The 57671-nt window shown below is 37.8% G+C and carries 60 protein-coding genes and 1 tRNA gene (1 of these 61 running past the window's edge); 48 read left to right on the forward strand and 13 right to left on the reverse strand.

Annotated elements, in window-relative coordinates; all coding sequences use genetic code 11:
* Positions 1-1503 (reverse strand): beta strand repeat-containing protein (locus tag ACFVT8_RS15900; RefSeq protein WP_387224295.1); only part of this gene is annotated, 1503 nt, incomplete at its 3' end.
* Positions 1504-1690: 187 nt separating this feature from the next.
* Positions 1691-2776, reverse strand: a complete 1086-nt coding sequence (locus tag ACFVT8_RS15905; protein WP_387083472.1) for a glycosyltransferase — start codon at positions 2774-2776, stop codon at positions 1691-1693.
* A 193-nt stretch (positions 2777-2969) separates the two neighbouring features.
* On the opposite strand from ACFVT8_RS15905, the gene ACFVT8_RS15910 reads away from it, so the two are divergent.
* From ACFVT8_RS15910 to ACFVT8_RS15935, 6 genes are all read left to right on the forward strand, one after another.
* A complete protein-coding gene (locus ACFVT8_RS15910; protein WP_387224297.1) occupies positions 2970-3935 on the forward strand; it encodes a YncE family protein in 966 nt (321 codons plus the stop codon).
* Positions 3932-4615 (forward strand): response regulator transcription factor, encoded by a 684-nt coding sequence (locus tag ACFVT8_RS15915; RefSeq protein WP_387083474.1) that lies wholly within the window; start codon positions 3932-3934, stop codon positions 4613-4615. The genes ACFVT8_RS15910 and ACFVT8_RS15915 overlap by 4 nt, the downstream gene beginning before the upstream one ends.
* Complete coding sequence (locus ACFVT8_RS15920; RefSeq protein WP_387083475.1) at positions 4612-6000, forward strand: sensor histidine kinase; 1389 nt, start codon at positions 4612-4614, stop codon at positions 5998-6000. Before ACFVT8_RS15915 ends, ACFVT8_RS15920 begins: the two co-directional genes overlap by 4 nt.
* Positions 6001-6005: 5 nt before the next feature.
* Positions 6006-6518, forward strand: coding sequence for a FixH family protein (locus ACFVT8_RS15925; RefSeq protein ID WP_387083476.1), 513 nt, complete (start codon positions 6006-6008; stop codon positions 6516-6518).
* Positions 6519-6655: 137 nt separating this feature from the next.
* Positions 6656-7231 carry a TetR/AcrR family transcriptional regulator gene (locus tag ACFVT8_RS15930; RefSeq protein WP_387083477.1) on the forward strand — a complete coding sequence of 192 codons (576 nt, stop codon included), beginning with the start codon at positions 6656-6658 and terminating at the stop codon, positions 7229-7231.
* Positions 7232-7345: 114 nt separating this feature from the next.
* On the forward strand, positions 7346-9535 hold the full coding sequence (locus ACFVT8_RS15935; RefSeq protein ID WP_387083478.1) for a YhgE/Pip family protein: 2190 nt from the start codon (positions 7346-7348) through the stop codon (positions 9533-9535).
* Between the two features lie 46 nt (positions 9536-9581).
* Here the strand turns inward: ACFVT8_RS15935 and ACFVT8_RS15940 are convergent, their stop codons facing one another.
* The gene (locus ACFVT8_RS15940) at positions 9582-10421 is read right to left on the reverse strand and encodes a hypothetical protein (protein ID WP_387224299.1); all 840 of its coding nucleotides are present in this window, start codon (positions 10419-10421) and stop codon (positions 9582-9584) included.
* A gap of 146 nt (positions 10422-10567) precedes the next feature.
* Positions 10568-10693 (reverse strand): protein YhfH, encoded by a 126-nt coding sequence (gene yhfH, locus ACFVT8_RS15945; protein ID WP_012292204.1) that lies wholly within the window; start codon positions 10691-10693, stop codon positions 10568-10570.
* A 144-nt stretch (positions 10694-10837) separates the two neighbouring features.
* Between yhfH and lplA the strand changes: the two genes are divergently transcribed.
* The 8 genes from lplA (at position 10838) to ACFVT8_RS15985 (ending at position 19782) form a co-directional block, all read left to right on the forward strand.
* On the forward strand, positions 10838-11830 hold the full coding sequence (lplA, locus tag ACFVT8_RS15950; RefSeq protein ID WP_387083480.1) for a lipoate--protein ligase: 993 nt from the start codon (positions 10838-10840) through the stop codon (positions 11828-11830).
* 166 nt (positions 11831-11996) lie between these two features.
* Entirely contained in the window at positions 11997-12701 is a 705-nt protein-coding gene (locus ACFVT8_RS15955) for a response regulator transcription factor (RefSeq protein ID WP_387083481.1), read from the forward strand.
* Positions 12701-13684, forward strand: coding sequence for a sensor histidine kinase (locus ACFVT8_RS15960; protein ID WP_387083482.1), 984 nt, complete (start codon positions 12701-12703; stop codon positions 13682-13684). The genes ACFVT8_RS15955 and ACFVT8_RS15960 overlap by 1 nt, the downstream gene beginning before the upstream one ends.
* Before the next feature lie 11 nt (positions 13685-13695).
* A complete protein-coding gene (locus ACFVT8_RS15965) occupies positions 13696-14130 on the forward strand; it encodes a hypothetical protein (RefSeq protein WP_387083483.1) in 435 nt (144 codons plus the stop codon).
* Positions 14131-14142: 12 nt separating this feature from the next.
* Positions 14143-14919 (forward strand): ABC transporter ATP-binding protein, encoded by a 777-nt coding sequence (locus ACFVT8_RS15970; RefSeq protein WP_387083484.1) that lies wholly within the window; start codon positions 14143-14145, stop codon positions 14917-14919.
* Positions 14891-16825, forward strand: a complete 1935-nt coding sequence (locus ACFVT8_RS15975) for an FtsX-like permease family protein (RefSeq protein ID WP_387083485.1) — start codon at positions 14891-14893, stop codon at positions 16823-16825. Before ACFVT8_RS15970 ends, ACFVT8_RS15975 begins: the two co-directional genes overlap by 29 nt.
* Positions 16826-17157: 332 nt before the next feature.
* The gene (locus tag ACFVT8_RS15980) at positions 17158-18705 is read left to right on the forward strand and encodes a fatty acid--CoA ligase family protein (protein ID WP_387083486.1); all 1548 of its coding nucleotides are present in this window, start codon (positions 17158-17160) and stop codon (positions 18703-18705) included.
* A 429-nt stretch (positions 18706-19134) separates the two neighbouring features.
* On the forward strand, positions 19135-19782 hold the full coding sequence (locus ACFVT8_RS15985; protein WP_387083704.1) for a VTT domain-containing protein: 648 nt from the start codon (positions 19135-19137) through the stop codon (positions 19780-19782).
* Between the two features lie 155 nt (positions 19783-19937).
* Here ACFVT8_RS15985 and ACFVT8_RS15990 read toward each other — a convergent pair whose 3' ends face one another.
* The 4 genes from ACFVT8_RS15990 to ACFVT8_RS16005 are packed head-to-tail and all read right to left on the reverse strand — an operon-like array spanning position 19938 to position 22612.
* On the reverse strand, positions 19938-20642 hold the full coding sequence (locus ACFVT8_RS15990) for a hypothetical protein (RefSeq protein ID WP_387083487.1): 705 nt from the start codon (positions 20640-20642) through the stop codon (positions 19938-19940).
* Positions 20639-21364, reverse strand: a complete 726-nt coding sequence (locus tag ACFVT8_RS15995; protein ID WP_387083488.1) for a hypothetical protein — start codon at positions 21362-21364, stop codon at positions 20639-20641. The genes ACFVT8_RS15990 and ACFVT8_RS15995 overlap by 4 nt, the downstream gene beginning before the upstream one ends.
* Positions 21348-22241, reverse strand: a complete 894-nt coding sequence (locus tag ACFVT8_RS16000) for an ATP-binding cassette domain-containing protein (protein ID WP_387083489.1) — start codon at positions 22239-22241, stop codon at positions 21348-21350. The genes ACFVT8_RS15995 and ACFVT8_RS16000 overlap by 17 nt, the downstream gene beginning before the upstream one ends.
* Entirely contained in the window at positions 22238-22612 is a 375-nt protein-coding gene (locus tag ACFVT8_RS16005; protein ID WP_387083490.1) for a GntR family transcriptional regulator, read from the reverse strand. The genes ACFVT8_RS16000 and ACFVT8_RS16005 overlap by 4 nt, the downstream gene beginning before the upstream one ends.
* Positions 22613-23231: 619 nt before the next feature.
* Between ACFVT8_RS16005 and ACFVT8_RS16010 the strand changes: the two genes are divergently transcribed.
* From ACFVT8_RS16010 to ACFVT8_RS16115, 22 genes are all read left to right on the forward strand, one after another.
* On the forward strand, positions 23232-24461 hold the full coding sequence (locus ACFVT8_RS16010) for an EAL and HDOD domain-containing protein (protein ID WP_387083491.1): 1230 nt from the start codon (positions 23232-23234) through the stop codon (positions 24459-24461).
* Between the two features lie 301 nt (positions 24462-24762).
* Complete coding sequence (locus ACFVT8_RS16015; RefSeq protein WP_387083492.1) at positions 24763-25611, forward strand: YitT family protein; 849 nt, start codon at positions 24763-24765, stop codon at positions 25609-25611.
* Between the two features lie 51 nt (positions 25612-25662).
* Positions 25663-25983 (forward strand): cytochrome c551, encoded by a 321-nt coding sequence (gene cccB / locus ACFVT8_RS16020; RefSeq protein WP_387083493.1) that lies wholly within the window; start codon positions 25663-25665, stop codon positions 25981-25983.
* A gap of 199 nt (positions 25984-26182) precedes the next feature.
* The gene (hprK, locus tag ACFVT8_RS16025) at positions 26183-27118 is read left to right on the forward strand and encodes an HPr(Ser) kinase/phosphatase (protein WP_387083494.1); all 936 of its coding nucleotides are present in this window, start codon (positions 26183-26185) and stop codon (positions 27116-27118) included.
* A 57-nt stretch (positions 27119-27175) separates the two neighbouring features.
* The gene (lgt, locus tag ACFVT8_RS16030) at positions 27176-27997 is read left to right on the forward strand and encodes a prolipoprotein diacylglyceryl transferase (RefSeq protein ID WP_387083495.1); all 822 of its coding nucleotides are present in this window, start codon (positions 27176-27178) and stop codon (positions 27995-27997) included.
* A gap of 12 nt (positions 27998-28009) precedes the next feature.
* Complete coding sequence (gene ppaX / locus ACFVT8_RS16035; RefSeq protein ID WP_387083496.1) at positions 28010-28651, forward strand: pyrophosphatase PpaX; 642 nt, start codon at positions 28010-28012, stop codon at positions 28649-28651.
* Between the two features lie 4 nt (positions 28652-28655).
* Positions 28656-29198, forward strand: coding sequence for an acyltransferase (locus ACFVT8_RS16040; RefSeq protein WP_387083497.1), 543 nt, complete (start codon positions 28656-28658; stop codon positions 29196-29198).
* A 443-nt stretch (positions 29199-29641) separates the two neighbouring features.
* Positions 29642-30814 (forward strand): ATP phosphoribosyltransferase regulatory subunit, encoded by a 1173-nt coding sequence (locus tag ACFVT8_RS16045; protein ID WP_387083498.1) that lies wholly within the window; start codon positions 29642-29644, stop codon positions 30812-30814.
* Positions 30807-31430, forward strand: a complete 624-nt coding sequence (gene hisG, locus ACFVT8_RS16050) for an ATP phosphoribosyltransferase (RefSeq protein ID WP_370083617.1) — start codon at positions 30807-30809, stop codon at positions 31428-31430. Before ACFVT8_RS16045 ends, hisG begins: the two co-directional genes overlap by 8 nt.
* A 54-nt stretch (positions 31431-31484) precedes the next feature.
* Complete coding sequence (gene hisD / locus ACFVT8_RS16055; protein WP_387083499.1) at positions 31485-32759, forward strand: histidinol dehydrogenase; 1275 nt, start codon at positions 31485-31487, stop codon at positions 32757-32759.
* A gap of 4 nt (positions 32760-32763) precedes the next feature.
* Complete coding sequence (hisB, locus tag ACFVT8_RS16060; protein WP_387083500.1) at positions 32764-33363, forward strand: imidazoleglycerol-phosphate dehydratase HisB; 600 nt, start codon at positions 32764-32766, stop codon at positions 33361-33363.
* Positions 33360-33992, forward strand: a complete 633-nt coding sequence (gene hisH, locus ACFVT8_RS16065) for an imidazole glycerol phosphate synthase subunit HisH (protein WP_387083501.1) — start codon at positions 33360-33362, stop codon at positions 33990-33992. Before hisB ends, hisH begins: the two co-directional genes overlap by 4 nt.
* Positions 33986-34747, forward strand: a complete 762-nt coding sequence (gene hisF / locus ACFVT8_RS16070; protein ID WP_387083502.1) for an imidazole glycerol phosphate synthase subunit HisF — start codon at positions 33986-33988, stop codon at positions 34745-34747. Before hisH ends, hisF begins: the two co-directional genes overlap by 7 nt.
* The gene (gene hisIE / locus ACFVT8_RS16075; protein ID WP_387083503.1) at positions 34744-35361 is read left to right on the forward strand and encodes a bifunctional phosphoribosyl-AMP cyclohydrolase/phosphoribosyl-ATP diphosphatase HisIE; all 618 of its coding nucleotides are present in this window, start codon (positions 34744-34746) and stop codon (positions 35359-35361) included. The genes hisF and hisIE overlap by 4 nt, the downstream gene beginning before the upstream one ends.
* A gap of 90 nt (positions 35362-35451) precedes the next feature.
* Positions 35452-36975 (forward strand): tetratricopeptide repeat protein, encoded by a 1524-nt coding sequence (locus ACFVT8_RS16080; protein ID WP_387083504.1) that lies wholly within the window; start codon positions 35452-35454, stop codon positions 36973-36975.
* 100 nt (positions 36976-37075) lie between these two features.
* Entirely contained in the window at positions 37076-38020 is a 945-nt protein-coding gene (gene trxB, locus ACFVT8_RS16085; protein WP_387083505.1) for a thioredoxin-disulfide reductase, read from the forward strand.
* 119 nt (positions 38021-38139) lie between these two features.
* A complete protein-coding gene (locus ACFVT8_RS16090) occupies positions 38140-38586 on the forward strand; it encodes a hypothetical protein (RefSeq protein WP_387083506.1) in 447 nt (148 codons plus the stop codon).
* A 326-nt stretch (positions 38587-38912) separates the two neighbouring features.
* The gene (locus tag ACFVT8_RS16095) at positions 38913-39380 is read left to right on the forward strand and encodes an NUDIX hydrolase (protein ID WP_387083507.1); all 468 of its coding nucleotides are present in this window, start codon (positions 38913-38915) and stop codon (positions 39378-39380) included.
* Positions 39381-39389: 9 nt separating this feature from the next.
* Positions 39390-40283, forward strand: a complete 894-nt coding sequence (gene rapZ, locus ACFVT8_RS16100) for an RNase adapter RapZ (protein ID WP_387083508.1) — start codon at positions 39390-39392, stop codon at positions 40281-40283.
* A 4-nt stretch (positions 40284-40287) separates the two neighbouring features.
* Entirely contained in the window at positions 40288-41271 is a 984-nt protein-coding gene (locus ACFVT8_RS16105; RefSeq protein WP_387083509.1) for a gluconeogenesis factor YvcK family protein, read from the forward strand.
* A 65-nt stretch (positions 41272-41336) separates the two neighbouring features.
* Positions 41337-42284: a DNA-binding protein WhiA gene (whiA, locus tag ACFVT8_RS16110; RefSeq protein ID WP_387083510.1), complete on the forward strand. Its 948-nt coding sequence runs from the start codon at positions 41337-41339 to the stop codon at positions 42282-42284.
* 114 nt (positions 42285-42398) lie between these two features.
* Positions 42399-42656, forward strand: a complete 258-nt coding sequence (locus ACFVT8_RS16115) for an HPr family phosphocarrier protein (protein ID WP_387083511.1) — start codon at positions 42399-42401, stop codon at positions 42654-42656.
* Positions 42657-42851: 195 nt separating this feature from the next.
* On the opposite strand, the gene ACFVT8_RS16120 is transcribed toward ACFVT8_RS16115, so the two are convergent.
* Together ACFVT8_RS16120 and clpP are read right to left on the reverse strand one after the other, a co-directional pair.
* Complete coding sequence (locus ACFVT8_RS16120; protein ID WP_387224301.1) at positions 42852-43328, reverse strand: hypothetical protein; 477 nt, start codon at positions 43326-43328, stop codon at positions 42852-42854.
* 42 nt (positions 43329-43370) lie between these two features.
* Complete coding sequence (gene clpP / locus ACFVT8_RS16125) at positions 43371-43952, reverse strand: ATP-dependent Clp endopeptidase proteolytic subunit ClpP (protein WP_387083514.1); 582 nt, start codon at positions 43950-43952, stop codon at positions 43371-43373.
* Between the two features lie 740 nt (positions 43953-44692).
* Here clpP and ACFVT8_RS16130 point away from each other — a divergent pair.
* From ACFVT8_RS16130 to ACFVT8_RS16145, 4 genes are all read left to right on the forward strand, one after another.
* Positions 44693-44767: transfer RNA gene (locus ACFVT8_RS16130), tRNA-Arg, on the forward strand.
* 502 nt (positions 44768-45269) lie between these two features.
* Positions 45270-46064 (forward strand): basic amino acid ABC transporter substrate-binding protein, encoded by a 795-nt coding sequence (locus tag ACFVT8_RS16135; RefSeq protein ID WP_387083515.1) that lies wholly within the window; start codon positions 45270-45272, stop codon positions 46062-46064.
* 240 nt (positions 46065-46304) lie between these two features.
* Complete coding sequence (locus ACFVT8_RS16140; protein ID WP_387083516.1) at positions 46305-47009, forward strand: amino acid ABC transporter permease; 705 nt, start codon at positions 46305-46307, stop codon at positions 47007-47009.
* Positions 47006-47728 carry an amino acid ABC transporter ATP-binding protein gene (locus tag ACFVT8_RS16145; RefSeq protein ID WP_387083517.1) on the forward strand — a complete coding sequence of 241 codons (723 nt, stop codon included), beginning with the start codon at positions 47006-47008 and terminating at the stop codon, positions 47726-47728. The genes ACFVT8_RS16140 and ACFVT8_RS16145 overlap by 4 nt, the downstream gene beginning before the upstream one ends.
* A gap of 66 nt (positions 47729-47794) precedes the next feature.
* On the opposite strand, the gene ACFVT8_RS16150 is transcribed toward ACFVT8_RS16145, so the two are convergent.
* Entirely contained in the window at positions 47795-48403 is a 609-nt protein-coding gene (locus ACFVT8_RS16150; RefSeq protein ID WP_387083518.1) for a spore coat protein, read from the reverse strand.
* Between the two features lie 178 nt (positions 48404-48581).
* Here ACFVT8_RS16150 and ACFVT8_RS16155 point away from each other — a divergent pair, with 178 nt between their 5' ends.
* The 3 genes from ACFVT8_RS16155 (at position 48582) to ACFVT8_RS16165 (ending at position 52387) form a co-directional block, all read left to right on the forward strand.
* Positions 48582-49163, forward strand: coding sequence for a LemA family protein (locus tag ACFVT8_RS16155; protein WP_387083519.1), 582 nt, complete (start codon positions 48582-48584; stop codon positions 49161-49163).
* Positions 49163-49921 carry a TPM domain-containing protein gene (locus tag ACFVT8_RS16160; protein WP_387083520.1) on the forward strand — a complete coding sequence of 253 codons (759 nt, stop codon included), beginning with the start codon at positions 49163-49165 and terminating at the stop codon, positions 49919-49921. The genes ACFVT8_RS16155 and ACFVT8_RS16160 overlap by 1 nt, the downstream gene beginning before the upstream one ends.
* A gap of 189 nt (positions 49922-50110) precedes the next feature.
* Positions 50111-52387, forward strand: a complete 2277-nt coding sequence (locus tag ACFVT8_RS16165; protein ID WP_387083521.1) for a S9 family peptidase — start codon at positions 50111-50113, stop codon at positions 52385-52387.
* 80 nt (positions 52388-52467) lie between these two features.
* Here the strand turns inward: ACFVT8_RS16165 and ACFVT8_RS16170 are convergent, their stop codons facing one another.
* A complete protein-coding gene (locus ACFVT8_RS16170) occupies positions 52468-53841 on the reverse strand; it encodes an aminotransferase-like domain-containing protein (RefSeq protein ID WP_387083522.1) in 1374 nt (457 codons plus the stop codon).
* A gap of 158 nt (positions 53842-53999) precedes the next feature.
* Here ACFVT8_RS16170 and ACFVT8_RS16175 point away from each other — a divergent pair, with 158 nt between their 5' ends.
* The 4 genes from ACFVT8_RS16175 to ACFVT8_RS16190 all read left to right on the forward strand — a co-directional run bounded on the left by ACFVT8_RS16175 (position 54000) and on the right by ACFVT8_RS16190 (position 56240).
* Positions 54000-54878 (forward strand): DMT family transporter, encoded by an 879-nt coding sequence (locus ACFVT8_RS16175; protein WP_387083705.1) that lies wholly within the window; start codon positions 54000-54002, stop codon positions 54876-54878.
* Positions 54879-54955: 77 nt separating this feature from the next.
* Entirely contained in the window at positions 54956-55192 is a 237-nt protein-coding gene (locus ACFVT8_RS16180) for a glutaredoxin family protein (protein WP_387083523.1), read from the forward strand.
* 17 nt (positions 55193-55209) lie between these two features.
* Positions 55210-55818, forward strand: a complete 609-nt coding sequence (locus ACFVT8_RS16185) for an FMN-binding negative transcriptional regulator (RefSeq protein ID WP_387083524.1) — start codon at positions 55210-55212, stop codon at positions 55816-55818.
* A 299-nt stretch (positions 55819-56117) separates the two neighbouring features.
* Positions 56118-56240, forward strand: coding sequence for a hypothetical protein (locus tag ACFVT8_RS16190; RefSeq protein ID WP_255350026.1), 123 nt, complete (start codon positions 56118-56120; stop codon positions 56238-56240).
* A gap of 469 nt (positions 56241-56709) precedes the next feature.
* On the opposite strand, the gene ACFVT8_RS16195 is transcribed toward ACFVT8_RS16190, so the two are convergent.
* Positions 56710-56919: a transcription initiation factor TFIIIB gene (locus tag ACFVT8_RS16195; RefSeq protein ID WP_387083525.1), complete on the reverse strand. Its 210-nt coding sequence runs from the start codon at positions 56917-56919 to the stop codon at positions 56710-56712.
* 302 nt (positions 56920-57221) lie between these two features.
* Here ACFVT8_RS16195 and ACFVT8_RS16200 point away from each other — a divergent pair, with 302 nt between their 5' ends.
* Positions 57222-57671 carry the 5' portion of a sugar-binding transcriptional regulator gene (locus tag ACFVT8_RS16200; protein WP_387083526.1) on the forward strand. 579 nt of this gene lie beyond the right edge of the window, so only the first 450 of its 1029 coding nucleotides appear in the window; it begins with the start codon at positions 57222-57224; its stop codon lies beyond the right edge, outside the window.

Below are 57671 nucleotides of genomic sequence, written 5' to 3' on the forward strand. Positions count from 1 at the left end.
AGTAGCTCCAGTAGCCCCAGTAGAGCCAGTCAAACCAGTAGAACCGGTAACCCCAGTAGCCCCAGTAGAGCCAGTAACACCAGTAGAACCAGTAGCCCCAGTAGAACCAGTAGAACCGGTAACCCCAGTAGCTCCAGTGTCACCAGTAACGCCAGTAGAACCAGTAGCCCCAGTAGAACCAGTAGAACCGGTAACCCCAGTAGCTCCAGTGTCACCAGTAACACCAGTAGAACCAGTAGCCCCAGTAGAACCAGTAGAACCGGTAACCCCAGTAGCTCCAGTGTCACCAGTAACGCCAGTAGAACCGGTAGCCCCAGTAGCTCCAGTGTCACCAGTAACGCCAGTAGCCCCAGTAGCCCCAGTAGTGCCTGTTGCTCCGGTAGTGCCTGTTGCTCCAGTAGTGCCTGTTGCTCCAGTAGTGCCTGTTGCTCCAGTAGTGCCTGTTGCTCCTGTAGTACCTGTTGCTCCAGTAGCCCCGGTGTCACCAGTGGAGCCGGTAACTCCGGTAGCCCCAGTCACACCAGTAGAGCCGGTAGCTCCGGTGTCACCAGTAGCCCCGGTAGAACCAGTAGAACCAGTAGAACCAGTAGCCCCGGTAGAACCAGTAGAACCAGTAGCCCCGATAGAACCAGTAGAACCAGTAGAACCAGTAGAACCAGTAGAACCAGAAGCTCCCGTAGCGCCAATAGAACCGGTAACTCCGGTAGCCCCAGTAGCCCCAGTAGCCCCAGTAGCCCCAGTAGCCCCAGTAGCCCCAGTAGCCCCAGTAGCCCCAGTAGCCCCAGTAGCCCCAGTAGCCCCGGTAGAACCAGTAACACCAGTAGAACCGGAAGCCCCAGTAGAGCCAGTAGAGCCAGTAACCCCAGTAGCTCCAGTAGCCCCGGTAACAGTAGCCCCGGTAACGCCAGTAGCCCCGGTAACGCCAGTAGCCCCAGTAACCCCAGTAGCCCCAGTAGCCCCAGTAGCCCCAGTAGCCCCAGTAGCCCCTGTAGAGCCGGTAGAGCCAGTAGCCCCAGTTACACCAGTGGATCCACGTGCGCCAGTAGAGCCAGTAGCCCCAGTTACACCAGTGGGTCCACGTGCGCCAGTAGCCCCAGTAGAGCCAGTAGCCCCAGTAGAGCCGGTAGAGCCAGTAGCTCCACGTGCGCCAGTAGCCCCAGTGACGCCAGTAGCCCCAGTGACGCCAGTAGCTCCGCGTGCGCCAGTAGCCCCAGTGACGCCAGTAGCTCCGCGTGCGCCAGTAGCCCCAGTGACGCCAGTAGCTCCGCGTGCGCCAGTAGCCCCAGTGACGCCAGTAGCCCCAGTAGCTCCAGTAGCTCCGCGTGCCCCGGTAGCCCCGGTAGAGCCAGTAGGTCCAGTCGCGCCAGTACTTCCTGTAGGACCAGTTTTTCCAGTAGGTTTAACGGGAAAAATAGGGCAGCTTTGAGCGGCGCAAGGACTACAACAACATGGGAATGTATTACATTTACTGCAAACTCTTTCTTTAAATCTTCCAAAATGCATTGTTTCACCTCCTCTCTCAAATATCGTATTCATAGAGGGGGAAGGTGAAATAGACAGTTAACTCCTTGGTTATTCTAAAAATATCAATAGCGATAAAAGTATTTTTATTCAATTTATAATTAAAACCTATTACTAGAATTTAAAAATTACACTAATGTACGAACTAACCCATTAATATAGAGAGAATTTAAGACTTTTCATTATCCTTATTTAAAATACGATCAAAATATTTTTTATTGTGTAGTATTTTTTCGTCATTTGGTAAAAAGGATCTGGCTAATTCATTATGTGCGTTGGCAGTTTCATAGTGTTGTATCTGATCAAAGAGGACACAAAGTTGTAAGTGGGGCAACCATGTCGTAAAGGTTTTATTTTGAAAAGGGGCGTTAGGATTTTGCTTGATGTTAAGCGCTTGTTCATACCAAAATATTGCTTCATAATTTTTGGTTTGTTCCATAAAATGAAAACCAAGTCTACAACACGCTTCTGGACGTGGAATATCGTATTCAAAGCTTCTTAGAATGGAACTTAGATTATTTTCTGGATCATTTAAATGAGAATAACAGTCTGCTAATTTGAAACAGGCTCTAATATTATCTTCTACCCAGCCTAATTTTGAAGTTAAAAACGTTTCATAATAAAATATTGCATCCTCAAATTGTCCGTGATCTAGTAATTCATTTGCATAATAAAATGTATCTCGTGGAGAGAGCGGTTCTCCTGAGTCTACTAATTGCTTATAGATGGTAATATTCCGCGTATGATCATGACTAAGTGGTAAATGACTGACAGCGATATTACTATCCAATAGCTTTCCGCCTACTTCTAAATATTCGTGTACGGCACCTATCCATTGGAATTGTTTATCTCTTTTTACTAAGCGATATCTTCTTAATAGCGAACTTACATTTCCTTCATTATCAAAGCTTAAATTATAATTCATCGAAACGGCATCTATATCAACGGTTAAGGATTCTTTTAGTGCTTTGAATTTTTCCTGATCCTCCTCTAATAATACGTCGTCTGCATCTAGCCATAAAATGTACTCCTTCGTTGCTTGTTGGAATGAAAAATTTCTTGCCGCTGCGAAATGATGAATCCACTCAAAATCAAAAATACGATCTGTAAACTGTTTCACAATTTTCTTTGTCTTGTCGGTAGAGCCTGTATCTATGATATTAATCTCATCGACTAAGTCTTTTACTGATGCTAGACATCTCCCGATGACATCTTCTTCATTTTTTACAATCATACATAAGCTGATTGACACCATAAAGTTGATTCCCCCTTACCATAATCTATGTAGTATATGTACTACTATAATTTTTGGTTGGACAAATGCTCGTAGATGTAGCATTACATCATAATAATCGTGAAATTTGCTAGTATTGTTTGTCATAAATTTACCTCTCAAGTTTCACGCGAATTTCACAATTGTGAAGTATAGTTAAGAAACAGAGGTGATGATGTTGAAAAAATGGGCATTTTTCATTTTTTCTTTAGTGCAGCTTATATGGTTAGCGGGGTGTACGGAGAAATCGTTTGAGCCTATCGAACGCGATCAAAATTTTATTGCGTCCTTAAATATACAAGAGCCTTCGCTAGATTTTATAGACGAACAGGGTAAAATGATCGCAACATGGTTATTTGATAAAGCATACTCAGGGGCAGTACTGCTTGGAAATGATCGTGTGTTATTGTATGGTCATCAATTAGAAGAAATTGACGTCTATACAATATCAACCGGGAAGAAGCTCTATTCCAAAAAAGTAAAGCTTGGTACAACGAATGTGTTTTATGCTGAAAATAGAAAACAGTTTTTTATTACGAATAGCAAAACAAATACCGTGACAAGCTTTGATGAGAAGGGCAACGAATTGGCAACACAGAAGCTTGGTAATTATCCTATGTCAATGGCAGCCTATAAAGATAAGCTATATGTGATTAATTATAAAGATACGAAATTATCGGTGTTAAATATTGAGAATTTAAAGGTTGAGCAAGAGTGGCCGATTCAAAAATCATCACATGGAATAGCAATTCTAGAAGAGAAAAATGAACTATGGATTGGTGGTCATGGAGAAGGAAGTAAACCGAATAGCTCTGTAAAAAAATATGATCTTATGACGGGAGTCAAACGTGGGGAAATAGAAATGCCTTTAATGCCTGTCGGATTAACCAAAACAAAGGATGTTGTCCTCGTCGTTAGTCATGGACGGAATAAATTGTATGTTGCCGACTTTGATGGAAATGTAAAATGGCAGCAAGAGGTAGGAGCTAATCCATTTGTTATAAATCAGTTTAAAGATTATATTGTTGTCGCTGGCTATGATGACCATACTTTGTATTTCATAAAAGAAGGTCAGGTGAAAAAAACAGTTGATGTGGGGAAAGGTGCATTTCAATTGTTAGTGAGGGAGGAAAAAATGTGACAACTGTATTAATTGTTGATGATGAGCAAGATATGCGAAATTTAATAGAAATGATGCTCCATAATTCAAAAATAGAGACCTTAACAGCAGCGAGTGGTACAGAGGCCTACGATATTATTGTACGTGAAAAAATTGATTTAGTTCTACTTGATGTGATGATGCCACATGAAGATGGCTTTGCAGTTTGTCAAAGTATACGTGCGATGTCAAATATACCAGTTATTTTCTTGACAGCACGTGATGCAAATGAAGATAAAGTGAAAGGCCTAACTATTGGCGGAGATGATTATATTGTAAAACCCTTTACAAATGATGAACTAGTTGCACGAATCCATGCTGTGCTAAGAAGAAGTGGTACTAATATTGAAGATTTGCAGCAAAAATATGTGGTGTTGGGACCTATTAAAATAGATGAGATTGCACGAAAGGTATCTGTAGAAGGAAAAAGTGTTCCGCTAACTTTAAAGGAATTCGAACTATTACATTTATTTATGAAAAATCCTGGGAATGCTTATACAAGGGAGCAATTACTAGAACGTATTTGGGATATTGATTATGTAGGGGGAACAAGAACTGTTGACACTCATATCAAAACCTTACGTTTAAAGCTTGGAAAGGAAGCAGCGGGGCATATTCAAACCGTCTGGGGAGTGGGCTATCGCTTTGATCCTGGCGAATGAAAAAGATTTCAACACGCATTTGGCTATTAATCTTTGCATTTTTAATCATTACCGTTGTCTTTATGTATGTCATAACTAATTATTTATATGAACGGTTATATGTAGAAGACACGGAAGAGACGATGGTAGAAGTAGGGACAAAGCTACAAACGATGTATACAGGTGGTAAGGTAACGGATGAATTTATTGCTGATATTGAACATTATGCTAATTACTCAAATTTGAATATTTTTGCAGTAAGAAATCCGCGGGAACTAAGTGCCTGTGTGCCGTTCGATATTGATTTCGAAACATTAATTGGTCCAGAAGAGCGACAGCAATTACTTGAAGGTGAATATGTACAAAAAATTGGGTATGAACCCCGATTTGATAGACAACTAATTTCGGTAGTACTTCCACTAGTAGATCAAAATAGGCTTGAAGGAATTATTTATATTTACTTCCCTCTAGCTAAAATTAGTGAGTTAGCGAATAATGAAGTCATTTTCTTATTTGTCAGTGCCTTTATATTTTTAATTGTCATCAGCTATTTAATTTATAAAGGAATTCGTCATATTATGCGACCATTAAGTAATTTACAAAGAGCTGTTGAGCAAATGTCATACGGAAATTATGGAACACGCGTGCCAGTTCATTCAAAAGATGAAATTGGGAAATTATCGAGCACCTTTAATCAAATGGCAGAGGCGATACAACAAGAGGATGAAGCTCAGAAAACGTTTTTAGCTACAGTTTCACATGAGCTACGGACACCCATTAGTTATGTAAAAGGGTATAGTGAAGCAATGCAGAATGGCATTATTCCAGAAAGTCAAAAAGAGGAAACAATCCAGCTGATTGTACGTGAGGCAAATCGAATGGAACGTTTAACAAATGAATTACTTCAACTTGCACGTATGGAAAATGAACAAGCAGAAATTACTTTATATCCAATCCCTCTTGCCGAAACATTACGTGAGGTTCAAAAAATATTAACTCATCAAGCAGAGAAGAAGAGCATTGTACTCTATTTAGATGCTGATGATGCATTAATCATTAAAGCAGATGAAGTAAAGCTGAAACAAATTTTTATTAATATAATTGAAAATGCCATTAATTACTCGTATGAGCAGTCAAAGGTTGAAATTACTGCTTTTGAAGACAATGGTAGTGCACAAATTATCATTAAGGATTATGGTATAGGTATCCCACAAGAGGATTTATCGCATGTAACGGAGCGCTTTTATCGTGTTAACAAAGCGCGTAGCCGAGCAGATGGTGGCAGTGGACTAGGCTTGTCGATTGTAGAACAATTGCTGAAGCAGTTACATGGCAAGATAGAGATTGAAAGTGAAGTTGAAAAAGGCACAGTTGTAAAAATCACATTGCCGTTAATGGAGGAATAAAAAACATGAAAAAATGGTTATTGGCATTAGTCGCAGTACCGGCATTATTAGTAGGTTGCGGAGAAAAGAAAGAGACAGCAGCTTTACCAGAGCCTGAGGTAGCTCAAATACCAGAAGTTGAAATTTTAACACCGAAAGAAGTAGCAATCAATGAAACGATTGATCTTGCTGCGCAGGTTGAACAAGGTGGCAAAAAAGTTGATGATGCAGTTGTACAATTTGAGGTATGGGAATCTGGTAAACGTGATCAAGGGCAAATGGTTGACGGTAAATTAGAGAAAGATGGCGTTTATAAAGCGACGACTACATTTGACCACGATGGGGTATATTATATGTATGCTCATACAACAACTGCTAATGGTGTTCATAGTATGCCGAAGCAACAAATTACTGCTGGCAGCCCTGATATGACGAAAGTTTTACCAGAGGATGAAAAAGCAAATAACAATAGTATGGATCACAACATGATGAATCATGGTAATGATACTTCTGAGCATAATGATCATGAAAAAAAGTGAAAAAAATCACAATTAATACTTGCATTATTTTTAAAATAGGAATATGATAATGACCAGATGACCGAAATGGTTTTCTGGTCATTATCATTTTCGTGTACAATTGCATGTACATAACTTAACAGGAAAGGATGTTACTAATGGATCGTAGGCAGGAAATTCTTGAAGCAGCTGCAAAATCCTTTACATTGTTTGGTTACAAGGCTACAACAATGGAGCAAGTGGCTAAAATCGCCAATGTCGGTAAAGGGACGATTTACACATTCTTTGCAAATAAAGAAATTTTATTTCAAGAGATAGCTATGTCACTTGTACGAGAGATGCAAGCAGAAGCAGATGCAGTGTTGGATGCATCCGCTAGCTTTATGGACAATGCGCATAATGCTTTAATGAAAATGCTACAGTTCCGTGAAAAACATCTTTTATTTGCGAAGTTATTAGAGGAAGAAAAGGAGCTACGAACGCCAGCAGTTAAACAAGTTTTAATTCGCATTGAGACTGAAATTTTATCCTACGTTACGGAATTAATTCAAAGACGTATCGATAAAGGAGAAATTAGAAGAGATTGTGATGCAGAATTAGTAAGCTTTCTATTGTTAAAGGCGTATCTAGCATTTGTCGTTGATTGGCATGAGCTACATGGCGACATTATTCCTGAAGAAAAGATATTAAATCTTTTCAAGGAAACAATCTTCCGTGGGCTAATTCTAACTTGATTCGGCTGAGCTAAAAGGTGAATCAATGACAGTCTAGTGAGGATTTAGATTTTTTTTGAATAAAAATGACCGACTGACGTTTTCGGTCAAATATTATAGGAGTGAAGAAAACTTATGATTAAAGCTGAGTGGCTGAAAATCTTTAAAACAAGAAAAATGCTTGTTTCAATAATCGCTGTATTATTTATCCCAGTCATGTACGCAGGCATGTTTTTATGGGCGTTCTGGGATCCGTATGCAGGCCTACCGAATTTACCAGTAGCAGTTGTCAACCAAGATAAGGGCGCTGAAATGGAAGGCGTTAAATTAGATTTGGGGAATGAATTGGTCGATAATCTTGTCGACAGTGAGCAATTTAAATTCATTGAAGTATCCAAAGAAGAAGCTGAAAAAGGGCTAAATGGCCGAGATTATTATATGACTCTAGAAATTCCAACAAATTTCTCTGAGCATGCGACTACATTATTAGATGACAAACCTTCTAAATTAGTCATGAATTATATTCCGAATGAAGGATTAAACTTCCTTAGTGCACAAATCGGTGAAACAGCAATGGAAAAAATACGTGCGGAAGTGAATAAACAAGTTTCAACTACTTATGCTGAAAAATTATTTGATTCTATTACAACACTTGGAGATGGCTTTACAGAGGCTGCAGATGGCTCAAGTAAGCTAGATGAAGGTGCTAAAACTTTAGCGAATGGTACAAAAGATTTAAAAGGTTATTTAGAGAAATTAGCATCAAGTTCAGTTGAATTGTCGAATGGTGCAGATAAAATTGCTAAAGGTATTGGAGAGGCTTCAAAAGGTGCAAATGAATTATCTACTGGTATAGGAAGCGTACAAAACGCTACTGGACAGTTACAACAAGGTGCACAGAAAGCAGCATCTGGAGCAACAAGTCTTACGCAAGGTGTGTCACAATATACACAGGGTGTAGCGCAAGTTCAAGCAGGTTTAGCTAAAATGAGCAATGGTCAACAACCAATTACTGCAGGAGCAGCTAAAATTGCTGATAGTGCAGGTCAATTAAATGGTGCAGCAGGCCAATTAACAGCGGGTTCTGCAAAAGTAGCAGAAGGCATCACAGCTTTATCTAATCAATTACAAGGCATGATGGCTTCATTGCCTGAAGAGCAAGCGGCAGTATTAAAACAAACATTAGCAGAGCTACAAGCAGGAAGTGCAAGCGTGCATAATGGCTTAGGTGCTTTAACTGCGGGTACAAAAGATTTACAAGCTGGTGCTAACGGATTAAGTTCTGGTGTATCGCAAATGGCAGCAGGTCAATCACAAGTATTAGCAGGTGCAAATGCATTAACATCAAAAAGTGGTGAATTAATCCAAGGGGCAAAAGATCTTCAAGCTGGTAATGCAACACTAGCCCAAAAATTAGGTGAATTAAATGCCGGTGCTAATAAACTTGGAATAGGTTCTAAAAAATTAGCTTCAGGTTTAGATCAACTAGTAACTGGTTCATCAACATTGAATCAAGGTACATCAACACTTGCATCTAAATCAGGTGAAATAGCAGAGGGTTCTGGAAAAATTGCTGATGGTTCAACTGAACTGGCAGATGGTACAACAACTTTATCTGGCAAACTAGGTGAAGCAAGTGAAAAAGCAAAAGAAGTTCATGCAAGCAAGGACACTTATGATATGGTAGGTAGCCCAGTAGAGGTTGATAAAGAATCTGTTAACCATGTACCTAACTATGGAACAGGTTTCTCACCATACTTTATTTCTCTTGGTTTATTCGTGGGTGCATTATTAATCTCTATCGTTTTCCCACTAGTGGAACCAGCGATTCGTCCAAAAAATGGAGCGACTTGGTTTACAAGTAAAGTCTCAGTTTTAGCAATAGTGGGCTTAATTCAAACTATATTAACAGTGGTTATTGTAAAATGGGGCTTAGGCCTTGAAGTATACAGTTTAGGATACTTCTTCTTAACAGCATTATTAACAAGCTATGTATTCTTAGCTTTAATCCAAATGTTAGTATCTATTTTCGGTGACCCAGGGCGCTTTATGGCGATTGTTGTATTAATTTTACAACTTACAACAAGTGCGGGTACATTCCCACTTGAGTTAATCCCAACACCATTACAAGTATTTAATAAACTATTACCAATGACATATACAGTTTCAGCATTTAAAGCAAGTATCTCAACTGGTGATACATCATTCTTAATGCAAAACTACGGAGTTCTATTAGGCTTCCTAGTAGTATTCTTAGTTATTACTTTCGGTTATTTCATGCTACTACACACAAAACGTTACTCAAAAGTAGCTGAAGAAAACTAAAAATAGGATTTTTACACCCACCAATATTGGTGGGTGTTTTTTGTGGTTAAACGATTGCTTTAAATGGGGAAGGGAAGAGCTGCCAAAAACTGATCAGGTAGAGAATAAAACTGATCGGGTAGCCCCGAAAACTGATCAGGTAGCGAGAGAAACTGATCGGGTAGCCCCGAAAACTGATCAGGTAGCGAGAGAAACTGATCGGGTAGCCCCGAAAACTGATCAGGTAGCGAGAGAAACTGATCGGGTAGCCCAGAAAACTGATCAGGTAGTGAGGGAAACTGCTCGGGTAACCCCGAAAACTGATCAGGTAGTGAGAGAAACTGATCGGGTAACCCCGAAAACTGATCAGGTAGCGAGAGAAACTGATCGGGTAGCCCCGAAAACTGATCGGGTAGCCCCGAAAACTGATCAGGTAGCGAGAGAAACTGCTCGGGTAACCCTGAAAACTGATCAGGTAGCGAGAGAAACTGCTCGGGTAACCCCGAAAACTGATCAGGTAGTGAGAGAAACTGCTCGGGTAGCCCCGAAAACTGATCAGGTAGTGAGAGAAACTGCTCGGGTAGCCCCGAAAACTGATCAGGTAGTGAGAGAAACTGCTCGGGTAACCCCGAAAACTGATCAGGTAGTGAGAGAAACTGATCGGGTAACCCCGAAAACTGATCAGGTAGCGAGAGAAACTGCTCGGGTAGCCCCGAAACTGATCAGGTAGTGAGAGAAACTGCTCGGGTAACCCCGAAAACTGATCAGGTAGTGAGAGAAACTGATCGGGTACTCCTGAAAACTGATCAGGTAGCGAGAGAAACTGATCGGGTAACCCCGAAAACTGATCAGGTAGCGAGAGAAACTGCTCAGCTCCAACAAAAAATCGCCACTTACAAAAAAGCATACAAAAAACAGCAGCCGATATGAGCGTATCAGCTGCTGTTTTGTAAGTGTAAGAGATTTAATTAATGGTTCATCAAAATATGATGAGGGGTGTCATTATTAGTACGTGTGGGGCACGTAAATGACAATTACAGAATAGGCAAATGCTTATAGGTGGTTACATTTTTCACAAGTGTTGCTGTAGCATTCACTTTGTTCTTCAATTTTTTCACCGCATTCTGTGCATTGCTTTGCAGGTAGATTCTTGAAAAATTCAACTACATTTTCTAACATTGTGGACTCCTCCTTTAAGTTCATCTGTACTATTACTGTTTTGATATTTCCTAGTGTATTATAACAGAGGCATTTCGTCAACACAAAATGCCTAATTTACGTTAAAATAAATATGGATATATTGTGAAGGAGGAAACGTAATTTATGATATTCGTTGATAATAAAGGGATTCATGATCCACGCATTAACCTTGCCATTGAGGAGTATTTATTAAAAACGATGGATGTTGAGAAGGAGCCGGTGCTACTTTTTTACATTAATCAACCTTCAATCATTATTGGTAAAAATCAAAATACTATCGAAGAGATTAATACAGATTACGTGGAGGATAATGGCATTATCGTTGTACGTCGTCTTTCTGGTGGAGGCGCAGTGTATCATGATTTAGGGAATCTTAACTACAGTTTTATCACTAAAGATGATGGCGATAGCTTTATGAATTATAAAAAATTCACTCAGCCTGTTGTAGATGCACTTGCAAAAATGGGCGTTCATGCTGAGCTTTCAGGCCGCAATGACATTTTAGCGGAAGGTCGTAAAGTTTCTGGGAACGCACAGTTTTCTACAAAGGGACGTATGTTTAGCCATGGTACTTTAATGTTTGATACAGAAATTGATGCTGTTGTATCCGCATTAAAGGTGAAGAAAGATAAAATTGAATCAAAAGGCATTAAATCGATTCGTTCACGTGTAGCTAATATTTCTGAGTTTTTGAAGGATAAGATGACAGTCGAAGAATTCCGACTAGAGATTTTAAAATCCATTTTCGGTGGAGAAGAAAATATTCGCTATTATGAGTTAACGGAGGAAGACTGGGCAAACATTCACAAACTATCTTCTGAGCGTTATCAAACATGGGAATGGAACTATGGCAAATCACCACGCTTTAATATTCAAAAAACACATCGTTTCCCAACAGGAGGCATTGATATTCGCTTAGAGGTGAAACACGGAATTATTGAAGAAGCGCATATTTTTGGTGATTTCTTCGGTGTGGGCGACATGGCAGATGTTGAACAACGATTAGTTGGGACAAACTATGATCGAACTGCAATTGCTGAGGCGTTAACGGATATTGATATTCCAACATACTTTGGTGGAATTGCAACAGAAGAGTTTTTACAACTAATTTATTAGGAAAAGCTTGTGTAGAAATTGGCAAATGTCCTTATTAAGGCAGAGGCAATTTTACATAAAAATCTCTAGTTAACGATTCGTGTTAACTTTTACTACAAAAGGTTCGCTGACAGTTATGTCGACGGACCTTTTTTTGATACAATATAAGATAGAAAGGAGTGTTGGTATGGAGAAGCATCGAATATTTATTGTCGAAGATGATGTAAAGATTGCATCATTGCTCGCAGAAACGCTTAGAAAATATCAATACGAAGTTGAAACGATCAAAGAATTTGATCATCTCGTTGAAGAATTTACAGCATTTAATCCACATATGGTGTTGCTTGATATAAATTTACCTTCGTACGATGGCTACTATTGGTGTCGCCAACTACGTCAACATACAACTTGTCCAATTATTTTCATTTCCGCTCGTTCTGGGGAAATGGATCAAATTTTTGCACTAGAAAATGGGGGCGACGATTTCATAACGAAGCCATTTAATTACGAGATTGTACTGGCTAAAATCCGTAGTCACTTGCGTCGCACATATGGCGAATATTCAGCAAGACAAGAGGAACGGACAATTAAACAAGGACAGCTTGTTCTTCATTTAGAAAGAATGGAACTTCATAAAAATAATTTAGAGATTCCACTTCAGAAAAAAGAATGTATCATTTTAGAACTGTTAATGGGAAGTGCTCCTAAAGTTGTGACACGTGAGCAATTGTTAGAAGAGCTTTGGGATGATCAGGCATTTGTCGATGAGAATACGTTGAATGTCAATATGACACGAGTTCGGAAAAAACTAGCTGATTATCATATTACGTCTTCTATAGAAACGGTACGCGGAGCAGGCTATCGCTTTATTTTAAGTGCAGGTGAGTTATAGTGGGCTGGAAATTATTTTTGCGTGATTACGCATCGTTCATTATATTCCAGTTCTTACTAGTGGGCTTCATCATGGTCTTATATTGGCTGGACGGCTTTCGAAATGTTGATACCGCTATTTATTCCTTCTGTATTAGTTTAGTGTTGTTAGCCTCGTTTTTACTTATCCGTTATTTAATGCGCCAACGCTATTTGTTAAAAATATCGCAGCTTCCTAAAACAATGGAGGATGTGTTGCAAAAAAATGCTAAAACACCTGAGGCGATGCAGGCTGAGAAATATATGCATGAACTATATCGACTTTATAAGCATGAGCTTCAATCGTTATATGCAGGCCAAAAACGACATGACCAGTTTATTAATCAATGGGTGCATCAGATGAAAACACCAATTTCTGTTATTGAGCTCTTATTACAGGATGAGCGTCCCCTTGATAAAAAGAATGTGCAGGAGGAAATTGACCGCTTACGAAGAGGCTTGGATATGGTGTTAGTGAATGCTCGATTAGAAAATTTTGAAGAGGATATGCAAGTAGAGCAGGTTGCTTTAAAAACGATTGTGACTGCAACTGTTAATGAAAATAAACGTTTATTTATTACGAAACGTGTTTTCCCAGAAATTCATATTGAGGATGACATTATCGTAGCAAGTGATTCTAAGTGGCTTCGCTTTATTCTCGGGCAATTCGTAACGAATGCGGTTAAGTATACTTTTGAAGCAAATAAAAAAATATCGATTTCTGCCATTACAAAGGATGACTGCGTACAATTAGCCATTTGTGATGAAGGAATTGGTATTCCAGCATCGGATCTTTCCCGTGTCACTAAAGCCTTTTTTACTGGTGAGAATGGGCGTAAAACTGGGGAATCCACAGGGATGGGCTTATATTTAGCGAAAGAAATCTGTGAAAAACTCGGTCACGATTTAAACATTACATCAGAGGTTGGAAAAGGAACTGATGTTACAGTGACATTTACGAATTAGGGGGATCGGAAATGACAGAAGTACGTTTAGATGAATGGGTTTTAAATGTAGAAACAGAAAAAACAGAAGCCTTATACGAATCGCATAACGATATTTGCGATTGTTTATCCTGCAAAAATTTTCGTAAGGCTAGTCTTTTGCTGAATGAAGAAGTGATGCATTTTTCGAATAAGCTTGGGCTAGACTTACATAAACCAACTTTACTCAACGCCTTCCCTGTAGAAGGTGAACAGGTGATGTACAGTGGGCATTATACGATTTGTGGAGAAATCATTGAAGGTGAAATGGATGCCTGGGATGTAATTGTTGGTTCGCATTGCTTTAGTCTAGTGGAGGAGGATGGTAATCAGTCAGCTGAAACATTAATAGAGCCGCATTTTCAAATTGGCTTTGAGGTAGTATTGCAGTGGCTTTTGCCAGAATCCATGGAATTAATCAAGAAATAAGGTGAACAAGGTATGCCTATTTTACAAATAAAAGACGTGATGAAAGTATATGAAGGCAAAGTAACTCATCGTGCGCTCAATCAATTAAGCTTTGACGTTGAGGAAGGTGAGTTTTTAGCAGTCATGGGTCCATCAGGTAGTGGAAAAACAACATTATTGAATATCATTTCTACGATTGATGAACCAACGAGTGGAGAAATCATTTTAGATGGCATGAATCCACATATGTTGAAAGCAACTGAGCTAGCCTACTTTAGAAGAAGACAGCTTGGTTTTATTTTTCAGGATTTTAATCTTTTGCATATGCTGACAGTGGAAGAGAATATCGTGCTGCCACTTACATTAGACCAACAGCCATTAGAAGTAATGGAGGAGCGTCTTGCAAGTATTGTGGAAAAGCTCGATTTAACCTCATTCTTGCATAAACGACCAAATGAAATATCAGGTGGACAAGCACAAAGAACAGCCATTGGTCGGGCACTTATTCATAATCCAAGTCTCATTTTAGCAGATGAGCCGACAGGAAATTTGGATTCGAATTCTTCGCGTGATGTACTTGAACTTTTAACAAAAATCAATCAGGAAAAACGAACAACGATTGTAATGGTAACACATGATCCAATTGCAGCTAGCTACTGTGATCGCGTGTTATTTATTAAAGATGGGGAATTTTTCAATGAAATATATAAAGATGACCGCCGTCAAATGTTTTTCCAACGAATATTAAATGTTTTGAGCTTACTAGGAGGAGGACAAGTAGGTGACCTTTCGACAATTCGCTTACCGTAATGTCGTACGGAACAGCCGTATATACGGTGCCTTTTTCATGGCAAGCTTTTTTTCTGTGGCTGTGTTTTTTATCTATTCAATGCTCATGTTTCATCCGGATATTGAACAAGGGATTTTAGGAGAGGCTTCGTTAATTGGGATGGTTGGTGCGGAAATTGTACTCGTCCTTTTTACATTATTCTTTTTATATTATTCGATGAGTGCTTTTTTAGAGGCAAGATCACATGAGTTTGCAATTTTATTACATTTAGGGATGGAAAAACGCCAGATGAATAAGCTTGTCTTTTTGGAGACAATGATTATTGGATCGGGCTCTATTTTTGTTGGGATTATATTTGGTTTCTCATTTTCGAAATTCTTTTTCATGATTGTTCGAGAAATTTTACATTTAGATAGTTTACCCTTATATGTTTCATGGCAGCCATTTCTACTAACGATTGGTGTCTTCACAAGTGCTTTTGTGGTCATTTCCTTTATTAGTGTGTATTTTACACGTGAAAGGAAATTGCGCGATCTTCTTAAGGGAAATGACTATTTAAATAGTGTTTCAACCTATTCTAAAGTTCGTGCAGTATTTGGGATTACTCTCATTTTATCAGCGTACGTACTAGCATTTATCGTATCGAAAACATCTTGGATTAGTTTAACATTATTAATCCCGTTTTTCGCGACATTTGGAACATATTACTTTTTCAGCGATTCTTTACCTTGTTTTTTAGATAAAGCCAGGGGCCAACGTAAATTTCATTGGCAACGCTATCGCCTTCTTTCGTTAGCTGAGCAAACTCATATTATGATGGACAATGTGAAAATGTTTTTTGTAGTAACGATGGTGTCAACAATGGCCTTTTTATCGGTCGGCGTTTTAGCAACAATGTCATCATATACAATACAATATGATCGTTTAAATCCATTAGGGCTTGTCTATAAGGGAGATGTCGATAATCCTTATGAACGAAATCATATCGCCTCTTTACGAATTCAACTAGAGGAGAAGGGTTTGTCCTATCATTTATCGCGCTTTGTTGTCATCAAACAAACATCTTCATATACCCACAATGAAGTTGAAGTTTTCAGGGAATCGGATATGAATGTATTGCTTTCTTCCTATAGTTACCCATTACTTGATTTGGCTTCAGGAGAGGCAGTGTTTATACCATACTCGGAAGATTCTCTTAAAAAACTAAAAGATAAAGTTGTGCATACAGTATTAGAGGAAAACTCAATCCCGATAACAATTGATAGCGTATATCCTAAAATAGTATTCCCAGGGTCTATCGTTAGTGTGAATTCTATAGTAATTAGCGATGAAGATTTTAGTAAGCTTAGAAAGCCGATTGCCGATAAAGACGTTATTCAGCCAACCTATCATTTATTTACCTTCTATATTCCTCAGTGGATAGAGACGAAAGATATTGGTAATGACATAGAAGAGTTAAAAGCATCTCAATATTTTTATAAGAAGAATAGATTTAGCCCATTTTTCTTTGTAAATGCAGGGTTAGATTATTCTTATGTATTAGCTACTTACTCATTATTCACATTAGTAGGGGTCTTAGTAGCAACTGTATTTTTATTAGCAGCAGGTAGCTTCGTTTACTTTAAACTGCATACTTCTCTTGAAAGAGAGAAGCGTAAATTCGATGTCTTAAAGCGAATGGGCTTAACAGATACAGAGCTCAAAAAGCTTGTGAATCGTCATTTATTCCCGCAGTTTTTCTTGCCATGGGGTGTTGCAATGATGCATAGCGCCTTTGCTTTTCTTATGGTTCAAGGTATCTTGAAGGATATTGCTAATATTTCCATTGTCAAAGAAGTTGTCTTTGCTTTTGGCTTTTTTGTTTTAATACAAGTAGTCTATTTTTATTTGATTCGTTGGCGATACATCTCGCACATTCGTTCGTAATCAAGATGTACGATAGAGAAAAAAATGAATTATTTGACGTAATTTACGACATGAAATAAAAAGTCTCGTTGTCTTTTAGATATATTTCTTATATAATATTACTGAATAATGATTCATTTTATCTTCGTTAAGTAGTAGACTCCCACCTCTGAGGTGGTGAGATGGATTTGGGTGTAATTCCTTTTTATGGGATGTCCATACATCTACTGAATGAAGATAAAGCCTCCGGCGGATGTCACGGATTTTAAAAGGAATGAATTATGCATGTACAATTCAAAATCCGGACCTCAATTACGCCAAGGCGAAATTGATACGATAAGGGGATGGTGTAATTGAATTTAGTTTCAAGTGTTCGTCAACAAGCATTAGAGCAACCGGATAAAATTGCGTATCATTTTATGGGGAAAGATACGACTTACGGTGAGTTTGAACACACGGTTGGTCGCTTTGCAAAGGGGTTACAAGATTTAGGGGTAGAAAAAGGGGACCATGTGGCGTTTTTACTCGGCAATACACCACATTATTTAATTGCGTTATATGCAACAATGCGTTTAGGGGCAACGGCAATTCCGATTAATCCAATCTATACACCGGATGAAATTTCGTATATTTTGCATAATGGTGATGTAAAAGCTGTTATTGCACTTGATGCACTTCTACCATTAGTAGAAATGGGTGTACATGCTTTTCCAAAAGTAAAAACATTTGTTGTTTGTGAAACAACAGCAGATGTTGCTGAAAAAGTAACGACTCTATCCGAAGAGGCAAAGGCAAAAATACATTTATTTTCACAAGTAATTGCTAGTGCATCAGACTCTTTCCAACCAGAAGAAGTCGATGAAGATGATAATGCAATTATTTTATATACTTCAGGAACGACAGGTACTCCAAAGGGTGCAATGTTGACTCATAAAAATATCTATTCAAATGCACGAGATGTTGCGCATTATTTAGGCTATCAAGCAGATGATCGTATTATTGCTACATTACCAGTTTTCCATGTATTTGCGTTAACTGTCGTGGTCAATGCCCCATTATTGAGTGGAGCAACGGTTTTACTTGAAGCACGTTTTAGTCCAACTGAAATCTTTAAATTAACGAAGGAACAAAAGGCAACAGTCTTCGCTGGTGTGCCAACTATGTATAACTTCTTGTATCAATTACCTGAAAGCAACCCTGAAGATTTCTCAACAATACGTTTAGCGATTTCAGGTGGCGCGTCTTTACCGGTAGCATTATTACATAATTTCGAGAAGAAATTTAATGTGCGTGTTTCAGAGGGCTTTGGCTTATCGGAAGCTTCACCAGTAACGTGCTTCAACCCATTGGATCGTGAGCGTAAGGCAGGTTCTATTGGGACATCCATTTCCAATGTTGAGAATAAGGTGGTGGATGTTAATGGTCAAGAAGTACCCGTTGGCGAAGTAGGGGAGCTAATTGTACGAGGACCTAACGTTATGAAGGGCTATTATAAATTACCTGAAGAAACAGCGATGGCTATACGTGATGGCTGGTTATACACAGGAGATCTAGCTAGAGTTGACGAAGAAGGGTACTTCTACATCGTTGATCGTAAAAAAGATATGATTATTGTAGGCGGATTTAATGTCTATCCAAGAGAGGTCGAAGAAGTACTCTTTGCTCATAATAATATCGTTGAAGCGGCAGTTGTAGGTTTCCCAGACCCTAACTTAGGCGAGGCAGTTCATGCATATGTTGTCTTAAAAGATGCAGAAGCAACTTCAACAGAAGACCTTCTCGCATACTGTGCAAAGCATATGGTGAAATACAAGGTTCCTAAAGTAATTGAGATTATCGATGAATTACCGAAAAATACGACAGGAAAAATTTTGCGTCGTACATTAAAAGAAAAAGTATAAGAAACAGCAGCTACTATTGAAAAATAGTAGCTTTTTTTATTCCGTATAATAGATTCGCCCTTCAAGAATTAAGAGAAAGAATAAATATAAGTGGGAGATCAACTGCCCGTACAAGTTCAAATGATTAGGGGCAACAATTTTTGTGCGAAAGCGCAGCGTCAGCACCAGGGTGTTAGTCACACAAACGTTTTCATCTTAGGTAAATATTACAACAATGTAAAAAAGCGTGGCAACTTATTTAAATAAGTTGAGTGTGTATGTCTGTAAGTGATAAAATCAAACTTGTGAAATCTACATACTTTTTAAAGGCTTGTCATATAGTGAGGGAGAAGTGACACTACAGATAGTAAACAAGAATGGAACCCTTTGGTGTCTAGCTACGTCAAAGCCTTTAGAAAATTTAATCGAAAGAGAGCATACGGAAAAATGATAGAACTCATCAAGGAGTTAATTAGTTTTATTATGCATATTGACGTGCATTTAGAGGAGATCATTCATAAATTTGGTAATTTGAGTTATTTCGTTCTATTTGCAATTGTTTTTGTTGAAACAGGTGTTGTAATTTTCCCATTCTTGCCAGGTGATTCGTTGCTTTTTGCAAGTGGTACATTAGCAGCAGCAATGGGCGCATTTAATATGTGGATATTAATTCCCGTGTTTTTAGCGGCTGCAATTTTAGGGGATACGATGAACTATCATATCGGTCATAAAGTGGGGACATCCATTCCACCAAAGAGCTTCCTTGGAAGAGTCGTAAAAAAAGAGCGTATGGAAGCAGCAGAAAAGTTCTTTAATAAACACGGTGGAAAAACAATTGTCATCGCACGTTTTATGCCTTTCATCCGTACATTCATACCATTTGTTGCAGGGGCTAGTAAAATGAAGTATGGCTACTTCATTATGTATAATGTTGTAGGGGCAGTGTTATGGGTACTCAGCTGTACATTACTAGGTTATTTCTTTGGTAATATTCCTATAATTAAAAATAACTTCTCAACGGTTCTTATATTAATTATCTTGATTTCAGTTGTACCAGCTGTTATTGGTGCTCTTAAATCAAAAACAAGTAGAAAATAAAAAAGGACAGTCTAAATGTGATAAAAAATCACTGAGGACTGTCCTTGTTTTTTTACTCCAACCTTGCGCTTAGAGAGTCAATCAGCCTCTACACTAATCAACTTAATACGCTTTATGAAGGTCATTCCTGATTAATGGTAGTAATCTATTCTTTACTACTCTATATATTGAACAAGACCTTGGGAATCTTCCAGAACCGTACTTCGTGGTATATCGATAACTATGACATTTGAATAAGAATAGTCCGTTTCATATTGTTCACGTTCTATCTCACGATTCATATCTAAAATACCTAATGTTGCATTTATACGAAAATAATTTACTTGTTTTGGTAAAGATCCAATAAATAGCTGGTTTTGTTCCACGTATACGTTAGGTAATGGTACTTCGTCTGAAAGATCAATACCTTCTAAAATGAAAGGAAATTGATAATAGGTAACAAGTGCTTTCCCTGATTCAATAGTGTCATTATAACGTTGTCGAATTTTCAAACTTGAATAATTGTCATCATTTATAACAACAGGTAATTTATTTCCTTCAACGTTAATTTCCCATGTTTTCTTTTTGTAGTCCTCAATTAAATAGGCAGAATTGTATTCTTGATCATATTTCTTGATTTGATCAAACTTTTTCTCAACTTGTTTAATTTCAGAAGGAGAGAGTACTGGTATTGTTGATTCTGAAAAAAAGCTAATATATAGGAAGGCAGTAAGCCCAAGTGCGATGTAACTAGTAATGCCAATCATAATACGCTTAGATGTCCAAATTTTTTTAGTTTTTTTACCTAATTTATTTAGTAGTAGAAAAATAACCGCTACGAGCAGTAGTGGAATAAAAAATAAGAAAAATGTCGCAATCATTTGCGAGACACCTCCGATTTATTAGCAATCCAAATAGTGAGGATAAAGCACAGTAGAGCCACAAGCAAATAAATAACACTAATCATAAGATTGGATAACATTAGTAGCGGACTAAGGTTAATAGACGCTAGTAACATATAAATTAAGCAAAACAGTATAAAAGTAAATACAAATATTTTTACCATTCCTGGCCCCTTGAAGCAGGTGCCTAACAGTAAGCCGATTGCGCCTAATAAACAGATACTACTGAAACATAATAGTAATGTTGAGGGTGAAATAAATAGATTTTCAATAACAAAAGATTTCTTTTCCACTAAAGAATTTCCTATTACTACTTGTAAATAATAAGTCGAAATCATAATGATGACTGCAATAAAACTATAAATAATCATGACTAATATATTTGCAATAGCGCTAGATGTACGACTGGAAATAACGGATAAATCATCAATACGATATGCTTTTGTTGTAAAGAGTATCGCTATAATAAATGCCCATATAGCTGTAACTATAAGAAACATATCGAGTGAGTAAATAGAAAACCGAACATCTAAATTTTCTCGCCCATGACCAGAAGACGCATTTCCGGAGCCATATGTTAAAACTGCAAAAATGATTTGTACAATAACTAAGGAGCTAAGGGCAGAAATATATAATTTTGCTTTCCACTTCACCTGTTTTTTTACAATCGTTTTCAGTGAAATATTAGTCAAAGATTGCATCAATATCACTTCCTTTTTTACTTGTTAAATACTTGCACACTTCACTTGCGGTAAGGGAGGATACCGTAATGCCTTTTGTTCGGAGAATTTCTTCTGAGATAAACAGTTTGCTAGTATCTACTATTACCGTGGTCATTCCTGTCACAATTTTTTGAGCGTAAACTTCCGTTTCAGAGAGCAGATCTGCAAGTGCATCACTTGGTCCGCGAAGTGATATGAGCTGTTCCTTAAATTCATCCAATGGTGCGTGAGCAATGACAGAGCCCTCATCTATCAATAATATTTCTTCTAAAATAGATTCCATCTCTTGTAAATGGTGACTAGTAATTAAAAATGTTCGTGGAAAGGCCAGGTATTCTTTTAAAATCGCCCTGTAAAAATCTGTACGAATAACTTCGTCCATACCATTCATCGGTTCGTCTAAAATAGTTAGTGCACAGCGACTTACTAATCCGTAAACAAGGTTAAAGGTTGCTAATTGCCCCTTAGATAGTTGCTGATGCTTTGCTGTGAGATCTATCCCTGCATAATCGAGCATGCGATAAGCTAATTCATTTTGCCAATTAGGGTAAAAATCGGCGCCCATCTTGAGAATATCTTCGAGCGACAAGTAATCAGAGAAGCTTAATCGATCATCGATAAAAATCATATTTGCAGCAGTTTGAATATTATTAAAGGGATTTTCATTAAACACTTTGCATGACCCAGTTGTAGGCTTAATATAGCCTGCAAAAATATTAAGTAATGTCGACTTACCAGCACCATTGCGACCAATAATACCGATAATTTTCTCTGCATCAATAGCGCAGGTTACGCGCTGTAGTGCATGACGACGTCCAAAGCTTTTAGATAACTCCTCACATTGAATAATATTCATTCCAATCCCTCCTGTGTTTTTCGAATGAGCACCAACAATTCTTCATCAGATACAAGTAAACGCTTTGCCTCTAATACAATCTCCTGTGCCATTTTCGTTAGTATTTCGTTTCGACGTTTTATTAAAATTCGTTCCTTTGCATCCGTAGCGACAAACATACCTAACCCCCGTTTTTTATATAAAAGTTGCTCTTCAAGTAAAATAGTCAGCCCTTTACCAGCAGTAGCAGGGTTTATATTGAATAATTCAGCTAGCTGATATTGAGAATAGACCTTCTCGTCGGCCTGTAATCGATCGGCAATAATTTCGTGCTGTAACCATTCAGCAATTTGAATATAAATCGGTGCTGCACCATCTAGATGAACGTGCATCGAAAAACCCCCTTTCATTTCTATGTAACATAGTGCATTAGTGTTGTAATGTACTATAGATTGGAAATTGGTAAATGTCAATATAAAAAGAGAATTTCTTACAAACCTACTTACCCGCAGAAGCAGAGCGAACACCCGCGAAGCAAAGCAATACCCGCGGAGGCAGAGAAAATACCCGCGGAAGCAGAGGAAATACCCGCGGAAGCAGAGGAAATACCCGCGGAAGCAGAGGAAATACTCACGGAAGCAGAGGAAATACTCACGGAAGCAAGGCAAATAAGGAAGGATTGAGTGAATTTGAAAATGATAGGTCGGAAAATGGAATAAATAATTTAGATAAGTAATTAGGAATTTAAGGTAACAATTTTGGAGGCTCAGTAATGAGGATATGTCGATTGGTATGAAGACAAGTCGACTTTTTGGGGATACCGTCATAGTGGATCATCGGACTTCTTTAGCTGGAACGAAAATTCACCATGCTATGTGATGATTTGTTTTATTGTATATGATGTTAATTCATGTTAGACGACTTTTAGACAGTTACTTGAATGATAAGCAGATAATACTGAAAAATGCTATAATAATATTACTAATAAATGGAGAAATGGGGGGAGACAAAATGGAAGTATTTATCGGCAGACAGCCTATTTTTAACCTTCATGAACAAGTCGTTGCGTATGAATTATTATATCGTAGTAAAAATGTGAATGCTTTTCCGATGGTCGACTCAGATGCTGCAACTATCGATGTACTAGTAAACTCATTTCTTTCAATTGGCATCGAAGAGGTAACAAAAGGTAAACCTAGTTTTGTTAATTTTACAGAAAACTTGCTTATGAGTCACTTAAATGAATACTTAAATCCATCGCAAGTTGTTATTGAGATTTTAGAAGATGTCCCTATTACATCTCAGTTAGTAGAGAGAGTCATTGAGCTGAAATCATATGGGTTTAAAATTGCATTAGATGATTTTATTTTGGATGATAAGGTACAAGTTTATGATGAGTTATTTCCTTATATCGATTATATAAAAGTTGATTTTTTATTGTCACCATTACTTGAGCGAATGGAAATTGAAAACAAAGTGAAAGAAAATTTCCCTCACATAAAATTACTAGCTGAGAAGGTCGAGACACGAAATCAATTTGAAGTAGCAAAGCACTCTGGCTATGAATTATTTCAAGGCTATTTTTTTGAACAACCTCAAATCATTGCAACAACCGATATACCTGCTAATACTATTCAATATTTATATATTATTACGCTATTAAAAGAAGAGGAACCGAATATACAGTTATTAGCTGATAATATTGAGCGTGATATTTCATTAACGTATAAATTATTGCAAATGATTAATAATTCAGAGATGCGTTCTAAATCCAAGGTTCGTTCGATCAAACAAGCGATTATATTACTCGGTGTTCCAAATTTACGAAAGTGGATTTATTTATTAGCGATGCGAGAAATAGATATGAATGCTGATAATGATCTTTTTAAAGAAGTTATGCGTACATCATTATTTAGAGCAAAAGTATGTGAGAAATTAGCCAAACTATCCTATAAGAAAAACTTCTCTGAATATTTTTTAGTTGGGATGTTTTCATTGATAGACACTTTGTTGCAAAGGCCTCTGACTGTAATTTTACAGCAGCTACCTTTTTCAGAAGACATAACAGAAACGATTTTAGGTAATCAAACTGAAATGACACCTTATCTGGATTTCAGTATTGCATTAGCTAAGTTAGATTGGTCTACTTTAGAAGAATTAGCTCCACAGCTCAATATGAATTTCACAAATATTGATCTTTTATATAATGAAGCAATGGAGTGGGCAGAAAAATCTTTATAAAAACAAGGGCCAATAGGAATCGCCCAGTCCTCACTCCAATCAACTAATCTACACGACAATAAATGTCATCTGCAAATTCCAGTAATGAACTAGAGAATAAGAAATAAGCTATCTAAAAATTTGCTCTTTAAGGTAGCTTATTTTTTTGTGTTTTCAAATTAATTGTCATAAGTGTAATTCATAATGCAAATTATAAAAATACATATTCCCTTCATCAAGACGAAGTTCTCAATGCGAAGACTATTTGCTATAATCATCTCGTCTTTAAAAAATTCTGATAGTTGAAGTGGGCGTGGGGGAAATGAATCAAATTCATGATGTACGGGAAAGCGTTATGGAGTATGTGTACGTTATAGTAGGAGCTGCAATAATTGCTATTGGCTTCAATGTATTTTTACTACCAAATCAAGTAGCTTCTGGTGGGGTAAGCGGGATCAGTACAATTTTACACGGTTTATTTGGTTGGAATCCTGGTTTTGTACAATATGCATTCAATATTCCATTATTTATAGCGGGTGTATTATTTCTTGGGAAAAAATTTGGAATCAAATCGTTTATTGGAACGATAACATTACCGTTTATTGTATTACTAACGAACAGTTGGGGGCCTTGGACAGATAATCCTTTACTCGGTGCGCTTTTTGGGGGAATTGTTGTCGGTTTAGGAATAGGACTTGTCTTTAAGGGGAATGCTTCTACTGGTGGCACTGATTTACTGGCGCAAATTATTACAAAGTATACCGGAATATCGCTTGGTACAAGTGTACTTTTAATTGATGGGATTATCGCAATTAGTGCAGCAATTGTTTTTGACTTGGAAAAAGGTTTATATGCCCTGATTGGTCTGTATGTCACTACAAAAACGATTGATATTATTCAGCTAGGCTTTAGTCAGTCTAAAATGGTTTACATTATTACGATGAAACAAGATGAAGTGCGTGATGCCATTTATGCCGAGATCAATCGAGGAGTGACAAAGTTGCCCGCAATAGGTGGCTATACAGGGGAAGCACGGCCAGTACTGATGGTTGTTGTTTATCAAACCGAATTCACAAAGCTGAAACAACTCATTAAAAACGTTGACCCATCAGCGTTTGTGATCGTTTCTGATGCATATGAGGTGTTAGGAGAAGGTTTCAAACGTGCATAATTTTGGTATAATGTCGGGGAAAGATACTTATTTACTTTAGGAGGGGCCCTAATGAAAAAGGCAATGTTAACATTAGCGATTGGTTCAGCAATCTTCTTAGCTGCTTGTGGCGGAGGTAAAACATCAACAACTGAAGGTACTAAAACAACTGCTCCAGATGGCGAGACAATTGCTATGAAATCTTGTATTACTTGCCATGGTGGTGAGCTACAAGGCCAAGGAAGTGCACCAAAAATTAGCGATGTAGGCGCTCGTTTATCAGAAAAAGAAATTTTAAATGTTATTGAAAATGGTAAGGGTGCAATGCCTCCTGGTATTGTTAAAGGTGCAGATGCAGAAGCAGTTGCCAAATGGTTAGCTACTCAAAAATAAAACGAAATGAAACTAGCGGGCTGGAGAACCGCTAGTTTTTTATATTTTATAGAATTTTTAGTCAGTGCAGACAGAGTGTAAATACATTTCTTTTATACATAGACATGCTAAAATAAGGTGAAACTGCAATCATTATGCTGATTGCTAGTTAACGCAGGACAAAACATATTCAATTCCTTTGAATGGAGGCTACTTAACATTGGTCGTAGTATTAACAAGAGACGTTATGGAGAAATTTAAGTTAGAACTATTAGCTGGTGAGGAAGGAATAGGAAGAACGATTGTTACTAGTGATATTTCAAGACCAGGGCTCGAGATGGCGGGGTATTTTACGCATTATCCAGCAAATCGAGTACAATTGCTTGGAAAAACAGAACTTTCTTTTTTTGAAATGCTACCTGCAAATGTGAAACTGGAGCGCATGCGTCTACTGTGTTCGCAGGATACACCAGCTATTATTATTTCTCGTGATTTAGAGGTACCTAAGGAACTTATTCAAGCGTCCAATGAAAAACATGTACCTGTATTTAAAACACATATGACAACAACGAAATTTTCGAGTAGGTTAACAAACTATTTAGAAGGTCGCTTAGCACCAATGACTGCTGCTCATGGAGTTTTAGTTGATGTATATGGCATCGGTGTTCTAATTATCGGAAAAAGTGGTGTAGGGAAAAGTGAAACAGCACTTGAGCTTGTTAAGAAGGGGCACCGGTTAGTAGCTGATGATTGTGTGGAGATCCGTCAGGAATCAGAGAATTTTTTAATTGGAAGCCCACCTCCTCTTTTAGAACATTTACTCGAAATTCGAGGTATTGGTATTATCGATATTATGACACTCTTTGGAGCAAGTGCGGTACGACCGTACAAACGTATAACATTAGTGATCGAATTAGAAATATGGGATCCAGAAAAAGTATATGATCGTCTAGGTTTAGAGGAAGAAAAAATGAAAATCATTGATACGGAATTAACAAAGTTAACGATTCCTGTAAGACCTGGACGTAACGTGTCTGTTATTATTGAAGTAGCAGCAATGAATTATCGTTTGAAAAAGATGGGTGTTAATGCAGCAGAGGAGTTTTCTAGACGATTAGATGAGGTAATCTCATCGACAGATGAATTGGACGACTAATCGTTCTGATTAGAATTCATTGCAAATGCAATGAATTGATTAAGAGAGGAGCATAAGATGGACTTAGTATTATTACAAATTAATCCGATCGCTTTCCATTTAGGGCCTATCCCTGTTCGTTGGTATGGGTTACTAATCGTATCGGGTATTATTTTAGCTTATATTGTTGGACAAAGAGAGGCTGTTAAGAGAGGATTACCAGAGGACTTTCTTGCGGATTTATTACTATGGGCTGTTCCTATATCCATAATTTGTGCACGTATTTACTATGTTACGATGCGTTGGGATTATTATAGTGAAAATCCTGGGAAGATTATTGAGATTTGGAATGGTGGTATCGCTATTCACGGTGCTCTTATTGGTGCATTTTTGACAGCTTACATATTCACTCGTAGAAGAAATATTAGCTTTTTACAAGTAGCGGATATTGCGGCACCGAGTATTTTAATTGGACAAATAATTGGCCGATGGGGCAATTTTATGAACCAGGAAGCTTATGGTGGTCCTGTATCACGTACATTTTTAGAACATCTAATGCTGCCGGACTGGATTATTAATCAAATGTATGTAGAAGAATTAGGGACATACGTACATCCTACTTTTTTATATGAATCCGTTTGGAACTTTATTGGGCTAATTATTTTATTAGTTTTACGCAAAGTAAATTTAAATCGTGGTGAAATATTCTTCAGCTATTTAATTTGGTATTCAATCGGTCGCTTCTTTATAGAAGGCATGCGAACTGATAGCCTTTATTTAGTAGGGAATTTACGCTCAGCTCAGGTTGTTTCGATCATAGGTATCGTAGTAGGGCTTGGTGCAATTATTTACCGACGTATAAAAGTAAAACCTGCAGTAAAGTATTTAGATAATAAATAAGGGGTGCAAAGCATGACTGTAAAGGCATTACTATTTGATTTTGATGGTACATTACTCAATACAAATGATTTAATCATTCAAACATTTATGCACGTTTTAAACGAGCGATTTCCCGGGCAATATTCGCCAAAAGATTGCCTGAAATTCCTCGGACCGTCCTTAAAACAGACATTTACTGACATTGCTCCTGGTGAAGAGGATGCAATGGTTGCAAAATATCGTGAATATAATGAATTACATCACGATGAGCTTGTCACTCAATATCCTGATGTTGTATCAACTTTAGAGCAATTAAAGGCTATGGGTATCAAATTAGCGATCGTGTCTACAAAGCGTAATGGGATGATTGACCGTGGTCTATCTGTACTAGGTGCAAGTCATTTATTTGATATCCGTATTGGCACGGATGATGTGAAAAATGTAAAGCCTGACCCAGAACCAGTTTTGCTTGCTCTTGAACGCCTTGGTGTAAACAAGGAAGAAGCGATTATGATTGGCGACAATTCTCACGATATTGAGGCAGGGCACAACGCTGGGGTTAGAGCGGCTGGTGTAGCATGGGCTTTTAAAGGTGAGGAATACTTACAGCAATTCAAGCCGGAATATATGTTGCATCATATGACGGATTTATTTGAAATTGTGAAAGCGGGGTAAGTAAATGGCACGTAAAACAGAACGCTACCGTGTCGAAGGAGCAAACTCGCTTTGGAATATTTATGATACGGTGTCCTTTTGGAAGGTGATGAAGTGTTTCATTGTCATTCAAATTGGACGCTTCACACCATTTTTACGTGTGAAAAACTGGTTGTATCGAACTTTATTAAAAATGGAAATTGGTGAACAAACTTCCTTAGCTTTAATGGTCATGCCAGATACAATGTTTCCGGAACGTATTCATATCGGTGACAATACCGTTATAGGCTTCAATACGACTATTTTAGCGCATGAATATTTAATAGAGGAATATCGTCTGGGAGATGTTCGTATTGGTAACGAAGTGATGGTTGGTGCCAATTCAACGATACTACCAGGCGTAACGATAGGTGACGGTGCGATTGTGTCAGCTGCAACCCTTGTCCATAAAGATGTGCCAGCTGGCTGTCTAGCTGGCGGTAATCCTATGCAAATTATTTATACCGCTGAACAAATGGCGGAGCGCAAACGCAATGAAGTAGTGGAATGGTGCACACCGAAAAAATAATAAAATCTACACTGTGCAAGCTTTAATATGCACAGTGTTTTTTTATTGGAAAACTATTGTAACAATGAAATGACTCTCCGACAAAATGAGGATTAACACGCATACGATTTAACAAAATGTCACCCAACTTCTGAATTTTATCGGAACACTTTCATGAATTATTGCCCAACTTTTGAAATTTATCGACTAACTTTCACGTTTTATCACCCAACTTCTGAATTTTATCGACATCTACCTTTTGTCTAAAGGTAAGGAGGGCTCTACTGAATAAAGTTTCAATTTATTTATTTTCGAGTATAATTAACAGAATAATCAGTGTTTAAATTATTTGATAATTTAAACAAAGTTGCATTGACTGAATGGGATAAATAAGTTAGAATTCTTTCATAATCTAATTCTCTAATACTCTAGTGAGTTAAAGTGAAACGTTAGGAAGTGTCAAAATGTCGTCGATTAAAATGTTTGAGAAACCACTAGGAATGCGCGATACATTTCCGCAAATTTTTGAAAAGGTAGAGGCTGTAAGAAATACAGGGCGAGATTTTTTATGCAAAAGAGGCTATGAATTTATAAAAACGCCCGCAGTAGAGTATTTTGATACAGTCGGTAAAGCATCAGCGATAGCCAACGCACAATTATTTAAATTAGTAGATGGCCAGGGCAACACGTTAGTACTACGACCTGATATGACAACACCGATTGCACGTGTAGCAACATCAAAATTATTAAAAGAGATGATTCCCTTACGCCTTGCTTATTTTGCTAGTGTCTTTCGCGCACAGGAAGCGGAAGGTGGACGTCCAGCAGAATTTGATCAGATGGGGATTGAGTTAATTGGAGACAATTCTGTTTTTGCGGATGCTGAGGTTATTGTTACAGCAATGGAGTTATTAAAGCAATTTGGATTAACGGAATTTAAAGTGACGATCGGTCATGCAGGTATATTAAATTGTATTTTACAAGATTATACAGAAAGCGTTGAACAACAAAATATACTTCGGACGCTACTTGTACAACGCAATTACGTAGGGTTTGAAGAAGCGGTAGAATCATTTGATTTACCTAAAACAAAATCCGATGCATTATTGCAATTTATTGAAGAAGCAATACATTTAAAAGAAATTCAAGATATTGAAAAATATGTGCGGAAAAATGACGCATTAGAATATATGCAACAGCTCGCTAAGCTACTTGAAATGGCAAACTTAGCGGATTATGTAGCCTTTGATTTTACACTTTCTAGTCACATGAGCTATTACACAGGCATGTTATTTGAAGTATTTGCAACCGGCAGTGGTTTTCCATTAGGCAATGGGGGACGCTATGACGGATTGCTGGAGGTATTTGGCTCAAAAGTAGGCGCTACAGGTTTTAGTATTCGCGTTGATCGCCTATTAGAAACGATTGATGCGCAATCTGATGAACGACGAGAAGCTACAGTTGTGCTATTTGAGGAAAAGCAATTTGAAGCGGCTCTTGCAAAGGTACAGACGCTACGAGTAGCCGGTAAACAGGTTACCTTACAGTTAAGAAGCGGCCTTGTCGATGAAGCAGCATTTTTAGCACATTTTACAGAAGTAGTTGTGGTGGGACAGGAGGACGTTGACGGTGAATGAATTAACGATTGCTATGCCGAAGGGACGCATTTTTGACGAGGCATATCAGATGCTTTTAGAAGCTGGCTTTAATTTACCAGAAGAAGTTGAAATGTCCCGTAAATTAATGCTTGAAATTCCAGAAGAGAAAATTCGTTTTATATTAGCAAAACCAATGGATGTTCCTGTTTATGTTGAGCACGGTGTAGCGGATATTGGTATTGCAGGTAAAGATGTTTTGTTAGAACAGCAACGAGAAGTGCATGAATTACTGGATTTAAAAATAAGTACTTGTTATATCGCATCAGCAGGCTTACCTAATACAACGATGAATGAAATTGCACCGAGAATAGCGACAAAATATCCTAATATTGCAATGAAATATTACAAGGGTATTGGAGAGCAGGTTGAAATTATTGAGCTAAATGGATCGATTGAACTGGCGCCCATGATTGACTTAGCAGATCGAATTGTTGATATTGTTTCAACAGGCCGGACGCTGAAAGAAAATGGCTTAGTGGAGTATGAATTTATTACAGACGTATCATCACGATTAATTGCCAATCCGGTAAGCTATCGTATGAAGAGCGATCGTATTATCGATCTTGTGAAACGTTTGAAAAAATGCGTTAAATAAAAATGTCTACTGTCTGGAAGAGGCACATTCCATGATTTAAAGGAGATTAATCCTATGAAAATAACAAAGCTAGAAAAAGGTATTTCTTTAAAGAGACCACTTGAAGGTGGAAATGAAGAACAGTTAAAGGTTGTGCGTCAAGTATTAGCAGACGTTCGAGCACAAGGTGACGCAGCTATACGTGTTTATACAGAAAAATGGGATGGTTTTGCCCCTGATCATTTACGCGTAACGAAGGAAGAAATCGAAGAGGGTGCGAAATCGATTGATCAACAGCTTTATGTGGATTTAACAGAAGCAGCTCAAAATATTCGCTTTTATCACGAACAGCAAAAGCGTTCTGGTTATCGCTTAGAGCTTAAAGATGGCTCGTGGCTTGGGCAACGAATTACTGCGATCGATGCAGTAGGTCTTTATGTTCCTGGTGGTACAGCAGCATATCCATCTTCGGTCTTGATGAACGTTATTCCTGCACAAGTAGCTGGTGTCAAACGCATAGTTATTACATCTCCGGCAGGTCGCGATGGAAAATTACCTCCAGGTGTACTTGCTGCAGCTCGTATATTAGGAGTAGAAGAAATATATAAAATCGGCGGAGCTCAGGCGATTGCGGCTCTTGCATATGGCACAGAGACAATTTCTCCGGTTGATAAAATAACGGGTCCAGGAAATATTTTTGTAGCATTAGCAAAACGCGAGGTTTTTGGTGAGGTAGCTATTGATATGATTGCAGGTCCAAGTGAAATTGCAGTGTTAGCAGACGAAACAGCATTTGCTGATGAAATCGCGGCTGATCTCCTATCACAAGCTGAGCACGATAAATTAGCATGTGCCATTTTAGTAACGACTTCTGAGCAATTGGCTAAAAAAGTAGCTGATGAAGTGGAGAAGCAATTAACGACTTTACCGCGTGAAGAGGTAGCACGTGCATCTATAGAAAACTTTGGTGCTATTTATGTGGCTGAAACGATGGCAGATGCCATAGACGCCATTAATTCGCTAGCGCCTGAGCATTTAGAAATTGTCACAAAAAATGCTGAGGCTGTGGCAGAACAAGTACGACATGCAGGGGGGATTTTCATCGGTCGTTATAGCTCTGAACCAGTTGGTGATTACTTTGCAGGGACAAATCATGTGCTACCGACGAATAGCACTGCTCGCTTTGCAAGTGGTTTAAACGTTGATGATTTTGTGAAAAAATCGAGCATCGTCTTTTATAGTGAAAAAACTTGGGCAGAAAATGCACCGAAAATTGCACGTCTAGCACGTATGGAAGGCTTAGAGGGCCACGCACGTGCAGTCGAATCGCGCGGATGGGAAAAGGAGTAGCACAATGACTGAAAAGAAACGATATGCAAAAGTTGAACGTACAACAAATGAAACTCAAATTTCGGTAGCTATCGATTTAGATGGTGAAGGAAAGGCGGATATTAAAACGGGTGTTGGCTTTATGGATCACATGCTTGACCTATTTATCAAACATGGGCTTTTTAATGGGACGATACAAGCGAATGGTGATACATATATAGACGATCATCATACAACAGAAGACCTCGGTATTGTATTAGGACAAGCTATTCGTGAAGCGCTCGGTGATAAAAAAGGAATAAAGCGTTACGGCACAGCATTTGTGCCGATGGATGATGCACTTGCACAGGTCGTAGTGGATTGCTCGAATCGTCCGCACTTAGAATATCGTGTGCCACAGTTGAAGGAAAAGGTCGGTAGCTTCGATACTGAATTAGTACATGAATTTTTATGGAAGTTTGCACTTGAGGCTCGGATGAATGTTCATGTCATCGTACCTTATGGACATAATACTCATCATATTATTGAAGCTATTTTTAAAGCGTTAGCACGTGCTATTGACGCAGCAGTGGAAATTGATCCACGTGTTAAAGGTGTACCATCGACTAAGGGGCTGTTAACGTGAAAATAGGTGTTATTGATTATGGAATGGGGAATTTATTTAGTGTTGAACAGGCATTAAAACGACTTGGCTGTGAGGTTGCTGTTACGGCTAACGAGACAGTGCTAGATGCCACAGATGCACTGTTACTTCCGGGAGTTGGAGCATTTCCAGATGCCATCAAACGTTTAGCTGAAACGAATTTAGATCAATATTTACACAAGGTGAAAGCAGAAAATCGCCCACTTCTCGGAATTTGCTTAGGCATGCAATTATTATTTGAGCAAAGTGAAGAGGTAGCCCCAACGAAAGGTCTAGGCTTTTTTAAAGGAAGCATTAAACGATTTACTGGTGGCAACGCTGGGCAGGAGTATCGAGTGCCGCATATGGGATGGAATGAGCTAGTAATGACAAAGCGTCCTTCTTGGTTAAATGCTGAAGTAACGGCAAAACATGTTTATTTTGTGCACTCATTTTATGCAACTGATATCGATGCAACGGAGCTTGTCGCTTATGCTGATTATCATAATATTAAGGTTCCCGGCATTGTGGCAAATGGGTCTATTACAGGGATGCAGTTCCATCCCGAAAAGTCAGGTGAGCTAGGCGTGCATTTATTAGAGCAATGGTTGAAGGGAGTGGCATCATGTTAACAAAGCGCATCATTCCATGTCTTGATGTAAAAGAGGGACGTGTTGTAAAGGGTGTACAGTTTGTGTCATTACGTGATGCGGGTGACCCAGTAGAACTTGCCAAGTTTTATGATGAACAAGGAGCAGATGAGCTTGTATTTCTAGACATCTCGGCATCACATGAAGGACGTGAAACAATGGTGGATGTCGTACGGCAAACTGCTGCTTCATTAGCAATTCCATTCACAGTAGGTGGTGGAATTCGTACATTAGAAGATATGAAACGTATTTTACGTGCAGGTGCCGATAAAGTATCAGTGAATACGTCTGCTTTAGAGCGCCCAGAGCTTATTAAAGAGGGTTCTGATTTTTTTGGCGCACAATGTATTGTTGTAGCTATTGATGCCCGCTATAGCGAAGAAGATGCAACATGGATGGTTTATACGCATGGGGGCCGAAACAAAACAGCATGGCGAGCAACTGAGTGGGCGAAGGAAGCAGTTCGCTTAGGAGCAGGTGAAATTTTATTAACGAGTATGAATCAGGACGGTGAGAAATCCGGTTTTGATTTAGCATTAACAAAAGCTGTGAGAGAGGCTGTGACAGTTCCGGTTATTGCAAGCGGCGGTGCAGGAAATGCCGAACATTTTTACGAGGTATTAGCTGAAGATATCGATGCAGATGCAGCACTTGCCGCATCAATCTTCCATTACAAAGAAACGAGCGTAGCACAAGTAAAAGAGTACTTACGTGAAAAAGGAGTGGCAGTAAGATGATTGACAGCATTAAATTTGATGATAAAGGTCTTGTCACTACAGTTGTACAAGATGCTAATACAAAAGAAGTACTAACTGTAGCGTATATGAATAAAGAATCTCTAGAGAAAACACTTGAATCGGGAGAAACATGGTTTTTCTCACGTTCACGTCAAGAGCTCTGGCACAAAGGGGCAACAAGTGGTCATACACAAAAAGTTGTATCTATCAAGGCTGACTGTGACGGTGACGCATTAGTAGTGGAAGTAATTCCTGCTGGGCCAGCTTGTCATAATGGAACAACATCTTGCTTTACGGAGACCGTTCAGCAAAATGCCAAGGTCGGATCTGTTGAGATTATTTCTAAACTAGTAAAGGTCATTGAAAAGCGCGAGCAAGAAATGCCAGAAGGGGCTTATACTACATATTTGTTCGATAAAGGAATCGATAAAATTTGTAAAAAAGTTGGAGAAGAAGCAACTGAGGTTGTCATAGGTGCAAAAAATCGCGATGCAGAAGAAGTAAAATGGGAAGCTGCCGATTTAATGTATCATCTACTAGTTTTACTACAAGAACAAAAAGTAAGTATTTATGATGTATTACATGTGTTAGAAAAACGTCACGAGGAGAAATAACGGCATATTGCTTATTGTATGGTATAATATAAGTTACTGTGTAAAGGAACGTTTAATACGTTCCTTATTTCTTGTTTCGGAGGAAATATTTTGGAAAAGAAACGTCAAAAAGAGAATCAAACGAATATAGTGTCGTTCATTCCAACAGGCGACTATTATTATAAAAAATCAATACAAGCAATGAATAGCGGACAAATGAATAAAGCCTATAAATATTTACAGCGAGCAGTTGATTTAAGCCCTGATGATCCAATGATTTTATTACAATTAGCGATAATAGAGTTAGAGGGTCAACGTTTCGAGGAAGCGTATGATCTTCTTCGTCGTGCTTATCAGATAGATAAAGACAATCCAGAAATTATTTTTTACATGGCAGAAGTATCAGGATGTATCGGTATCATACATGATGCTAAACGCTTTGCAGAGCAATATTTACAAATAGAGCCAGAGGGTGCCTACGCAGATGAAGCTGCTGAAATATTAGAGTTTGTTGATTTTGAGCAGGATGATTTTGAGGAACTTGAAGGTTCTGCTGAAGATTTATATCGGCAAGAACAGGCGAGACGTTGTATGGAAAAGGGAGATTTCCCTGAAGCTATTAAAATGCTAGAAGACTTAATTGAAGATAAACCAGATTTTTGGTCAGCATATAACAACTTAGCTCTTGCCTATTTTTATGTTGGTGAAGCAGAACAGGCGAAGGCTCTTCTAAACACTGTATTGCGTGAAAATAAGGGGAATCTTCATGCACTATGTAACTTAACGGTTATCGCATACTATGAAAAAAATGAAGAAGATTTAAAGGATCTTTTAGAAATACTTGTGAAAATTCAGCCATACTTATGGGAACATCGCTATAAGCTGGGTGCAACATTAGCGCTTGTTGGACAATATGATGTAGCATTTAAATGGTTGCGTAGCATGCAAAAAAGAGGCTATGTAGGCGATGCTGGCTTTTACTTTTGGTTGTCACATGCAGCTTATTTTTCAGGACATGAAGAAATTTCAAAGAGTACATGGGAGCAGCTACTTGAGCTAGATCCCGATAAAGAAGGCTTCGAACCTTGGCGTCAAGAAGAAAACACGTATTCACTGGATGCATTAGAACATGACCGTGATTATATTGTAGATAAGCTAGAGAGCGATTACACAAGTGAACGCATATATGGCTTATTTTTACTAAGCTGTACAGCACATAAGCAGGAAATTATTGCGCACCCAAAATGGATAGACGTTGAACAATTCAATGCGTATGAAAAGCTATTCCTAGCTTATGCACTAGGACATCAATTTGATATGAAAAACAAAGTAGAGGCTAGTTTTATACGAGCAGTAAGTGTGCCAGAAATATTACTAGAACAGTATGGCAAGCTTACAACATTAATTGCACCAATGTTCCAAATGTGGTTTGTGCTTTGTGAGCAAGCATTGATGAACAATTATCGTTTTACAAATCCAGCGGCTATTGCAGGAGCAAATGATTATTTATTCCGTTCTTCCCGAATGCTCAAGGTTACAAAAAAAGAGATAGCTCAGCAATACGGAGTATCAGTGTCTACCTTATCAAAGTATATTGAAGAAATTTTGAAGTTTTTACCAGAAACTCATAATTAGACCGTGAGCAACATAGTTGATTAACTTTTTACTTTCACATACGATGAACATACTAACATTATTATAAAAAAGTAAAAAATCTGTTTAGGGGGAAGTATTTATGTCAGAAGAAAAAATTTATGATGTAGTAATAATTGGTGCAGGTCCGGCGGGAATGACTGCAGCTGTTTATACATCACGTGCCAACCTTTCAACTTTAATGATTGAACGTGGTATCCCTGGCGGACAAATGGCAAATACAGAAGAAGTAGAAAACTATCCAGGATTTGATACAATTTTAGGGCCTGAGCTTTCTACAAAAATGTTCGATCACGCTAAGAAATTTGGTGCAGAATATGCATATGGTGATGTCACTGAAATTATTGATGGTGAAGAATATAAAACAATAAAATCAGGTACTAAAGAATATAAAACACGAGCAATTATTCTATCTACAGGTGCGGAGTATAAAAAAATGGGCGTGCCTGGCGAAAAAGAACTTGGTGGCCGTGGTGTCAGCTATTGTGCAGTATGTGATGGTGCATTCTTCAAGCAAAAAAATCTTGTAGTCGTAGGTGGCGGAGATTCTGCTGTTGAAGAAGGCGTTTATTTAACTCGCTTTGCTGATAAAGTAACAATTGTGCACCGTCGTGATAAATTACGTGCACAAAAAATTCTTCAAGATCGTGCCTTTGCTAACGAAAAAATTGATTTCATTTGGAATTCAACAGTCAAAGAAATTAATGAGGCTAACGGTAAAGTTGGAAGTGTAACATTACAATCAACTGTAGATGGTACAGAATCTGATTTTGCTACTGATGGCGTATTTGTCTACATTGGTATGCTACCGTTAACAAAACCATTTGAGTCTCTAGGTATTTTAAATGACGCTGGTTATATTTTGACAAATGATAATATGGAAACAACAGTGCCAGGAATCTTCGCAGCTGGAGATGTACGTGAAAAATCACTTCGTCAAATCGTTACAGCAACAGGTGACGGAAGTATTGCAGCACAAGCAGTACAGCACTATGTGGAAGAATTATTAGAAAAAATTAATGCTTAAAGTGGAGCAATCCTAAAATTTGCTTTTGATTGGCTCATCACCAAAAGTTGTGGATGACATTTGTTAAAACGTATACTACTATGTTAACAAGTTGATTGGAGTGGAGGCTGGGCGACTCCTTGGGGATTAGCAATAGAGGAACGAAGGCTAAAACCATCACATCCTGTGATAACGCCTTCGTGACCAACATCGTGCTGTTGCTGTCGCTACGTTGCACTACGCTTTCGCACAGACAAAAACACTTTGCTGCCGCTACGTTTAGCACTACGCTTTCGCGCAAAAAACATCTGTTGGCCCAGGCGGCTCATCGGACGCCCCCAGGAAGCTCTGCTTTGCGCGAAAGCGAAGCGTCAGCGGCAATTGTTTTATCTGTGCGAAAGCGAAGCGTCAGCGGCAATTGTTTTATCTGCGCGAAAGTGAAGCGTCAGCGGCAATTGTTTTATCTGCGCGAAAGCGAAGCGTCAGCGGCAATTGTTTTATCTGCGCGAAAGCGAAGCGTCAGCGGCAAAGCTCCCAGCCGGAACGGAAATCGACCCCACATTATGGTGATGATTTTCTTTGATTAGTTTTTAAGGAAAAAAATACAATTTTAATACGGTCTTAATATAGTTGTAACTTGAATGACATATAAAAGGTGTAATATATAAAGTGTAATTAGCAATCCCCCTTTTATTTTGTTGAGTAGGTTGTTTCCGCCAAATAAGGTGGAGCAGCCTATTTTTGTTGTAAACGGAAATTTTTATGACGGAGTTTCATATGTTTGAGTAGAGGCTAATAACAGTATCGATGAAGTTAAAATTGCAAATGCTCCTAAAGTTTAGAATTGAGGACAAACCTTGTTCGGTCTTGCTATAATAAAAGGTAGAATGCAAAAGAGATTAGAGGTGTGCCTATGCAAAGAATTGCAAATTTAATAGCCGTAAAAGACGGTCAAGTGTTATTACTTCAGAAGCCGAGACGTGGCTGGTACGTAGCCCCTGGCGGTAAAATGGAGAGCGGTGAGTCAATTTATGAGGCTGCTGTACGTGAGTTTCAAGAAGAAACAAATGTCACACCAATAAATGCTCATCTAAAGGGTGTTTATACGATGGTTATTAAAGAAAATAATGAGGTAGTTGACGAATGGATGCTATATACATTTGTTGCAAAGGATATTGAAGGAGTACCATTTGAAGAAACTAGAGAAGGCAAACTTGCATGGCACCCAGTAGAGGATTTGAAACATTTGCCAATGGCTGAAGGTGATCGAACAAACTTACAATTTGCTATCTCACAATCAGGCATTCAGTATGGTACATTCGAATACACAACTGATTTTGAATTACTTCATGAGAAAATACAAATATCATTCGAACAATAAAGGAGCTGCATGACAGTGGTGGTTGAAGGCCCAAAAGGTACACATGAATTGGTTATTATTACAGGAATGTCTGGAGCTGGGAAAACAGTAGCTATTCAGAGCTTTGAGGATTTAGGGTATTACTGTATTGATAATTTACCACCAGCGTTACTCACAACATTTTTAACCCTACTAAGGGATTCGGGTAAAAATATTACACGTATAGCGGCTGTCATGGATATGCGTGGTGGCGACTTTTTTGATTCTCTTATTGGCGCCCTCGATCATATACTTAAAGAAGGCGATATCGTTGCACGAATTTTATTTTTAGATGCAGATGATGCAACTTTAGTTAGACGTTATAAAGAAACAAGACGTGCACATCCATTAGCTGTAAATGGTTTGCCATTAGATGGCATTAAACAAGAACGTAAGCTTTTATCAGAAGTAAAGGGTCGCGCTAAATTTGTCTATAATACATCTAATATGAAGCCTAAAGGGCTACGTGAAAAAATAGCTAAAGAATTTGCCAGTGATGCTGATAATATTTTCTCAGTGAATATTATGTCTTTTGGATTTAAGCATGGTATGCCGATTGATGCCGACTTAGTATTTGATGTCCGTTTTTTAAAAAACCCATATTATGTAGAAGAGTTACGCCATAAAACGGGTTTACAAACTGAGGTATCTTCTTATGTTCTGGCACTTGATGATACGCAAACACTCATTCAAAAACTAACAGATTTGTTTGAATTTATGATTCCGCTCTATAGACAAGAGGGCAAATCACAACTTGTCATTGCTTTTGGATGTACTGGCGGACAGCATCGTTCGGTAACGTTAGCAGAATATTTCGGGGCATATTTAGCTGGAAAGGAAAACACTGTTATTACGCATCGTGACATCAATCGTAGAAAGGATTGAGTGAATGGGAAAGAAGCGAACAAAGCTTGTTGTAATTGGGGGTGGTACAGGGCTTTCTACATTATTACGAGGGCTTAAGCACCACCCATTTGATATTACTGCAATTGTGACAGTAGCAGATGATGGTGGTTCTTCAGGGCGCTTACGAGATGACTATGATATTCCACCACCTGGTGATGTGCGCAACGTGATTGCGGCGTTATCAGATGTCGAACCGCTTGTAGAGCAAATGTTTCAATATCGATTTTCAGCATCGGAAGATTTACGTGGTCATTCATTGGGTAATTTAATGCTGACTGCTTTAACAGATATTACTGGGGACTTTAACCATGCTATAAGTGAAATGGGCAAGGTATTAAAGGTTCATGGTCGTGTTATACCAGCAGCAAATAAAAAGATAAATTTACATGCAGAGCTTGAGGATGGCTCAATCATTGAAGGTGAATCTAAAATTCCTATGGCTAAAGAACGAATTAGCCGAGTTTTTTTAGTGCCTGGAAATGTGAAACCGTTACCAGAAGCTATTCGAGCAATCAATCGTGCTGACTATATATTAATTGGTCCGGGAAGTTTATATACAAGCATTATTCCAAATCTTCTTGTAAAAGAAATTGGGCAAGCTGTTGTTAAGGCTAGAGGAAGAAAAATTTACGTTTGTAATTTAATGACTCAAAAAGGTGAAACCATTTCCTATACAGCAGGTGATCATGTTAAAGCTATATACAAGCATGTAGGTGACTCTTTCATCGATTCAATATTGGTGAATGATGTAAAACTCCCTCATCCTGTAAAAGAGCTTTATAAAGAAGAGTGTGCCGAGCCTGTAACATTTGACGTTGCAAAGCTAGAAAGTATGGGATTAGAAGTTATTAAACGGGATATTGCCACGATCCGCCCAGATGGGACGGTTCGTCACAATGCGGCAAACGTTGCAAAATGGCTTGTAGATTACGCGAATATCTATGAACAAGAAGTTAATGAATTATAAAGTATTTATTGTATATGATAAGATGAACATATACATAGAACAAAAGGTTGAAAGGAGGGCGTGATATGTCTTTTGCTTCTGAAACGAAAAAGGAATTAACTCAAATAGAAGCGGACAATCATTGTATGAAAGCAGAAGTATCTGCCCTAATTCGTATGAATGGTTCATTATCCTTTGCTAATAAACAGCTAAGCTTAGACGTACAAACTGAAAACGCTGCAATCGCAAGAAGACTTTATACGATTATGAAAAAACTGTATCCGTATAATGTCGAGTTACTTGTTAGAAAAAAGATGCGTTTGAAAAAAAATAACGTATACATTTGCCGTGTAAGAGAAGGTGCGCGTGAGCTACTAATTGATTTAGAAATCATCTCAGACGACTTTCAATTTAATCATACTATTTCTCGGGAGCTCATTAAAAAGAGTGGTCAAAAAAGAGCGTATTTACGAGGCGCATTTTTAGCGGGTGGCTCTGTCAACAATCCAGAAACATCAGCCTACCATTTAGAAATTTATTCATTATATAAAGAGCACGGCGAGGCTTTAATGGATTTGATGAATGAATTTGAGCTAAATGCAAAAACAATTGAACGAAAAAAAGGCTTTGTTACTTATTTAAAAGAAGCAGAAAAAATTTCTGATTTCCTTAATATTGTTGGAGCTCATCGAGCAATGATGAAGTTCGAAGACGTTCGCATATTGAGAGACATGAGAAATAGTGTTAATCGCATAGTTAACTGTGAAACAGCGAACTTAAATAAAACAATAGGTGCAGCATTACGTCAGGTAGAGAATATCCGATTTATTGAAAATTCAATAGGACTAGATCAATTGCCAGAAAAACTTCGTGAAATTGCCCGATTACGAGTAGAATATCAAGATGTAACGCTAAAAGAACTTGGCGAAATGGTATCAAGTGGGACAGTTAGTAAATCAGGTGTCAATCATCGATTACGGAAAATCGATGAGATTGCCGATGCATTAAGAAACGGAGAAAAAATTGGTGGTTGAATTTTCATACTTTTCAGGTATGAATGTCATGCGTAATCGCATATTGTTCTTTTGCTAGTAAGTAAGGTAAGATAAAAATAATAAGATGAACGGTAGTAAAGGGGAGTTTTAAGAATGACCGAGAGAAGAGTCCATGTAAAATTAAAATTAGGACTACAAGCTAGACAAGCAGCATTATTTGTCCAAGAAGCAAATCGTTTTAGTGCCGATATCTTTCTTGAGAAAGATGAGAAAAAAGTAAATGCTAAATCCATTATGGGCGTTATGAGCTTAGCCATTGCAAAAGGAACAGAGGTCGTACTTAGTGGCGATGGCAACGATGCTGAGCAAGCGGTTACAGCATTAGCAACACTAATCGAAAAAGAAGATTAAAAACCTATGATGCAAAGACTGTCCAAACTGTAAAACTTACATGTTGGGCAGTTTTTTTGCGCTTTTGCACAGAATATATAGGTCCTGGAAGAAGGGCGGAGGGAGCGACGGAAAGAAAAAGCCAAGGTCGTGGATAGAAAAGCCAAAATGATGGATATAAAAGCGAAACATGGATAGAGGAGCCAAAAACGTGGATTAAAACGCCAAAATGATGGATAGAGTAACCGAAATCGTGGATAGAACCATCAAAATGATGGATAGAAGAGCTAAAACGACGGAAAGAAGAGTCAGAGCGACGGAAGGAAGAGTCGCAGCGGCGGAAAAAAGAGCCAGAGCGACGGAAAGAATAGTCGAAGTGACGGAAAGAAAAGCCTGCGACGGAAGGAAGAGTCGGAGCGACGGAAGGAAGAGTCGAAGCGGCGGAAGAAAGAGTCGAAGCGACGGAAAGAAAAGTCTGCGACGGAAGGAAGAGTCGCAGCGGCGGAAAAAAGAGCCAGAGCGACGGAAAGAATAGTCGAAGTGACGGAAAGAAAAGCCAAGGTTGTGGATAGAAACGCCAAAATGATGGATAGAGGAGCCAAAAACGTGGATAGCCCCACCCAAAACGTGGATAGAACCATTCAAAGTAAAGAATAGCCCCATCAAACCATACATAAATTTGATGTCGAACAAAAAAAGACATCTCAGAAATAAATCTGGGATGCCTTTAATTTATTATTTACGATCCATAATTTGGTCGATTAAGCCGTATTCTTTTGCACGCTCAGCAGTCATGAAGTTATCGCGGTCTGTATCTCTTGCAATGACTTCAAGTGGTTGACCAGTGCGTTCTGATAAAATACCATTTAATTTTTCACGTAAGAATAAAATACGTTTTGCAGCGATTTCGATTTCAGTTGCCTGACCTTGTGCACCGCCAAGAGGTTGGTGAATCATTACTTCAGCATTCGGTAATGCGAAACGTTTACCAGGTTCACCAGCAGCAAGTAGGAAAGCACCCATAGATGCTGCCATTCCAATACAAATTGTTTGTACTTGTGGTTTGATAATTTGCATTGTGTCATAAATTGCCATACCAGCAGTGATAGATCCACCTGGTGAGTTAATGTAAAGAAAGATATCTTTGTCTGGATCTTCTGCTTGTAGGAATAGAAGTTGAGCAACAATTGAGTTAGCAACGTTGTCGTCAATTGCGCTTCCTAATAGGATAATACGGTCTTTTAGTAGTCGTGAATAGATGTCATATGCACGTTCACCACGACTTGTTTGTTCAATAACTGTAGGAATTAAATTCATGTTAAATCCTCCTTAAAAAACTAAATTCGATTACTTTTGCTGAAAACTTCCTTTGTATTTCAGCTGTAACCTTATCATACACATTATAGTCAGGGAAGGTCAAATATTAACCCTGTTAAAGTGAAATAAATTAAATCCATTTTGCCCTGACGTAATTGTAGCTGCCGCGTCGCTTTCGCCCAGAAAACGTTTGATGCTGCCACGTCACTTTCGCTCAGAAAACGTTTGATGCTGCCACGTCACTTTCGCCCAGAAAACATTTGGTGCTGCCGCGTCGCTTTCGCCCAGAAAACGTTTGATGCTGCCGCGTCACTTTCGCCCAGAAAACGTTTGGTGCTGCCGCTTCGCTTTCGCCCAGAAAACGTTTGATGCTGCCACGTCGCTTTCGCCCAGAAAACATTTTGCCGCAGACGTTCTTATTCACGCAAAAAAAGAATGACGCTGAAACTTCACTCTTGCGCGTCTAGTTTTTGCGGAATGTCCGCACAATTCAAATCCGTGACATTGCTGGAGTATTATCATATTTCTGTAGGTATTTTGACGCTTGCTGAGTGCAGAAAAAAAAAGTTAAATTGTTTTGCATTCTATAGTTGAATTATGGGCAATACGTTTGTATAATTGATAAGGTCACATAAGTTAAAGTACAGTACACTATTTTGTCAGGTATGCTTCAAATGAGGGTTATCTACATCATGCTTTTCGTAAAGCCTAGGGTGAGTACTTTTTTTTTGTGTTCAATTGCCCTCGTGGTGTAATGGATAACACGTAAGATTCCGGTTCTTGCACTGGGGGTTCGATTCCCTCCGAGGGCGCCATTTTACTGATTATTTGATATACTTTTTAAACTCAATTCTCCTAATAAGTAGTTTAGCAGCCTGCTTAGTGGGGAAAAGAGAGGGTAAATAATGGGAATCTTGCCTAGTAGGAATTATTCCCACATTTGTTCCTTTCAAACCTTCAAAAAAGCAACAACTCCAAATTATTTTTTAGTGAACATACCGTACGTGAAGACTAGTTATACTAGTCGGAAAAAAGAATCCTATCTGAGGGGATTCTTTTTTTTTTTGCAAAAAAACCCTTTAGCATCGATTGTGAATGTATAAATATTCATAATTGGTGCTATTTTCTTTTTAAAATACCGTTTTATTCTAGATAAACCAAATGGGATAAATTTTTATGAAAAAACAATTACTTTTATGCAAAATGTTATTGTCTAAAGAGAATAATGTCACTATAATTGACCTAATAGTCTAATATTTCCGAATAAATAAAAATATTAATTATTTTCGGGAAATAATTGAATTAGGGGGAGTAGCTATGAAAAGAAGTTTATCTATGTTACTGGTAGTCGTAGCAGCATTTGTGCTAGTTCTAGCGGGTTGTGGCGCAAAAGACAAGACATCGTCCGGTAGCGCGCCATCTGAAGATGGAAATGGTAAGAAAGTTTATAAGGTAGGAACAGAAGCGACATTTGCACCGTTCGAATCGCTTGACGATAAAGGAAATATTGTAGGATTGGATTTTGATATTTTGCAGGCGATTGCAGATGAAATGGACTTTAAAGTGGAGTGGCAAAATATTGGCTGGGAGCCTGTCTTCCAAACTGTTAAAAATGGGGAAACAGATATCGGTGCAGCAGGGATCTCTATTAATGATAAGCGTAAGGAAACGTTTGACTTTACAGAGCCGTATTATGAATCTCAATTATTAATCGTTGTAAAAGAAAATTCCAAGATTAAATCATTAGCTGATTTAAAGGATAAAAAGATTTCAGTACAAATTAATGCTACTGGTCATGAAGCTGCGAAAAAGCTACAAGGTGATTCAAGTCCAAATATTATGGCGTTTGAAAATCAGCCGGTTGCTATCAAAGAAATGCTGAATGGTAACGTGGATGCTACGATTGGTGATAATGCGGTAGTTTATGAATATATTAAAGCTCATCCAACAGAGAAGCTTAAAGTAATCGAAGATGATGCATTTGAAAAAGAATACTATGGATTTATGGTTCAGAAAGGAAATACAGAACTTTTAAACAAATTAAATGAAGGTCTGAAAAAAATAAAAGAGAACGGTAAATATAAAGAAATTACAGGTAAAGAACTTAAGTAATAAGCGACTACATGATGGGGCTGTCCTAAAATAAATAAAGAAATTTCATATATTAATATAAGGTGAAAATCCGCGTAGACTCTCCTACGTGAAAAAAGAGGACGAGACCCATCAGGGTGATAAAACTGATTTTGCGACAGGAGCACACTGATGCGGATTTTTACTATTTACAAATATGCTAGTTTTCTTAATTTTTAGGCAGCTCCCATTTAATTTTTAAAGGGGAAGTGGGGTTTTCGGATGGACATCTTTGACTTACGCTGGGACATAGTCTGGAACTACCGAGATATGTTTATACGGGGTATTGGTGTGACGCTAATTTTAACACTTAGTGGTTATTTTGGCGGAATTCTTTTAGGACTATTTTTAGGACTTGGAAAATTATCAACGAGAAAATGGGTTTATTGGCCATGTAAACTATATGTAGATTTATTCCGTGGCACTCCAATGCTCGTACAAATATTATTGATTCATTTAGCGGTGATACCGTCCATTTTTGGACATTCATTAGGTTACTTGGTGTCCGGGATTACGGCACTTATTTTAAACTGTGCGGCATATAATGCAGAAATTTTCCGTGCGGGTATTCAAAGTATAGCTAAAGGGCAAATGGAGGCAGCGCGTTCTCTTGGCTTAACACATAACCAAGCGATGCGAAAAGTTATTTTGCCACAAGCTTTTAGACGTATGATTCCGCCGTTAGGGAATGAATTTATTGCTTTATTAAAAGACTCATCTTTAGTAACTGTTATTGCGGCACCGGATATTTTATATGCAAGTAAGATCGTGGCCGGAGCTAGCTACCGTTTTTGGGAACCATATATAGTTGCAGCGTTACTCTATTTAATTTTAACGTATGGAGTAACGAAGATTGTTGCGTTTATTGAAAAACGACTTAGTAATAGCTATGTCCCTCGTAAGGCAGAAGGGCGGGAAGCACGATGATTAAAATTGAGAATTTACACAAATATTTTGGCAAACTAGAAGTGCTGAAGGGCATTGATTATGAAATACAGGAAAAGCAAGTTGTCTGTGTTATTGGGCCATCAGGCTCAGGCAAAAGTACATTTTTACGTTGCATCAATATGCTAGAAGAAGTAACAGATGGTGCAATTTATATTGAGAATGTGAAGATTAACGAGTCTAAAACAAATATTAATGCTATTCGAGCAGAAGTAGGCATGGTATTTCAACAATTTAATTTATTCCCGCATATGACAGTCATAGATAATGTCACGATGGCTCCGATGCAAATTCGAAAAATGAGCAAGACAGAAGCAGAAGCACTTGGTCATGAGCTGTTGAAAAAAGTCGGTCTCGATAGTAAGGCTTATAACTATCCAGAGCAGCTTTCTGGTGGTCAGCAACAACGCGTTGCCATTGCACGTGCTTTAGCGATGAAACCAAAAGCTATTTTATTTGATGAGCCTACTTCGGCATTAGACCCAGAAATGGTAAAAGAAGTTTTAGATGTAATGAAAAACTTAGCGGCTGAAGGTATGACCATGATAGTAGTAACACATGAAATGGGCTTTGCCCGTGAAGTTGGAGATCGTGTGGTCTTTATGGATGGTGGATATATTGTCGAAGAGGGAACCCCTCAGGATATCTTTGGTAATCCGCAAAATGAACGAACAAAAGCATTTTTAGGAAAAGTTTTATAGGTCATTAAATAAGAGCAGCCCTTTGTGATATTGAACCACATATGGGACTGCTCTTGTTTTTTATCATTAATGAAGGGGATTTGTTGTAGTGCTGTATGCATTAAGCATTGTTTGCATATCCTGCTGAGAAAATTGAGGTACTTGATAATAGCCATGCATATTTTGGTAAATAGATAATTCGTATGCCATTTCAATGCAGTTGGGAATACTATCTGCAACAACACGTCGGACAACAGGGTTTGTAGTTTCTGTTGCAGCTGCAGTCATACCTTTTGCCAGACCTTTTTGAGCGCCAAGTAAGAAGCCAGAAATACATTCATCGCTGAGCTCGCTTGCATTTTGCATCGGCTTTTTAGGTTGGCCAGGATTTATCCCGTACTTAAAATTATTTCCTGTCTCCATTTGATAGCGACCTGTAGGAACAGATGGATCATGACCTGTGTTATAAGATTCCACAATAGTGTTATACATACCTAATGTGAAATTATATTGGCGATCCAAAATGCTAAGCAACTCTTGATCCTTAACCTGTGGACGTAAAACAATGGATTGATCCATACAAGCAATGATGGCACCGATTGTTTCATGCAAGTCCATTTGCTCATGTCCACCATGATTTGGGCTTTGTTGTTGGTTGAATTGGTTTGATGATTCGTTATGAAACGATTGAGTCAAAAAAAGCGCCTCCTAAATATCATAGTTTGTTACAGTATTAAGTATGGCACGTTAGAAAAATTTCATACGGTATTAATGCACTTGCATATATGTAGAATAGAGATATTTTTTTACTGCACATTAGTGGTAAGAAAAAGAAAGGATTATCACTATAAAGAAAGCGTAGGAGGTTAAAAAATTGAAAAAAATATTTGGACCTATAGGAATTATCGTTATTATTTTAGTTGTATTGGCCTTACTATTTATTCCAAAATACAATAGCCTTGTAACTGCTGAGGAAAGCGTTGTTTCGAAATGGGCTCAGGTTGAAAATCAGCTACAACGTCGCTACGATTTGATTCCGAACTTGGTAGAATCAGTAAAAGGATATGCCAACCATGAGAAAGAAGTGATCGCTAGCATTACAGAGGCACGAGCGCAAATGGGAAGTGCACACAGTCCAAAGGAACAAGCAGTTGCCAATGATGCATTGAACGGAGCACTTAGTCGATTGCTAGTAGTCGTAGAAAATTATCCGAATTTAAAGGCAGATGCAAATTTCCGTCAACTAATGGATGAATTAGCTGGAACAGAAAATCGCTTAGCTGTTGCTCGAGAAGACTACAACAATGAAGTGCAGGCTTTTAATAAAACAGTCAAACGTTTCCCGGGCAATTTAATTGCAGGGATGTTTGGTTTTGAGCAGAAAGAATACTTTAAAGCAGCTGCGGGTACTGAAAAGGCACCATCTATAGATTTTGGCAGTTCAGGTAAACAATAATGAAACGGTTGATAACCCAACTTACTATTGTTGGTATCATGTTTATTTTATCTATAAGAATGGCAGATGCCGCAATGCCGACACCGATGAAAAATACGTATATTCATGATTTTGCTAATGTTTTATCTTCATCTATGAAAGAAGAGCTTAATAATTATTCGGAGCAGCTAGACAAAGGTACAGGAGCCGAAATTATGGTCGTAACCGTAGATAATATTAACGGAGAAGAACCAAAAATGTATGCAACCAAAATGATTCGTTCATGGGGCATTGGCGATGCAAAAAAAAATAATGGTGTTTTAATTTTGGCAACGTTCGGGCAAGGCGATGGCAATAATGATGTCGTCATTGCTGTAGGTCAAGGTCTCGAAGGAGCATTACCTGATGGCAAATTGGGGCGCATTTTAGATTCAGCATTTTATCCAAATGCAAGTGCTGGAGATATTGATAAGGCATTTAAAGCTACGTACACTGAAGTATTTCAAACTGTAGCGAAGGAGTACAATTGGAATGGAGAGATGCCTAAAAATACAGCTGACAATGAAAAAATGCCAACGTGGATGATTGTTTTAATCGCTATTATAGTACTTATTGTTTATACATTTATTTCTAATGGTAGAGGAGGCGGTCCTCGTTCTGGTAGACGTGGCGGACGTGGTGGTTTTCCGGGTGGTTTCGGTGGCGGCTCTAGGGGCGGCGGCTTTGGAGGATTCGGAGGCGGCTCATCTGCTGGTGGAGGTGCGAGTCGGAAATTTTAACTTCTTTCAGAATCCAGATGCAATTGTAGATGATATTTAAAAAGTGAACTCATTGCAGTTCATTTTTTTATTGGATTAAAAGGTAATTTTATTTAATTATTATCAATTATTGACAATAAGGATAAAATTGTTATAATTCAATTGTATCGACTAACGATATAACGCGTACTGATATAAGGAGGAATTAATTTGAAAAGAAGGTTTTTATCAGCTTCATTAGCGGTTATTTTAACGACATCTGCTGTCATTCCTGTATCTATGCAGGAAGTGCGTGCTGCTAATGAAACTAGCAGTCAAGTAGAAGTAAAAGAGGAACGACTATCTGCTAAGGAGTTTCTAGATTTAACTGTAACAGCTCTAACATATCAACATGGATCAGATACAATGCGTCAGCAAATCATTGATCAATGGGTAAAAGGCGAAGAATTAAAAGATTTAAGTGTGAATATTAAACGTGATGAAGCGTCACGTATTTTAGTAAGAGCTTTAAATAAAGAGGAAAAAGAAACAACACTTGCTGAGTATCAAGAAAAAGCAAATAAGCTTGGTTTATTTAACGGTCTTTCAGCTAGTGAAGCAATTTCTAAACAAGATGCAGTCAAAATTTTAAACAATGCTAAAAATGTGAAAAATGGTCTAACCGATAATCAAGGTGTGAAAGAGATTTCCGTAGAAGATTTCATGAAAAGCCCAGGAAGCTTCGGCTATGAACTTTCACCAGATGGCAATTACATTACTTATGCCGCAGCATGGGAAAATCGCTCAAACGTTTTCGTAAAAAAAATGAATGACGACAGCGAGCCAGTACGTGTATCCAATTCAACGGATCGTGATATCGGGGGATTCTTCTGGAAAGATGATAATTTACTATATTTAAAGGATAAAGGTGGCGATGAAAACTTCCACATTTATTCAACAACATTTAATGGTAATGAGGAAAAGGATTTAACACCTTATCCAAATGTAACAGTAGGATTATTAAGTAGCTTAAAAGGCGTTAAAGACGAAATCCTTATTATGATGAATAAAGAAGATGCAAAAGTCTTTGATGTCTACAAGCTTAACCTAAAGACTGGTAAAACTACACATGTTGCGAAAAACCCAGGTAACATTACGAGCTGGATAGCAGATCGTGATGGAAATGTACGTATGGCAGTTGCTTCAGATGGAGTAGTAGGCACTGTCCTATATCGAGATTCAGAGAAAGATGAATTCAAGCCATTCATTGAAATGGAAGAAGGGGATGAAGTAACGCCACTTGGTTTTACTAAAGACAATAAACATATTTTAGCAAAATCTAATAAAGGAAGAGACAAAGTAGAAGTAGTTAAATATGATTTAGAAGGTAAAGAAGAAGTAATTATGTCCAATTCAGAAGTAGATGTTTCGAGTGTATTATATAGTGCTGAGAAAGATAAAGTATTGTACGGTGCATATGTATCAGACAAGACTCATTATCAATTCTTTGACGAGGACTTTGAAAAACTATTCCGTAAAATTCAGAACAAATTAGGTGTCGATGAAAGTGAATTAGGCATTAATGATTACAATAAAGAAATGACAAAATTCATTGTCAGCGTTTCTAGTGACACTGTTTATGGAAAATACTATTACTACGATTCAACAACAGATGAAATGACAGAAATGGCAACATTAAGCCCTTGGTTAAAACAAGAAGAGCTTGCAGAAATGCACCCAATTTCATATAAAAGTCAAGACGGACTAACAATTAACGGTTATTTAACTTTACCGAAAAATAAAGAGGCAAAAAATCTGCCACTTATCGTCAATCCACACGGTGGTCCATGGTTCCGCGATGCATGGGGCTTTAACCCAGAAGTACAGTTACTAGCAAACCGCGGTTATGCAGTACTACAAGTGAATTTCCGTACTTCAACTGGCTATGGAAAAGAGTTTTTAGAGGCTGGTTATAAACAATGGGGTCTAAAAATACAAGATGATATTACAGATGGTGTACAATGGGCAATCGACCAAGGTATAGCTGACTCTAAACGCATCGGAATTTACGGTGCATCATTTGGAGGGTATGCAACTTTAGCAGGAATTACGTATACCCCAGATTTATATGCTGCAGCAGTGGACTATGTAGGTGTATCCAACATCTTTACATTTTTAAATTCAATCCCTCCGTATTGGGACACATTACGTAACCAACTCTATAAGCGTGTAGGCGATCCAGAGAAGGATAAAGAGCTATTAACAGCCGTTTCACCTGTCTTCCATGTGGATAAAATTAAAACACCATTATTTGTAGCTCAAGGTGCAAATGATCCACGTGTAAATAAGGCTGAATCTGATCAAATCGTTGAAGCATTACGTGCTAGAGGCGTTGATGTGGAATACATGGTGAAGGATAATGAAGGCCACGGTTTCCATAATGAAGAAAACAAAATCGAATTCTACAATGCAATGCTCAAATTCTTAGATAGCCATCTCAAAAAATAATAAGAAAGAAGACTGTGCAGGAAGTATCTTGCACAGTTTTTTCTAGTTGTACAGTCAAGACATATTTGGATGAAGAGTTATTATAAGAGCTGAAAACTATTTCGATATATATCATTTTTATTATCAATAATTGTGATACACTGAGTCAGTTTATCTACTCCGGCATGAATTTGATGCTCATTCACTTGAGAAACGCTTAATCGAATCATGTTTTCCTTTTTATATTCTGGTAGGAACATTCTAGCCGCATCATCCACAAGGACATTTTGTTCCTTTAACAAATTTACAATCTGCTTTGCGGTCACTTTCCCAGGCAGGAAGATAGTAAGATAAAATCCAGAAGAGGGTTTTGTATAATACGTGTTATTTGGCAATAATAACTCACAAGCTTCCTGAAGATATATCATTTTTCTATAATATAGCTCTTTTATTTTCTTAATATGGCTATTAAACATTCCGTTTTTTAAATAAATTTCTAATGCTCCTTGCGAAAGAACAGAACTATTAAAATCGGCAGTAAATTTATAGCGTAAAAAATTGTTACTCATTATTTTTGGAAGAACTAAAGACGCAACTCTTAGACCAGGCAGAAAAACTTTAGAAAAACTTTTAATATAAATGACTCTGCCAGAAGGATTGTAAGCGAATAATGGATCTGATTTAGTATTTGGATCCAAATCCCCTAAAAAGTCATCCTCAACTATATAGACATCGTATTTTTCCGCTAATTCTACAATCCTTTTTTTCTCTTTATTTGTATAGCTATGTCCAAGTGGATTTTGAAACCTCGGAACAATATAGAAAAACTTGATATCGTTATTGCGAAATATATATTCTAGACGATCGAAATCAATTCCATCCATAGATAAATCAATCCCGAACGTAGTCACTTGCTGTAAATTGGCAGATTCTATAAAGCCAAAATAAGTAGGCTGTTCAATTAAAATATTGTTTTTTCCATTTGGAAATGGCATAGAAACTAATAAATTAAGAGCCTGCTGAGAGCCAGACACAATAAATAATCTTTCGGGTTCGGTAAATACTTGTAAGCTTTGCAAATACTTCACCATTTGAAGTCGTAAAGAGTATAGACATTGTTGATCGGTGTAAGTGAATAATTCTTCTTTATAAGTATCAATGGCCTGATTAATACAGTGCTGAAAATCAATGTAGGGTATGATGTCTTTATCAGGACCAGCAGACAAAAAGTCAATAATATCATTTTTACTGTCTGGATTTTGAAATTCATTGACAACATAATAGCCGCTTTTGGGAACAGAAAAAATTAAGTGCTCTTTTTCTAGCTCTTCATATGCTTTAACAACTGTGTTTTTACTGCAGGAGAATTTTTCAGAAAGTTGTCGTACTGAAGGAAGTTTACTACCTGCTATAAGTAAACCCTGTGCTAGTTGATCTTTAATTTCATCAATAACCTCATTATATTTTGTATACAATGCAAAGCCTCCTTTATTCTGTACCAGGACAGATGACGGAAAATTCCGTTTATTTTTAAGGTAGTTCCTCTTAATATTTATTATACCAGCACAAATGGTACAGATTTGTATAAAAATATAAGGGGTTGGTAAAGGTGCAGGACAATAAGAAGGAAAAAATGGGGTTATTATTAGGCTTAGTGGGCGTCATCTGTTTCAGCTTAACATTACCTGCAACAAGTGTAGCAGTAGAATATTTTGGAACTACAATTGTTGGCTTAGGAAGAGCGGTAGTAGCTTCAATTTTAGTTGCTCTAGTATTGATTGTGAAAAAAGAAAAACTACCTACTGCTCGTCAATTCAAGAGTTTAATTATTGTCTCTTTAGGCGCAGTTTTAGGATTCCCCTTGCTCACCTCTTGGGCTATGACAAGTTTGCCAGTTTCTCATGGAGCTGTAGAGTTAGCCCTTTTACCTTTAGCTACAGCGGGGTTTGCAATGATAAGGGGAGGCGAATTTCCGTCCATTAAATTTTGGATATCAAGTATAGTTGGCGCATTGGCAGTAATGATTTACGCTATGTATCTAGGACTGGGCCAATTACATGTTGCAGATTTAGCATTATTGGTAGCAGTCATTATACTCGGACTTAGCTATGCTGAAGGAGGGGTACTAGCACGAGAATTAGGAAGCTGGCAAGTAATTGCTTGGGCAATTATAATTGCTACTCCTTTTCTTATTATTCCAGTGTTACTAAACGTATCAGCTGAGATGTTGCACGCTCCTTTAAAAGCTTGGATTAGCTTTTTGTACCTTGCTATTGTGAGTCAATTTTTAGCATATGTAGCCTGGTATGGTGGGATGGCTATGGGAGGCATTTCAAGAGTAAGCCAAATTCAATATTTACAGCCATTTTTAATGATTATTTTTGCAGCTTTATTTCTCAATGAATCCATTACATTATTTACTATAGTAATTGCCTTCATTGTTGTAGCTTCCGTAATTATTGGCAAGAATACTAATGTTGTTAAAAAAGATTCTGAAACAATTAAACAATAAACAAAAGGTGTTATTACAGTATCTTGCTTATTAATAACTGTTTCGTTTTATAATAGCTTTTAAGGGAGGTGCTGTAATTGAACGTGAAATTTTTTAGTCGAGATAATTGTGGACTATGTGTAGAGGGACTGCATACATTAAAGCTTGTACAGGAAGATATCGATTTCGATATAGAGATTATTAATATTGAAGAAGATGAGAGCATACATGAAAAGTATATGTTAATGATTCCGGTAGTGGAAAAGGATGGGCAAGTGATACAATACGGCAATTTGGATTACGCAACACTTATGGAGTATTTGTGTAGCGAATAACAAAGGGGGATTTGCTTATGTACATACCAGCGGCTTTTAAAATGAAGGATGTTTCCGAGATGATAGAAGTTATTCAGGAAAACGGTTTTGCAACACTCTTTTCGACTCATGAAGGAATGCCTTTTGCTACACATCTTCCTTTATTGTTGAATGACACAAAAGATTGTTTAATGGGGCATTTTGCAAAGGGTAATCCTCAATGGAAAGATATTGAAAATCAACAGGTTTTAGCGATATTTCATGGGCCACATTGCTATATATCCCCATCATGGTATGAAACAAATCAAGCTGTCCCAACATGGAATTATGTAGCAGTACATGTTTATGGAGAAATCGAGCTTATTGAACACGATGAAGAATTAATAAAATCCTTTAACAACATGATTAAAAAATATGAACATCATAACAGCACATATAGCCTAACCGAAGTAGAAGAGCAGCTTGTAAGCAATCTAAACAAAGGAGTTCAGGGCTTTAGAATAAAAATCTTAAGTATGGAAGGAAAGAAGAAATTAAGCCAGAATCATTCTAATAATAGACAGCAATTAGTGATTCAAAAATTAGAAGAAATCGAACATACAAATGAGCAACAAATCGCTCGATTAATGAAGAAAAACATTAAGTGAATTTTACCTTTCCTAAAAATTTCGCATCTCTTCACTACATGTGGCAGTGAAGAAGGAGCGGAATTTTTTTGTTACTTTACCCAAATCTTTAGCGGTAATAACCACAATTCACAAATTGTTCAATGAAAGCGTTTAAAGTTTGAACAGTTTGTGAAGACCTTCACATTTGGCTTTATTTTTAAAAAAATAGGAGTAGAATAGGAATCAGTAAGAGGTTGTTATAAAACAGTTTATCAATAGTATCACATTTTTAGTGGTTGTTATATTACAAAAACGTATAGTTGAAGGGAGATTTTACAATGTGGGTTATTACAGTATTTGAGAAAAAGGACGTTCGTATTTTTGAATACACAAATAAAAATGAAGCTACAAAAGCTTTATGCGGATTTAAGAAAAACGCAATTTTATCTTACACAAAATAAGCTAACAAAAAACTCGTAGCCATGTCTAATTGGCTACGAGTTTTTCATTAATACTAGAAACTAAACACGATATTTATATTTATCAGACTCATCAGCATAACGTGTGGTTGATTTCCATTCCGACTGGGCGCTTTTATCGCTGCCGTTACTTTCGCACAGAAAACATTTGTTGTTGCTGTCGCTACGCTTTCGCACAGAGCAAAGCTTCCTGGGGGCGTCCGATGAGCCGCTTCACTCGCGTTCCTCTATTACTGGTCCCCAAGGAGTCGCCCAGCCTCCACTCCAATCACCTAATCCATTCTTTTTGCAATTGTCTTTTGCAAAAAAATCTAATTTAAACTTTAGCGTATTCTTAATTAGGCTACTATACATAAAATAAATAGTCCTTTATGTGTCTACATACAACGAACGCTAATTCCAGAGTGTTTTTATTAAAAAAATTCCCTTTAGCTTTGTTTACAATATTTCCTCAAAAAATTGTACCCTTAAATTTCTCTGGTTTTTTTACATAGCTTTCAATAATAAATCCACATTCTGTGCAAATGATGAATTCAACAGCTGAACCTATACTCATCTTATTTTCAGGATGGATTACACCATATCCATTTTGCTTACCTTTCCCCAATTCCTTCCCTCCGCATTTTGGACATTCTAATGCTTTCGAAATAGAATTCTTCAATTTGAAATCCTCCCTTATATATGTAAGCCAACTATTTTTTTGATATATCCTATTATCTATTAATACGAATAGGATGTAAATTGATTCCATTTTATTAAACATTTTCATAGTTGGATAATAGAGAGCTTCATTTCACTTCTAATAATTCTTCTCTTACTAAACGGCTTTATTGTAAATTAAACAATTTTTTTGTCACTTTACATTATTTATAAAGCGTATTATAATGAAATTGTAAGTGGGACATAATTTTATATAGTGGGACCGAAAGTAACCCACCGCTATTGAAAAGGGAGTAGATAAATATGTTATCTGTACCTGAGGCACAGCAAAGGCTACTTCCAGAAATGTATCCGCTTCTTCAATCGAGATATCGTATTTTGCAAACAGTTCAGCTTATGCAACCAATTGGGCGTCGTACACTTGCAGATTCACTTAAAATGACTGAACGAGAAATTCGTAAAGAAACAGATATTTTACGCGAGCAAGGGTTATTAGATTCTCAAAAGTCGGGTATGGTATGTACAGACGAAGGTGAAGTAGTTATTGATAAGCTACGAGCACTAGTCTATGAATGGTCTGGTCTTACACAGCTAGCTAAATCATTGAAAAACCATTTCGGCTTCCAGCATGTAATTGTTGTGCCAGGTGATTACAATGAAGACGATACGATATTAACATTGCTTGGAAAAGAGGCAGCACAGCAATTTATGTCAACAAGCTTTGATGGTCAAATAGTAGCTGTTACTGGTGGG

The sequence above is a fragment of the Lysinibacillus sp. NPDC058147 genome, assembly GCF_042884205.1.
Taxonomy (GTDB): Bacteria; Bacillota; Bacilli; order Bacillales_A; family Planococcaceae; genus Lysinibacillus.

What these genes read in the sequence shown, in the direction of transcription:
- ACFVT8_RS15905 (WP_387083472.1), bottom strand. Translation starts at nt 2,776, where the DNA reads ATGGTGTCAATCAGCTTATGTATGATTGTAAAAAATGAAGAAGATGTC.
- ACFVT8_RS15910 (WP_387224297.1), top strand. Translation starts at nt 2,970, where the DNA reads ATGTTGAAAAAATGGGCATTTTTCATTTTTTCTTTAGTGCAGCTTATA.
- ACFVT8_RS15920 (WP_387083475.1), top strand. Translation starts at nt 4,612, where the DNA reads ATGAAAAAGATTTCAACACGCATTTGGCTATTAATCTTTGCATTTTTA.
- ACFVT8_RS15925 (WP_387083476.1), top strand. Translation starts at nt 6,006, where the DNA reads ATGAAAAAATGGTTATTGGCATTAGTCGCAGTACCGGCATTATTAGTA.
- ACFVT8_RS15930 (WP_387083477.1), top strand. Translation starts at nt 6,656, where the DNA reads ATGGATCGTAGGCAGGAAATTCTTGAAGCAGCTGCAAAATCCTTTACA.
- ACFVT8_RS15935 (WP_387083478.1), top strand. Translation starts at nt 7,346, where the DNA reads ATGATTAAAGCTGAGTGGCTGAAAATCTTTAAAACAAGAAAAATGCTT.
- ACFVT8_RS15940 (WP_387224299.1), bottom strand. Translation starts at nt 10,421, where the DNA reads ATGCTTTTTTGTAAGTGGCGATTTTTTGTTGGAGCTGAGCAGTTTCTC.
- yhfH (WP_012292204.1), bottom strand. Translation starts at nt 10,693, where the DNA reads ATGTTAGAAAATGTAGTTGAATTTTTCAAGAATCTACCTGCAAAGCAA.
- lplA (WP_387083480.1), top strand. Translation starts at nt 10,838, where the DNA reads ATGATATTCGTTGATAATAAAGGGATTCATGATCCACGCATTAACCTT.
- ACFVT8_RS15955 (WP_387083481.1), top strand. Translation starts at nt 11,997, where the DNA reads ATGGAGAAGCATCGAATATTTATTGTCGAAGATGATGTAAAGATTGCA.
- ACFVT8_RS15965 (WP_387083483.1), top strand. Translation starts at nt 13,696, where the DNA reads ATGACAGAAGTACGTTTAGATGAATGGGTTTTAAATGTAGAAACAGAA.
- ACFVT8_RS15970 (WP_387083484.1), top strand. Translation starts at nt 14,143, where the DNA reads ATGCCTATTTTACAAATAAAAGACGTGATGAAAGTATATGAAGGCAAA.
- ACFVT8_RS15990 (WP_387083487.1), bottom strand. Translation starts at nt 20,642, where the DNA reads ATGATTGCGACATTTTTCTTATTTTTTATTCCACTACTGCTCGTAGCG.
- ACFVT8_RS15995 (WP_387083488.1), bottom strand. Translation starts at nt 21,364, where the DNA reads ATGCAATCTTTGACTAATATTTCACTGAAAACGATTGTAAAAAAACAG.
- ACFVT8_RS16000 (WP_387083489.1), bottom strand. Translation starts at nt 22,241, where the DNA reads ATGAATATTATTCAATGTGAGGAGTTATCTAAAAGCTTTGGACGTCGT.
- ACFVT8_RS16005 (WP_387083490.1), bottom strand. Translation starts at nt 22,612, where the DNA reads ATGCACGTTCATCTAGATGGTGCAGCACCGATTTATATTCAAATTGCT.
- ACFVT8_RS16010 (WP_387083491.1), top strand. Translation starts at nt 23,232, where the DNA reads ATGGAAGTATTTATCGGCAGACAGCCTATTTTTAACCTTCATGAACAA.
- ACFVT8_RS16015 (WP_387083492.1), top strand. Translation starts at nt 24,763, where the DNA reads ATGAATCAAATTCATGATGTACGGGAAAGCGTTATGGAGTATGTGTAC.
- cccB (WP_387083493.1), top strand. Translation starts at nt 25,663, where the DNA reads ATGAAAAAGGCAATGTTAACATTAGCGATTGGTTCAGCAATCTTCTTA.
- lgt (WP_387083495.1), top strand. Translation starts at nt 27,176, where the DNA reads ATGGACTTAGTATTATTACAAATTAATCCGATCGCTTTCCATTTAGGG.
- ppaX (WP_387083496.1), top strand. Translation starts at nt 28,010, where the DNA reads ATGACTGTAAAGGCATTACTATTTGATTTTGATGGTACATTACTCAAT.
- ACFVT8_RS16040 (WP_387083497.1), top strand. Translation starts at nt 28,656, where the DNA reads ATGGCACGTAAAACAGAACGCTACCGTGTCGAAGGAGCAAACTCGCTT.
- ACFVT8_RS16045 (WP_387083498.1), top strand. Translation starts at nt 29,642, where the DNA reads ATGTCGTCGATTAAAATGTTTGAGAAACCACTAGGAATGCGCGATACA.
- hisD (WP_387083499.1), top strand. Translation starts at nt 31,485, where the DNA reads ATGAAAATAACAAAGCTAGAAAAAGGTATTTCTTTAAAGAGACCACTT.
- hisB (WP_387083500.1), top strand. Translation starts at nt 32,764, where the DNA reads ATGACTGAAAAGAAACGATATGCAAAAGTTGAACGTACAACAAATGAA.
- hisF (WP_387083502.1), top strand. Translation starts at nt 33,986, where the DNA reads ATGTTAACAAAGCGCATCATTCCATGTCTTGATGTAAAAGAGGGACGT.
- hisIE (WP_387083503.1), top strand. Translation starts at nt 34,744, where the DNA reads ATGATTGACAGCATTAAATTTGATGATAAAGGTCTTGTCACTACAGTT.
- trxB (WP_387083505.1), top strand. Translation starts at nt 37,076, where the DNA reads ATGTCAGAAGAAAAAATTTATGATGTAGTAATAATTGGTGCAGGTCCG.
- ACFVT8_RS16095 (WP_387083507.1), top strand. Translation starts at nt 38,913, where the DNA reads ATGCAAAGAATTGCAAATTTAATAGCCGTAAAAGACGGTCAAGTGTTA.
- rapZ (WP_387083508.1), top strand. Translation starts at nt 39,390, where the DNA reads ATGACAGTGGTGGTTGAAGGCCCAAAAGGTACACATGAATTGGTTATT.
- ACFVT8_RS16105 (WP_387083509.1), top strand. Translation starts at nt 40,288, where the DNA reads ATGGGAAAGAAGCGAACAAAGCTTGTTGTAATTGGGGGTGGTACAGGG.
- whiA (WP_387083510.1), top strand. Translation starts at nt 41,337, where the DNA reads ATGTCTTTTGCTTCTGAAACGAAAAAGGAATTAACTCAAATAGAAGCG.
- ACFVT8_RS16115 (WP_387083511.1), top strand. Translation starts at nt 42,399, where the DNA reads ATGACCGAGAGAAGAGTCCATGTAAAATTAAAATTAGGACTACAAGCT.
- clpP (WP_387083514.1), bottom strand. Translation starts at nt 43,952, where the DNA reads ATGAATTTAATTCCTACAGTTATTGAACAAACAAGTCGTGGTGAACGT.
- ACFVT8_RS16135 (WP_387083515.1), top strand. Translation starts at nt 45,270, where the DNA reads ATGAAAAGAAGTTTATCTATGTTACTGGTAGTCGTAGCAGCATTTGTG.
- ACFVT8_RS16140 (WP_387083516.1), top strand. Translation starts at nt 46,305, where the DNA reads ATGGACATCTTTGACTTACGCTGGGACATAGTCTGGAACTACCGAGAT.
- ACFVT8_RS16145 (WP_387083517.1), top strand. Translation starts at nt 47,006, where the DNA reads ATGATTAAAATTGAGAATTTACACAAATATTTTGGCAAACTAGAAGTG.
- ACFVT8_RS16160 (WP_387083520.1), top strand. Translation starts at nt 49,163, where the DNA reads ATGAAACGGTTGATAACCCAACTTACTATTGTTGGTATCATGTTTATT.
- ACFVT8_RS16175 (WP_387083705.1), top strand. Translation starts at nt 54,000, where the DNA reads ATGGGGTTATTATTAGGCTTAGTGGGCGTCATCTGTTTCAGCTTAACA.
- ACFVT8_RS16185 (WP_387083524.1), top strand. Translation starts at nt 55,210, where the DNA reads ATGTACATACCAGCGGCTTTTAAAATGAAGGATGTTTCCGAGATGATA.
- ACFVT8_RS16190 (WP_255350026.1), top strand. Translation starts at nt 56,118, where the DNA reads ATGTGGGTTATTACAGTATTTGAGAAAAAGGACGTTCGTATTTTTGAA.